General features: G+C 46.6%; 52 protein-coding genes and 1 pseudogene (1 of these 53 running past the window's edge). 24 read left to right on the forward strand and 29 right to left on the reverse strand.

The window, feature by feature from the left end; all coding sequences use genetic code 11:
• Window positions 1-264 precede the first annotated feature (264 nt).
• The 3 genes from QUA54_RS24580 to QUA54_RS24590 form a co-directional block, all read right to left on the reverse strand.
• Window positions 265-870: a zf-HC2 domain-containing protein gene (locus QUA54_RS24580; RefSeq protein WP_333416693.1), complete on the reverse strand. Its 606-nt coding sequence runs from the start codon at window positions 868-870 to the stop codon at window positions 265-267.
• 140 nt (window positions 871-1010) lie between these two features.
• Entirely contained in the window at window positions 1011-1670 is a 660-nt protein-coding gene (locus QUA54_RS24585; RefSeq protein WP_172193044.1) for a sigma-70 family RNA polymerase sigma factor, read from the reverse strand.
• Between the two features lie 107 nt (window positions 1671-1777).
• Window positions 1778-2269, reverse strand: a complete 492-nt coding sequence (locus QUA54_RS24590; protein ID WP_190659969.1) for a molybdopterin synthase catalytic subunit — start codon at window positions 2267-2269, stop codon at window positions 1778-1780.
• Window positions 2270-2905: 636 nt separating this feature from the next.
• Here QUA54_RS24590 and QUA54_RS24595 point away from each other — a divergent pair.
• Window positions 2906-3310 carry an SH3 domain-containing protein gene (locus tag QUA54_RS24595; protein WP_333416694.1) on the forward strand — a complete coding sequence of 135 codons (405 nt, stop codon included), beginning with the start codon at window positions 2906-2908 and terminating at the stop codon, window positions 3308-3310.
• A 138-nt stretch (window positions 3311-3448) separates the two neighbouring features.
• Here the strand turns inward: QUA54_RS24595 and QUA54_RS24600 are convergent, their stop codons facing one another.
• Entirely contained in the window at window positions 3449-4429 is a 981-nt protein-coding gene (locus tag QUA54_RS24600) for an aspartate carbamoyltransferase catalytic subunit (protein WP_333416695.1), read from the reverse strand.
• A 639-nt stretch (window positions 4430-5068) separates the two neighbouring features.
• Here QUA54_RS24600 and QUA54_RS24605 point away from each other — a divergent pair.
• Window positions 5069-5287: a DUF4327 family protein gene (locus QUA54_RS24605; protein WP_006631282.1), complete on the forward strand. Its 219-nt coding sequence runs from the start codon at window positions 5069-5071 to the stop codon at window positions 5285-5287.
• A 151-nt stretch (window positions 5288-5438) separates the two neighbouring features.
• Here the strand turns inward: QUA54_RS24605 and QUA54_RS24610 are convergent, their stop codons facing one another.
• Window positions 5439-6680, reverse strand: a complete 1242-nt coding sequence (locus tag QUA54_RS24610; protein ID WP_333416696.1) for a protein kinase domain-containing protein — start codon at window positions 6678-6680, stop codon at window positions 5439-5441.
• 293 nt (window positions 6681-6973) lie between these two features.
• Window positions 6974-7201, reverse strand: coding sequence for a hypothetical protein (locus QUA54_RS24615; RefSeq protein ID WP_333416697.1), 228 nt, complete (start codon window positions 7199-7201; stop codon window positions 6974-6976).
• Between the two features lie 327 nt (window positions 7202-7528).
• On the opposite strand from QUA54_RS24615, the gene QUA54_RS24620 reads away from it, so the two are divergent.
• Window positions 7529-8221, forward strand: a complete 693-nt coding sequence (locus tag QUA54_RS24620; RefSeq protein WP_333416698.1) for a PEP-CTERM sorting domain-containing protein — start codon at window positions 7529-7531, stop codon at window positions 8219-8221.
• On the opposite strand, the gene QUA54_RS24625 is transcribed toward QUA54_RS24620, so the two are convergent.
• The 7 genes from QUA54_RS24625 to QUA54_RS24655 form a co-directional block, all read right to left on the reverse strand.
• Entirely contained in the window at window positions 8218-10515 is a 2298-nt protein-coding gene (locus QUA54_RS24625) for a serine/threonine phosphatase (protein WP_333416699.1), read from the reverse strand. The two genes, QUA54_RS24620 and QUA54_RS24625, sit on opposite strands and share 4 nt — an antisense overlap.
• Before the next feature lie 475 nt (window positions 10516-10990).
• A complete protein-coding gene (locus tag QUA54_RS24630) occupies window positions 10991-13546 on the reverse strand; it encodes a DHH family phosphoesterase (RefSeq protein ID WP_333416700.1) in 2556 nt (851 codons plus the stop codon).
• 240 nt (window positions 13547-13786) lie between these two features.
• The gene (locus QUA54_RS24635) at window positions 13787-14602 is read right to left on the reverse strand and encodes a PD-(D/E)XK nuclease family protein (RefSeq protein ID WP_333416701.1); all 816 of its coding nucleotides are present in this window, start codon (window positions 14600-14602) and stop codon (window positions 13787-13789) included.
• A 152-nt stretch (window positions 14603-14754) separates the two neighbouring features.
• Window positions 14755-15993, reverse strand: coding sequence for a GUN4 domain-containing protein (locus QUA54_RS24640; protein WP_333416702.1), 1239 nt, complete (start codon window positions 15991-15993; stop codon window positions 14755-14757).
• Window positions 15994-16069: 76 nt separating this feature from the next.
• The gene (locus QUA54_RS24645; protein WP_333416703.1) at window positions 16070-16411 is read right to left on the reverse strand and encodes a hypothetical protein; all 342 of its coding nucleotides are present in this window, start codon (window positions 16409-16411) and stop codon (window positions 16070-16072) included.
• A gap of 49 nt (window positions 16412-16460) precedes the next feature.
• Window positions 16461-16643: a hypothetical protein gene (locus QUA54_RS24650; protein WP_333416704.1), complete on the reverse strand. Its 183-nt coding sequence runs from the start codon at window positions 16641-16643 to the stop codon at window positions 16461-16463.
• 330 nt (window positions 16644-16973) lie between these two features.
• Window positions 16974-17201: a hypothetical protein gene (locus tag QUA54_RS24655; protein WP_333416705.1), complete on the reverse strand. Its 228-nt coding sequence runs from the start codon at window positions 17199-17201 to the stop codon at window positions 16974-16976.
• A gap of 164 nt (window positions 17202-17365) precedes the next feature.
• On the opposite strand from QUA54_RS24655, the gene QUA54_RS24660 reads away from it, so the two are divergent.
• Window positions 17366-17605 carry a helix-turn-helix transcriptional regulator gene (locus QUA54_RS24660; RefSeq protein ID WP_333204661.1) on the forward strand — a complete coding sequence of 80 codons (240 nt, stop codon included), beginning with the start codon at window positions 17366-17368 and terminating at the stop codon, window positions 17603-17605.
• A gap of 144 nt (window positions 17606-17749) precedes the next feature.
• On the opposite strand, the gene QUA54_RS24665 is transcribed toward QUA54_RS24660, so the two are convergent.
• Window positions 17750-18334 (reverse strand): PAP/fibrillin family protein, encoded by a 585-nt coding sequence (locus tag QUA54_RS24665; protein WP_333204663.1) that lies wholly within the window; start codon window positions 18332-18334, stop codon window positions 17750-17752.
• Window positions 18335-18472: 138 nt separating this feature from the next.
• Window positions 18473-20149: a glycosyltransferase family 4 protein gene (locus QUA54_RS24670; protein WP_333416706.1), complete on the reverse strand. Its 1677-nt coding sequence runs from the start codon at window positions 20147-20149 to the stop codon at window positions 18473-18475.
• Between the two features lie 413 nt (window positions 20150-20562).
• Here QUA54_RS24670 and QUA54_RS24675 point away from each other — a divergent pair, with 413 nt between their 5' ends.
• The 8 genes from QUA54_RS24675 to QUA54_RS24710 all read left to right on the forward strand — a co-directional run bounded on the left by QUA54_RS24675 (window position 20563) and on the right by QUA54_RS24710 (window position 30225).
• Window positions 20563-20802: a DUF3134 domain-containing protein gene (locus QUA54_RS24675; RefSeq protein ID WP_172190580.1), complete on the forward strand. Its 240-nt coding sequence runs from the start codon at window positions 20563-20565 to the stop codon at window positions 20800-20802.
• Window positions 20803-20932: 130 nt separating this feature from the next.
• Entirely contained in the window at window positions 20933-22048 is a 1116-nt protein-coding gene (gene mraY / locus QUA54_RS24680) for a phospho-N-acetylmuramoyl-pentapeptide-transferase (RefSeq protein WP_333188347.1), read from the forward strand.
• A 340-nt stretch (window positions 22049-22388) separates the two neighbouring features.
• A complete protein-coding gene (locus QUA54_RS24685; protein WP_333416707.1) occupies window positions 22389-23372 on the forward strand; it encodes a glycosyltransferase in 984 nt (327 codons plus the stop codon).
• Between the two features lie 549 nt (window positions 23373-23921).
• Window positions 23922-25781, forward strand: coding sequence for an NAD(P)H-quinone oxidoreductase subunit F (locus tag QUA54_RS24690; protein ID WP_333416708.1), 1860 nt, complete (start codon window positions 23922-23924; stop codon window positions 25779-25781).
• A 104-nt stretch (window positions 25782-25885) separates the two neighbouring features.
• Window positions 25886-26605, forward strand: coding sequence for a carbonic anhydrase (locus QUA54_RS24695; RefSeq protein ID WP_333416709.1), 720 nt, complete (start codon window positions 25886-25888; stop codon window positions 26603-26605).
• 107 nt (window positions 26606-26712) lie between these two features.
• Window positions 26713-28266 (forward strand): NADH-quinone oxidoreductase subunit M, encoded by a 1554-nt coding sequence (locus QUA54_RS24700; protein WP_333416710.1) that lies wholly within the window; start codon window positions 26713-26715, stop codon window positions 28264-28266.
• A gap of 173 nt (window positions 28267-28439) precedes the next feature.
• Window positions 28440-29762, forward strand: a complete 1323-nt coding sequence (locus QUA54_RS24705; protein ID WP_333416711.1) for a CO2 hydration protein — start codon at window positions 28440-28442, stop codon at window positions 29760-29762.
• 256 nt (window positions 29763-30018) lie between these two features.
• Window positions 30019-30225, forward strand: a complete 207-nt coding sequence (locus QUA54_RS24710) for a hypothetical protein (RefSeq protein ID WP_333416712.1) — start codon at window positions 30019-30021, stop codon at window positions 30223-30225.
• On the opposite strand, the gene QUA54_RS24715 is transcribed toward QUA54_RS24710, so the two are convergent.
• The 3 genes from QUA54_RS24715 to QUA54_RS24725 all read right to left on the reverse strand — a co-directional run bounded on the left by QUA54_RS24715 (window position 30222) and on the right by QUA54_RS24725 (window position 31227).
• Window positions 30222-30440, reverse strand: a complete 219-nt coding sequence (locus QUA54_RS24715) for a type II toxin-antitoxin system HicB family antitoxin (protein ID WP_333416713.1) — start codon at window positions 30438-30440, stop codon at window positions 30222-30224. The genes QUA54_RS24710 and QUA54_RS24715 overlap by 4 nt on opposite strands.
• The gene (locus QUA54_RS24720) at window positions 30437-30658 is read right to left on the reverse strand and encodes a type II toxin-antitoxin system HicA family toxin (RefSeq protein WP_333416714.1); all 222 of its coding nucleotides are present in this window, start codon (window positions 30656-30658) and stop codon (window positions 30437-30439) included. The genes QUA54_RS24715 and QUA54_RS24720 overlap by 4 nt, the downstream gene beginning before the upstream one ends.
• Before the next feature lie 98 nt (window positions 30659-30756).
• Entirely contained in the window at window positions 30757-31227 is a 471-nt protein-coding gene (locus QUA54_RS24725) for a hypothetical protein (protein ID WP_333416715.1), read from the reverse strand.
• 183 nt (window positions 31228-31410) lie between these two features.
• On the opposite strand from QUA54_RS24725, the gene QUA54_RS24730 reads away from it, so the two are divergent.
• Window positions 31411-31623 carry a helix-turn-helix domain-containing protein gene (locus QUA54_RS24730; RefSeq protein ID WP_006631306.1) on the forward strand — a complete coding sequence of 71 codons (213 nt, stop codon included), beginning with the start codon at window positions 31411-31413 and terminating at the stop codon, window positions 31621-31623.
• A gap of 224 nt (window positions 31624-31847) precedes the next feature.
• On the forward strand, window positions 31848-32042 hold the full coding sequence (locus QUA54_RS24735; RefSeq protein ID WP_172190590.1) for a hypothetical protein: 195 nt from the start codon (window positions 31848-31850) through the stop codon (window positions 32040-32042).
• A gap of 84 nt (window positions 32043-32126) precedes the next feature.
• On the opposite strand, the gene QUA54_RS24740 is transcribed toward QUA54_RS24735, so the two are convergent.
• Together QUA54_RS24740 and QUA54_RS24745 are read right to left on the reverse strand one after the other, a co-directional pair.
• The gene (locus QUA54_RS24740) at window positions 32127-32468 is read right to left on the reverse strand and encodes a hypothetical protein (protein ID WP_333416716.1); all 342 of its coding nucleotides are present in this window, start codon (window positions 32466-32468) and stop codon (window positions 32127-32129) included.
• Between the two features lies 1 nt (window position 32469).
• On the reverse strand, window positions 32470-33009 hold the full coding sequence (locus QUA54_RS24745) for a group 1 truncated hemoglobin (RefSeq protein WP_333416717.1): 540 nt from the start codon (window positions 33007-33009) through the stop codon (window positions 32470-32472).
• A gap of 368 nt (window positions 33010-33377) precedes the next feature.
• Here QUA54_RS24745 and QUA54_RS24750 point away from each other — a divergent pair, with 368 nt between their 5' ends.
• A complete protein-coding gene (locus tag QUA54_RS24750; protein ID WP_333416718.1) occupies window positions 33378-33572 on the forward strand; it encodes a hypothetical protein in 195 nt (64 codons plus the stop codon).
• Window positions 33573-33650: 78 nt separating this feature from the next.
• Here QUA54_RS24750 and QUA54_RS24755 read toward each other — a convergent pair whose 3' ends face one another.
• A complete protein-coding gene (locus tag QUA54_RS24755; protein WP_333416719.1) occupies window positions 33651-34121 on the reverse strand; it encodes a hypothetical protein in 471 nt (156 codons plus the stop codon).
• A 203-nt stretch (window positions 34122-34324) separates the two neighbouring features.
• Here QUA54_RS24755 and QUA54_RS24760 point away from each other — a divergent pair, with 203 nt between their 5' ends.
• On the forward strand, window positions 34325-34519 hold the full coding sequence (locus tag QUA54_RS24760) for a hypothetical protein (protein ID WP_194010318.1): 195 nt from the start codon (window positions 34325-34327) through the stop codon (window positions 34517-34519).
• Window positions 34520-34543: 24 nt separating this feature from the next.
• Window positions 34544-34726 carry a hypothetical protein gene (locus QUA54_RS24765; RefSeq protein ID WP_333416720.1) on the forward strand — a complete coding sequence of 61 codons (183 nt, stop codon included), beginning with the start codon at window positions 34544-34546 and terminating at the stop codon, window positions 34724-34726.
• A gap of 53 nt (window positions 34727-34779) precedes the next feature.
• On the opposite strand, the gene QUA54_RS24770 is transcribed toward QUA54_RS24765, so the two are convergent.
• The 4 genes from QUA54_RS24770 to psaA form a co-directional block, all read right to left on the reverse strand.
• Window positions 34780-36975: an NACHT domain-containing protein gene (locus QUA54_RS24770; RefSeq protein ID WP_333416721.1), complete on the reverse strand. Its 2196-nt coding sequence runs from the start codon at window positions 36973-36975 to the stop codon at window positions 34780-34782.
• 195 nt (window positions 36976-37170) lie between these two features.
• Window positions 37171-37926 carry a class I SAM-dependent methyltransferase gene (locus QUA54_RS24775; RefSeq protein WP_333416722.1) on the reverse strand — a complete coding sequence of 252 codons (756 nt, stop codon included), beginning with the start codon at window positions 37924-37926 and terminating at the stop codon, window positions 37171-37173.
• Between the two features lie 262 nt (window positions 37927-38188).
• Complete coding sequence (psaB, locus tag QUA54_RS24780; RefSeq protein ID WP_333200941.1) at window positions 38189-40414, reverse strand: photosystem I core protein PsaB; 2226 nt, start codon at window positions 40412-40414, stop codon at window positions 38189-38191.
• 110 nt (window positions 40415-40524) lie between these two features.
• Window positions 40525-42819, reverse strand: a complete 2295-nt coding sequence (gene psaA, locus QUA54_RS24785) for a photosystem I core protein PsaA (protein WP_333200943.1) — start codon at window positions 42817-42819, stop codon at window positions 40525-40527.
• On the opposite strand from psaA, the gene QUA54_RS24790 reads away from it, so the two are divergent.
• From QUA54_RS24790 to QUA54_RS24805, 4 genes and pseudogenes are all read left to right on the forward strand, one after another.
• Entirely contained in the window at window positions 42818-42943 is a 126-nt protein-coding gene (locus QUA54_RS24790; RefSeq protein WP_333416723.1) for a hypothetical protein, read from the forward strand. The two genes, psaA and QUA54_RS24790, sit on opposite strands and share 2 nt — an antisense overlap.
• A 513-nt stretch (window positions 42944-43456) precedes the next feature.
• Window positions 43457-45085 (forward strand): hypothetical protein, encoded by a 1629-nt coding sequence (locus QUA54_RS24795; RefSeq protein WP_333416724.1) that lies wholly within the window; start codon window positions 43457-43459, stop codon window positions 45083-45085.
• 81 nt (window positions 45086-45166) lie between these two features.
• Window positions 45167-46135, forward strand: coding sequence for an arsenosugar biosynthesis arsenite methyltransferase ArsM (arsM, locus tag QUA54_RS24800; protein WP_333416725.1), 969 nt, complete (start codon window positions 45167-45169; stop codon window positions 46133-46135).
• 120 nt (window positions 46136-46255) lie between these two features.
• Window positions 46256-47854, forward strand: a pseudogene (locus tag QUA54_RS24805) (GAF domain-containing protein); the annotation flags it as partial.
• Window positions 47855-47963: 109 nt separating this feature from the next.
• Here the strand turns inward: QUA54_RS24805 and QUA54_RS24810 are convergent.
• Window positions 47964-48440 (reverse strand): DUF2726 domain-containing protein, encoded by a 477-nt coding sequence (locus QUA54_RS24810; protein WP_333416726.1) that lies wholly within the window; start codon window positions 48438-48440, stop codon window positions 47964-47966.
• A complete protein-coding gene (locus tag QUA54_RS24815; RefSeq protein WP_333416727.1) occupies window positions 48440-49159 on the reverse strand; it encodes a hypothetical protein in 720 nt (239 codons plus the stop codon). The genes QUA54_RS24810 and QUA54_RS24815 overlap by 1 nt, the downstream gene beginning before the upstream one ends.
• A 295-nt stretch (window positions 49160-49454) precedes the next feature.
• Between QUA54_RS24815 and QUA54_RS24820 the strand changes: the two genes are divergently transcribed.
• Entirely contained in the window at window positions 49455-51095 is a 1641-nt protein-coding gene (locus QUA54_RS24820) for a thioredoxin-like domain-containing protein (protein ID WP_333200952.1), read from the forward strand.
• A gap of 338 nt (window positions 51096-51433) precedes the next feature.
• On the opposite strand, the gene QUA54_RS24825 is transcribed toward QUA54_RS24820, so the two are convergent.
• Window positions 51434-52234, reverse strand: a complete 801-nt coding sequence (locus tag QUA54_RS24825; RefSeq protein WP_333416728.1) for a circadian clock KaiB family protein — start codon at window positions 52232-52234, stop codon at window positions 51434-51436.
• Window positions 52235-52295: 61 nt separating this feature from the next.
• Complete coding sequence (locus tag QUA54_RS24830) at window positions 52296-53588, reverse strand: type IV pilus twitching motility protein PilT (RefSeq protein WP_333188569.1); 1293 nt, start codon at window positions 53586-53588, stop codon at window positions 52296-52298.
• A 305-nt stretch (window positions 53589-53893) separates the two neighbouring features.
• Here QUA54_RS24830 and QUA54_RS24835 point away from each other — a divergent pair, with 305 nt between their 5' ends.
• Window positions 53894-55291 carry an amidase gene (locus QUA54_RS24835; RefSeq protein ID WP_333416729.1) on the forward strand — a complete coding sequence of 466 codons (1398 nt, stop codon included), beginning with the start codon at window positions 53894-53896 and terminating at the stop codon, window positions 55289-55291.
• Window positions 55292-55589: 298 nt separating this feature from the next.
• Window positions 55590-57671, forward strand: the 5' portion of a protein-coding gene (locus tag QUA54_RS24840; protein WP_333416730.1) for an NHL repeat-containing protein. The gene runs 672 nt beyond the window's last position; only the first 2082 of its 2754 coding nucleotides appear in the window; it begins with the start codon at window positions 55590-55592; the stop codon falls past the right edge of the window.

Here is a 57671-nt window from a genome sequence, read left to right on the forward strand (position 1 = left end):
AAAATGAAATGTCAAGTACATTGATATTCACTCATTTGTTTATTATACCTTGCTTGTGTTATTAAATTTTCATTCCTAAGTGCGATCGCCCGCTCTCATTCCACTAGCTACCTACTCCGATATTAAGATGCGATGCCCCACAATTCGGCATTCAAAGCCAGGAAAGCGTCCCAGGATATATCCAGCTTGAAAAACTGCCAAAAACGGCAAAAGCCCCCTTTTTTAGGGAGCTTAGCAACTTCAGTTATGCTCAAAACAGAAATCCTACTGCGCCTTTGGCAATGACTTTTGAGGGGTTGTTACACCAACTTTGGGAATCTCCATTATCGGTGCATTCACCCCAAGCATCAAATCGTTGGGATTAACAATCTCCACCAGAGGCTCGTTCAAAGCCACCATCAAACCGTCAGATTCAGCAGGAACGGGCGATCGAGCAAACTGGGGAGCAAACAATTGGCGGCCGCCACCGACACCCGACACCACCGCAATCAACAAAGCTGCGATCGCACCTCCGCCCAAAATCAAAGCCCGTTTCGGCTTGCGTTCCACCCGCTGCAAAACCTTCCCCGCCAACTCCTGTGCAGATTGTTCCGAAGCAGGCACCGGCATTGACTGAAAACCCCGCTGCATCATCAGCAGTCGCGAGTACAAACGTTTCGTAGTGGGGTCATTTGTCAGCCATTCCTCGACTTGGCGGCGTTCTGCAGCCGTCACTTCGCCGTCGAGGTAAGCACTCAGTAATTCAAAGCGATCGCGCATCATAGTAGTTACATTGCCCTGGGAATAATTGTTGTTAGCTTGAGTTTCAGCGAGTGAATCCCCGATACCTTGCTGATTCTGATTTTTATCCGATTCAAACTTATAATTCATATTTCACACTTGCTTTAATTGGGGGAAGGATGCCCTCGCTATTAGAATGATTTACTGCTTATTTATATTTTAAAAGAGAAGTTTTGATGTGACAGCAAACATCACCAAATCTTCTTGACCGGCCTCTAAAAGCACTATTGCTAATTACCATCGAGATATTTTTGCAATTCCAACTGCAATCTTTGGCGAGCTCTAGCAATTCTCGACTTGACAGTTCCCAGAGAAACTCCAGTCATTTCGGCTATTTCTTCATAGGCTAAACCTTCAATTTCTCTTAAAACAATTGTCGTGCGGAATACTTCCGGCAAATCTGCGATCGCCACCCGCAACTGCTCGTAAAATTCTCTAGTCGTCAAATCTTCATCAGGCCCCGGACTGTCGGCCGGAATTTCCCAATCAACCTCGCCATCTTCGAGAGTTCGGGGTACGTCCAGCGACAGCGGAGTTCGCACCCGTTTGCGCTTCCGCAACTCATCGTAAAACAAATTAGTGGCGATGCGGCTCAGCCAGCCCCGAAATTTAACAGGCTCTTGCAAGCGGTTAATATTGCGGTAGACCCGAATCCACACTTCCTGAGCCAAGTCTGCTCGGTCTTGCCAGTCAGGGGCCAAGTGATAGAGAACCCTGTCTACGTGGGACTGATACCGCTTCAACAGTTCTGAAAAGGCAGTGCTCTCAGGTCGATTTCCTTCCTGACAACGCAACACCAAGTCATAATTAGAGAGTTTTTCGGCTGGCAATTGCACTCTTTGAACGGTCGCCACAACCGCAGACCAGGACACGGAAATAAAGTCGCTCATCGGTGGAATTGGCTCATCGAACATTCCACATTTTTTGACGTTACCAGATCGTAACAAGTTCCCCTCTTCAATCTAGACTCTAAAATCTAAAATCTAAAATCGATTGACTAATGCCCAACAACTTCGCACGCTCCAATACTAACCCAACTACTAGAACCGTCGGCCCAATGTTCCTTTTTCCAAATCGGTACATTGTGTTTGAGCGTATCTATCGCGTACTGGCAAGCTGCAAAGGCCTCCCCCCGGTGGGGACAGCCAACAGCCACCAGTACGCTGATTTCCCCCACCTGCAAGTGTCCGACGCGGTGGTGAATGGCAACCCGATTCACATCTGCCCACTGGCGGCGGATTTCAGTAGCAATTTGCTGGAATACCCGCACTGCCATCGGTTCGTAGGCTTGATATTCTAGTGAAACTACAGCTTGACCGTCAGTTTGGTTGCGGACTGTACCGCTCATCATTACCACGGCTCCGTTCGCGGGGTCATCTGCCAAAGCGTATATTTCCTCTACAGACAACGGCGCTAAGGTAATGGCGAAGCTGTCTGATTCATGGCGTTGAGGAATTGTGCCGATCGAAAGTGCAGCGCTAGAGTTCATTGCGAAAGAAGTGGTGCTGGAGAACTCCATCGATCTTGACACAAATCAAGTCGCGATCGATTGATCTTGCATCTTTGTCAGGGAGACGGGGTGGCTAATCTTGAGGCAAATCTCGTAGCACGGGCGAGGGCGCTACGCCATCACCCCGAACTTTTGCACCAGTGCGATCGGCTACAATGTAACTCGCCCGAACCAAACTAATACCGTGCTTGAAGACGAGTAGGATGCTTGTTCGATCGAATTAACTGCCGATATTGCTGTAGCAATTCAATAAATAAGCACCAAAATAAGTAGTGTCATTCGCAACTCAGTACAAGCAATTTCCCACCCCAATCGATAACTTCGTTCCCTTTTTAATGACACAGTTAAGTTTAATTCTGCCCGGAGCTCCGATCCGCGTCTGCCAAATTTTTAGCAGCCGATGTAAACTTTATTTATTTTTTTGTTCCGGAAAGCTACATCAATGGCATGATATACCTGTGCAGGGTTCAGGAACATTAGCCAATACTCGGCAAAAGCAAGACCTTAACGCCCTTTTGTGGCTTTTATGAAACATAAGTTAATAAATTGGGCTGTCGATCGAGGTTTTGACCTGAGTCTGCATCAACAAATGTTAACAACAATCACGAGGAAACGATGGAATCACTAGCATTGAGCCACTCTTTTGTTGCTTATGAATCTCCAGAGTCCGAACTTCAAGTCAAGTCGTTAGACGAGCTGGGCTTGAAAATTCCTAATTCTGCATGGGTAGGCGTTGCAGGTATTGCAGTAGCTCTATCTGTTCTGAGCGTCACTGGCGAAGCGCAGGCAAGTTGCGGGTACTCCCGCTGCGGCAGCAAACACAGCCATCGCAGCCATAACAGCTACGCCGAAGTTGCAACCAACGGCGGCCGACTGAATATCCGCCACCGCCCCGATCGCTGTTCTCACGTGATCGGCAAGTTATATCCTGGAGACAATGTGAAATTGACCGGTCGTTACAGAAACGGCTGGGCACAACTCAAAGGCGGCGGCTGGGTGTCTGCGTCCTGGCTCTCCTAACTCTTAATTAGAGCACTTTACATTTCTAGAAAGAGTTTTAATCGTTACCCGGCTATACTGGGTAACGATTATTTTAAATATGCGATCGATACCTGAAAATAATCGAATATCCGAAATTCATGACTAACAACTAACAGCCTAAACTTTACCGCCGCCGATCAGATAAAGTAATGCCATCCGCACCGCCACGCCGCTGGTCACTTGCTGAGAAATCAGGCTAAACTGAGCATCGTCCATCAAATCCGAACTAATTTCCACGCCGCGGTTAACCGGGCCCGGGTGCAACACCTTCACATCCGGCTTGCAGAGTTTGAGCCGATCGCGCGTAATCCCGTACAAAGAATGATACTCTCGTAAGCTCGGCAGCAAATGCTCGCTCATCCGTTCCTTTTGCAGTCGCAAAGTCATCACAAAATCAGCATCGGTCAAAGCAGGTTCAAGATGCCAGTGCAAAAATAACTTGCCTTCCCTACCATCGCCACACTCAGCAAACAACAGCGGCAGCAAAGTCGGCGGCCCGGCCAAATGAACCTCTGCCCCAGAAGCCGTGAGACTCCAAATATTAGACCTAGCCACCCGCGAATGCAAGATATCCCCCACCACAGCAATTTTTTTGCCCGCTAAAAGTTCCAGCCGCGGACTTTCGGTATCTAACAGACAACAGATAGTAAATAAGTCTAGCAAACCTTGCGATGGGTGTTCGTGTTGACCGTCTCCTGCATTGAGAACGCTAACTCTCGAACCCAAGCGATCCATTTCCGAAGCAATCGTGCTGGGAACTCCAGCTTGTTCGTGCCGGATCACCATCAAATCCGTTCCCATCGCCAGATAAGTCTTAGCCGTATCCAGAATAGTCTCCCCCTTCGTCAGAGAAGAACTTCCCGGGGTAAAATTTAGCGTATCCGCCGACAGACGCTTCGCCGCCAACTCAAAACTATTGCGAGTCCGGGTAGAAGGTTCAAAAAACAAATTCGCGACCACTTGACCCTGCAGGGCCGGCACTTTCTTCGTGCGGCGGCCGAGCACCTCCCGAAAACTGGCTGCCGTTTGCAGCACCGTATCGTATTCGTCGGAGGTAAAATCAGCCAGAGTGAGAATGTGTCGCCTTGTCCAAGTCATACAATTTTAGATTTTAGATTTTAGATTTTAGATTGACTCAATCAGGACGGACGATGGGTTTGGAACTTGCTTGTACGCCCGGTCTGCTGTCGCCTTTGAATGTTCGATCGACCTGACGGGCATTCCGATCAACAGTATCCAACAAATTTTGACCGCGTTTGCGGTCAGTAGAGTTATAATTAGTTTATGCAGATCAGACCCCACTCTCACACCAAACCGAGCGTTAAAGGTGGAACAGGTACGGTTGAGCTGCCCCAAATCTGAAATTAGGCTTTCGCAAGCGTTCGAGCAGTAGTTGCAGTTTCTCGCTTTCCTGTACCTTGTCAAAAACAAGCCGAACGCAGCCCTTGCATCTGCCACTTGCGTGCAAACAATCGAGGCGGCAAACCTCCGACCGCCGATCGACAGCATATAGCGGGACATTTTAAAGATGATTAATTCTTTGAAGTCGGTCTTGACTCTTCAGTCCTGCTTATAGCCCCTTGTCAAAACGAACAGTGTTAAGATACAAGTTGAATATGTAGCTTCCCGACAAAAATCTACACGTATCTTGGCGAGACTGTTCTTGGCGAAACTGCGGTAAAAAGTGAGAGCTGGGAAGTGGTAATTACACAAGATTTAAACAATTCAAGAGGTATTATGAGCCAGCAGGTTATACAGCCGATGGTTAAGTTCCAGCGTCAGGTGCATTCTCTCGTCACGTCTGACATTATCAAGCCGACAGACAGCATTTGGAAAATTGCTCTGCTTTACGGCGACGAATGGCCGTACTGGAAACAGCAATTGCTAGAGTTTGATTTTTCTATGCAAGACCCCGTGAGCGAGTTGATAGCTGTAGAAGCTTGGGACGAGGAATAACAGAGGAGACGGAGGACTTGGCTGTCGGAGAGAAATTCCGAGGCGATCGGGTAAATTTTCTTTCATAAATTTCCGTTGCTAGCTTCTTCCCTCTTCCCTCTTCCTAATGGCTTCTGACCTTTGACTTTTGACTTTTGACTTCTGACTTCTATTAAAGGGAAGCGGCTAAAGCTCGAGCTAATTGTTGAGCAGTTTGAAAGCGATCCCCAGGCTTAGTTGCCGTGGTTCGCAAAATGGTTTCTCGCAGCTTGGGGGCGATGGTCGGAATATTTTCGAGCTTAAACCCGTAACCTCCAGCTATTTTCCCGTAAAAGTTTTGAGGGCTTTGGGCCGTCAGCAAAAAAATCAAAGTAGGCCCAATAGCATATAAATCCGACTGAGGTAGAGGCTGTCCCCGGTCTTGTTCTGGTGCGGTGTAGCCTTCAACGCCGATGCGAGTGCCCGGAGGAGTGCCGATTTCTTTAACGGCGCCAAAATCCAGCAGTGTAATGCAATTGTCGCGGTGGCGCACCAGCAAATTAGCAGGTTTAATATCCCGGTGGACGATCGGGGGCTTTTGAGAGTGAATGTAGTCCAAAACTTCACAGGTTTGGATCATCCACTCTATTGCTTGTTGGGGAGCAACAGGCCCGCGGTTATAGATGCGTTTTTCTAAATCCTCGCCGTGGAGCATTTCCATCACCAAGTATTTTTTGCCCCCTTCCACAAAAAAGTCAAAAAACTGAGGAATTCCCGGGTGGTGGAGGGCCTTGAGAGTTTTAGCTTCACGTTCAAACAGTTCTTGAGCTTTGGCGATTTGAGCCATATCAGCATTCATTTCCTTGAGAACTACCAGAGATGCTGCGGGGGCACTTCCGGGTTGTTGAGCTTTCGCTTTCTCTCGATCCCAAGCTAAAGTGGTTGTCCCCATACCGCCTTGGCCCAAAGTTCGCAGCACTTGGTAGTGGCGCACGGTGCGATCGACTTTAATCGGTTCGCCGCAGTGGATGCAGAATAAATTCCCCGGCGGGTTTCCCGCGTGGCTACACCTCGGGGCTGCGAAATTGACGGTGGGGTTCGCCTCAATTTTGCCGCCGAGTTCAATCGTAATAACTTGGAAATGCAGAATTGGGCCGCCCCGCGCCAACTGGATCAGAGCACCGTCGGATATCCAACCCTGAGACATGAGAATACCGTTAACCAAAGTGCCATTTGTCCCGGAATTGACTAAGTACCACTGACTGGACGTGCCGCTATTAACTCTTTGCAATTCCAGATGCTGCCGCGACACTAGAGCATTAGGGATGACAACGTGATTTTCTGGAGAGCGACCGATGCGAATAATGGATTCGCTCTGGAAACTCCACTGTTGCAGGGGGGTCTGTTTTTCTGGATCTAAAAGAGTCAGCAGCATTTTCGATTGATGTGGTTGAGATCCGTGATTTGGCAGGGCGGGCGATCGATAATTTACAGGTTTAGAGTATGGGGCATCAAGCAATTAAAATTTAAATATTAATAACAATACTCCGGACAGTTTTGGGAACGATACTACAAGCTTACGCGGGGCAAGGAGCATAAAAAAGTCGAATTAAATGTAAGTCAGGCGTGGAGCTGACATTGATTTAATTATCCACAGTGGCTCAAAGTCTTAGAACATAAGCCATTGGGTCCTATAAAAACTGTCCGGACTATTGTAATAACTAAACTTTAATAATTAATTAATAAATAATTGTAAGTTTTAAGTTGGATTTTTTCATGCTTAACAAGAAGCAACGAAGAACAGATACGCAGGGCAAACGCATCTAAATGGCCGGGAGAATAGTAGTAGTGTTTTGAGGAATAGCCACCGCTATCGGCAGTCAAATCTCTTTTCAATAAACTACAGCTATCGAGAATATTCGCAACAAGCACGGTAAAATTCCCGCTTGTTGACATGATGCGTTTGCCCTGAACAGATACGCTGATTCCCCTATGAGTTGGAGTCCTGAGTTTTATGAAATCTTTATAAGATCGTAATTTTAATTAAAGATTCCGTAAACATTTGAGTTTCGGATTTTTATGGAGCGGTATTCATCTGTAAGATTACTGATAAGTAAGTCAACCTGATTAAACGTAAGACAACTTTGTTCTCTGAGAGTCCAGACTTCTTTAAAAAGTAGGTTTTGGGTATTCGGTTTTTTGATGTTGAGCTACTCAACCCTAGGGAGTTGAAAAGCAAAACCCCTCGATTTCACACTTGACAATACAAACATGAGGTTAACAATGGCTAAGATTTTAGGTAAATTTGCTGTAGCTGTGACACTTACTGTTCTGGGATTGGCGTTGACTGGGGTCAAATCAGCACAGGCTGCCTCACTTAATTTTAGTTTAAGTTTTTTTGACTCGACTGACTCTCTAGTAGGCGAAGGAGCCTTCAGCTATGATGACTCGATTCCTTATCAAGAGACTATTTTGTCTAGCTTCTCATTGCCGCCCCTAGAAATTAAAGCTACAAATCAATGGTTTGCGCTCACAAGCTTTTCTGCAACCATATTGGGGAAGTCGTGGAATTTGTCTCAAGCCACAACAGGGGACAGGGGTGAATTGCTTTCTCCTTTGCTGTGGGCACCGCTCGATCCCATCAAAACACGAGTTGTCTATAATGCTTATCCGGGCGCTAATATTATCCCTAGATTAGCAGAGCAATGGGCTTTTGGTAATTATCGCACTTTGCCAGCTTTGGGAATATTTGGCAATAGTTCGGGTACAGAGGGAAACAGAATGAGTTGGAGACAATCAGCTTACGGGCAATCCAACGGACTATCGACAAACGGCGGATATGTGATAGCACAAGAAGTCAAACCATACCCTGAAAACTCAGAGGCTGTTCCCGAACCTGCAACAATGGCAGGTTTAACTCTGGCGGCCGCTGGCTTGGGGGCGGCCAAGAGAAAGTTTGCAGCATCGAAAGTCTAAAATCGAAATGCGCCTACCTGGGCCCGAATGATAATTGCCGTGATATTGTCGTGACCGTTGCGTTTGTTGCCGAGTTCAATCAACTCGGCAACTCCCTGGTCGAGATCGGCTTGGGGATTGAAGAGGGGTTCGAGAGTGTTCTGCCAGTGAGTTTCCAACAAATCATTATCTGTCAGGCCGTCGGAAGCCAAAATTAATAAGGTATCTTCGCACAAGTCTAAAAACTGCACCTCAGGCTTGATAAAATTACTGTCTCGCGGGCCGATGGCTTGAGTTAGTTGATAGGCGTCGGGACGGGCATAAGCAGTTTCCGGGTCAACCCCGCGCTTAATTTCGCGCTGCCCTACTTCGTGGTCTGAGGTGATTTTTTCTAGGGTTTGTCCCTTTCTCAGTCGGTAGAGGCGGCTGTCGCCGACGTGGGCAACGGCGAATTGGGTGTCTTGAACTAAGACTGCGACTAGAGTTGTACCCATGCGGGCGCTGCCGGAGCGTCCGTCCTTTTGATTGATTTCAAAGATGGCTTTGTTGGCTAGCAGCACTCCCTCGCGAATGGTGTCTGCCGGAGGAAGTTGATTTTCCCAAGTGCTTTGAAAGAATTCTCTGAGGGTTTCAGCGGCTAGTTGACTGGCTATTTCTCCGCTGTCGTGTCCGCCCATGCCGTCGCAGAGAATGTAAAGCCCTTTGGTTTGAAAGATGCGACCGAAGGAGCTTTCGAGTTTGTTGAGCTGAGTCCAGATGCTGAAGAAGTCTTCGTTGTGGTCGCGCGTGCGGCCAACATCGGTGAGGCCTGCGTCTTCTAAGCTGTAAATCTGGAGTGGCATGGGCTGGGTTAAGACCTCGCCAACGTCGGGGGAGGAATCGTCGAGGCTGCGGTAATGCCTGCGCGTCGGGGTTGAGCTTGGTGAAGGTGCGGATTGGAGTTCGAGGGGAACAGTTTCTAGGCGCGATCGCAATTCTTCGATTGTGTTAATCTCGCCTCTGTACATTTGTTGCAGCAGTTCGAGCAATGCGCCACACTGAGTGCGATCTGACTGGCTAAATATTACCTGCCACAGTTGCCCCAAATCTACCAGTTGCAGGTTTGAGCCGGCGGGTTCGGGATAGAGGTATTGCAGCCGCAAAGAAGCCAAGGAAAAGGAAGAGTCGGGGTTGACTCGTAAATTTGTCAGTTCCAACAAGCTTTGCCGACAGCGCCAGGGTTCCAGGGCAGCCCACAGTTCTGTCATTTCGTGCAGCCAGTATAAAATTTGCTGGGTGGAAGTTTCGGGTTGATTCCACCGTTCTACCAGCAGAGGCCATTGAGAGCAGTCTTCTAGCAGCAGCACAGCCTGTTCGTTGTCTGACCAGCTATCGTGAAGGACTGGCAGGTTTTGAGAGAATTGCCACCGGAGTGCCAGATAAGGTTCAGCTATGCCTTGGCAAAGCTCTGCTAAGGCGGTATTTGTCGAATTTTCTCCGCGGATTGCTGGGGTGTAGGGGGACGTTCGTCTGGCGACGCTGGCAGAGTTGGCTGCTAGCATGGCTTTGAGGGGTGACATTTCCAGCGGCTGACAGTCCAATACTGTTACTGCTACTGTGTCTGAGAGTTTTCTCGGCGGCACTGTTTCTAGGAGTTGGTAGCGCTGCTGGGCGTCTAAATAAGCTCCTGCTTGCTGGGAAGGGATTAAATATTCTGAATTGGGGGCGGGGAATTCTGGAGATTGGGGAGAGATGTCAGCCATGTTTGGGCTGTCGGGGTTCTCTGTTGCTTCGTGGATTTGTTTAGGCTGTGGTGCTGTTGTAAAATTGCGCTCGGATGGGGTTATTTCGCGCTCTGGTGCTGTATTAGAGCATTTTTCGGTTGTTGGAAAGGAGGCTGGTGCGATCGCCCCCACGGCTACCACAGCGTCCATTTCTGCGCTGCTGAATTCGCCGTCGCTTGGCTGTGGAGAAGTTGGTGCGACTGCTGTTCGCGGTTCGGCTGAGGTGGTTATGTCTGTTTTAATCGCGTCTGTGATGGGTTCAGGAGAGTTTTGGGGCGATGCGATTCCTGGAACTATGTCTGGTTTTTGCGGAAACTCGGCTGGGGGTAGGGTTGACTCGTCTGGCTCGACTGCTGGAAAATTCGATCGACCGCAGATAATGGCCCGCCACACTTGACCTGTTGTGACGCCGCAATTCTGACATTGTTTGGCGCTAAAAGCGACTTGGGCACCGCATTCGTGGCAAGGTTTGTAAATTAGGGAAGTTCCGCATTGTTGACAAAACTTGTTTGGAGCGGGATTTTCAAATTGGCAGCGGGGACAGAGGAGCATAGGGGTTTTAAATTGGAGATTGGCTATAGAGTTTGGCGGTGGGGAGTTTTAGGTTTTGGCCTGTGAGTTAGGAGTTATGAGTTTTGGGCCTGACTCGCAACGCATAACTCTCATGGCCGTATGCCTTATTTTATCGGGATGAATTGAGAACTAAGATATTTCTTAGAACTGAGATGTTGCATCCGTGTCAGGAATAGACCCAAAAGCCAGATCCGCAAAAACCTCTCTCGCTTCGCCAAAAAGCCCGCCCCACTGGCGGCAAGAGCGTGCGGGCCCGACAAGAAAAGTTATCTCATGAGTGGAACTGGCATCCTGCCTATGCTTAACAATGGTGGCAGATATCAGTTAAAACTCATAGGTTTTACCATTCTCTATAATTTTTTCAGGGCGGGCTCGCGTGCCCACGCCACAAGAAAATTCATCTGTTGTGGAACAGGCCCGACGGTCTGTTCTCAAGAATGGTGCTAGATATCAGTTAAAAGGGATTTGCTGTAGAATCTTCTTGGAAAACGGTTTCTCGGGCGATCGATTGAATGGTGGAGAGGGGTACTTCACAGAAATATTTCCGCCGGAATTGTTCTTCAGAGACTGCTGCTAGGAATTGCGCTGCAAAACGGGCGGCGATGGGGGAATTTGGCACTGAGAATTGAAGGGATTGGCTATCTAATAACGGTTGGGGGATTTGATATGGCGCGTCTTGCTGCTGTGCGGTTTCGGATTGTCTCGCGATGTGGAAAGCTCGATCGCGATAATTGATTTGGAAACCGAGATATGTTAGGGTTTTGAACCCCAGTTGCAGCGATGTGTCGCTGATGCCGAGTTTTTGGCGGAGTTGGTGTCTGGTGACGGGTTTTTTGGTGCGGCTGAGGTATTTGGCGATGCCGATTAGCTGTTGGCAGATTTGTTGTGGGGGTACGAGTGGGGGTAATGTGTAGGCGATCGCGAGTTTTTTCTGAGTGTGCTGTGCTTGGCGAAACCAGATCCGCAGTTCGTCCCAGCTTGCGGGGCATTCTTTGAGGACGATCGAGTTTTCGCGATCGACCTTTTCGGAATTGTAAACTAGATTGTCGATCGGCATTTGAGATTCTAAGTTTGTGCTGGCTGCTACCAACTCTTCATCATTATTTCTATTGCGCCAGTCTACGATCCAATCTATTTTAGTCTGGGAATTGATTTGGTTTTCTTCCGTGCGTTCCCGCACTGCTACGAGGCGCACTTCATACCGCGATTTGTAAGTATTAAAATCGAGTTCCACGGTGACATCGCAGCGGCATTGGGGAACTTCGTTTTGATTGTGTCCCCACCAAATGCCGGGAAATCCCGTATCGCTAGATTCATCCCTAATTGTAAATTCTGTTTTGATATATTCTACTTTTTGTCCTTTCAAATCCTTGATTTTTTGATTCCATAGATTGTCAAACCAGCAGTTTTCAATCAGCAATTTGGGGGCGGGGTTGCCCATACCGCAAGGTTCGAGCAATTTTAGTTCTTGAAATAAGTCTTTGCCTAATTCGGAGACAGTAATTTTTAGGTCGGCTTGAACGGGGGCGGCTGTTAAACTATCTGTACTGTATTGTTGCCGCAGTTGCTGATTTACTCCATCGGTAAATAGCGGGATATTTTCAACGGGGAGACTTAATCCGGCAGCGAAGGGATGACCGCCAAATCTGTGCAATAAATGCGCTTGGCCTTTGACTAATTGGTAAAGGTCGATTTGATTGGCTGAACGCGCCGAACCCCTGGCAATTTTGGATGGAGAAAGTTTTTGTGATTCTGGATCTAAGAAAGAGGTAAATTGCGTTTCCTGGGAATTTTCGTTAATTTCTTCGCTGCCTTCTGTGCTGAATAAAATCACGGGGCGGCCGTATTCTTGGGCGATTTGTCCTGCTACTAATCCTAATACACCTACGGGCCATTGGGGGTCGCTGAGGACGATGACGCTAGTAGTTGAAAGGTCGAGTTTGGCTAATTTGTTTGCGGCATCTTTGGCAACATCTTTTTGTAAAGATTTGCGCCGGGAGTTGGCAATTTCGGTTAAATTTGCTAGTTCTTCGCAGCGTTTTTTATCGCGGCTGGTGAGGAGTTCTACGCAGAAGCTGGCGTCGCCTTGAATGCGGCTGACTGCGTTGATTCGGGGGCCGAGCCCGAAGGAAATGTCGGTTGGGCGATCGCCCGATCTTTTGCACAGTTCGAGCAATTTTGCAACTCCCGGGCGGGTGGGATTTGCGAGTTGTTTTTGCAGTTGTTCGATTCCGAGTTGTGCTAGGTAGCGGCAGTCTCCTGTGAGTTGGACTAAATCGGCAATTAAGCCGATCGCTACTAATTCTAATAAATCTGTGAGCGGGCGCTGTGGAATATCCGGTAAGGTGTGATATAATGCTTCAACTAATTTGTAAGCTACTCCCACTCCTGAAAGGTTAAATAGTTGGTGGTTGGGGGGAAAGTAGCGGGGATTGATAATGGCTGTAGTTGGTGGGCGATCGTCTGGTAATGTATGATGGTCGGTGATAATTGTATCGATGTTTAAGCTGGTGGCATATTCGATTTCGGCGATGTTTGTACTGCCTGTATCGCAGGTAATAATTAAGCTAATTCCCGATTTTGCTAAGGCGTCTATTCCCGGAACATTGAGTCCGTGAGATTCGGTTAAGCGGTTGGGAATGTAATAAGTTAGTTGGTCGTTTTGAGCAAAAAATTCTCCCAGTCCGTCCCAAAGTACCGAAGTTGAGGTAATGCCGTCGGCGTCAAAATCTCCCCAAATTGCGACTTTTTCTCCGCTATTTCTTGCTTGCTGGATTCTTGCGATCGCCCAGTTCATTTCTAGTCCGAATTCAAAGGGACTTGCTGGTTGGTAAAGTTTGGGATTTAAGAAACCGGGTATTTGTTCGGGGTTTTGAATTCCTCTATACCAGAGAAGTGCAGCGGCATAGTTTCCGGGGAGTTCTGGTGCATGGTTTCTGACAGCTTGGATCAGCCAAGCTGGGGGTTGGGGTAAGAGTTGATTTTGCCAGTGTTGAGGGGTTTCTGTCATTCGATTTTAGATTTTAGATTTTAGATTTTAGATTTTAGATTTTGACCACAGATGAATCTAGGGGCTTGTTTGTATGTTAAATAAGACTTACGCGAGTAACTTGTTCCCAGGAAGAGCCTGGGAACTCATTTCCAGAGGAAGAGCCTCGCTTACGATGGGAAAATTGGAGGCTATGCCTCCGTATTTGCGTTACCAGGCAGAGCCTAGTAACGAGTAAAATTTGGGGGGTTTGTTTATATATTAAATAAATATTTCGTCTATTATAGCAAGATTTGGCAGCCAATCTGTGGGAGTTTCTGCCGGAACATTTTGTGAGGAAGCTTTGATTTCTGGTGTGCGGTTGCAGCGAGTGGCAAATTGACAGGAATCGCAAAGATTGGAAGTAATTTCTACTTGAGGTAAGAATTCGCCACCTTCGGTATAGCGCTGTCGCCAGTCGGTTAGCTGCTGCAATAGGTGGGTTAAATCTTGTTTTGTGCGATCGTGTTCTGTTTGGCTGTAAGAAAACGTGAGTTTTTGCGGCGGTTCTTCTCCTTGCAATTGTACGAACCAGTATGTCATGGAAACTTGTTCGGGGGAATAGTCGCTGGTTTCTACTAAGACGTATAAATAGAGGCGAGTTTGCCAACTTTCGGCTATCCATTTTGATTTTTGAGGGCGGGGATAGGTTTTCCAGTCGAGAATTTGGGCGGCGTTTGGTTCGGCTATTAGCAAGTCATAGATAACGGTGAATAGGTAGTCTTGGAAAATTAGGGTGCGGGGGTGTTCGGCTTGGCGAAAAACTCGCTCGCTATTTTCTGAATCAGCGAAAAGTTCGGGTGCGGTGTTGATAAATGCTGCCACACAGCGTCCAAGTTCGGGGTCTTGTTGGATGATAAATTCAATGGGAAGTCCGAGTTCTCGCTGCTGCATTAATAGGTGAAAGTGGCTTCCCCATGTGAGTTTTTCTTTGTGTTCTGGGGAGGCGGTGGTGGCGAGTAGTTCGAGGTAGCTGTGTTGGAATTTGCGGGGGCATTCTTCGAGGATTTTGAGTTGGGTTTGGGAGAGTCGGAGCATTTTTATTCAGGATATTACGGCTGGGATTGATGAGGGGATAATTTGAGAATTGCGTTTTTGGATGAGATTGCGATCGCACTTCAGTTAGATTTTTTGGATGAAAGGGCGATCTTAGTTTACTTACCCAATATCGAATAATTTTATTGTTTCACCTACGAGTAATATTGACGCTTCATAAAAACACGAAAAATTGATTGATCGCAGTCACATTTTTTAGAATGTTTATCTAACATAACTTTGATGGGAAGGTGTCCAGGTGGAGCTGTTAGAGAGTATTTAATATCAGAGTAATATATCCAATCACCCTTCACGTACCAGCCCACACGCTCATCAAACTCCTTACAACCCCGACCATGAAAGATTGTAGGTTCAGGCTCAGTACGAACAATGCTTTCCCAAATCCGCTTTTGTACGCTAAAGCCAAAGCGTCCCTTGCTATGTTCTAGCCAGAGTTTATTTATATTTCTGAGTTCTGTACCAGGTAAAATTTCAATATCTTTGCCCGATAAGCAGTTGTTATAAAAAGCCCTTAATTTGTTCCCAAATTCTGATAGATTAATATTTTCTGATGGTGGTTCTACTTTTTCCCTACCTAATAGTTTGAATATCATTTTCTCTGTTTCCTCATCGGCTTCTTTCCATCTCCTAGCTTGGAGCAAACTATCTAACTTAGAATACATTCCACCGACCACTTCAATAGATTTAGCAGACGAAGTATATGGAGAAGCAGCAGCATATTTAATAACTTCTCTAGCTGCATCAGCTTCATTATTTATTTGAGGAGACGTATGATTTAAAGACTTTGCCCACTTAACTACTCTTTTTTTGACTTTCGGGTTACTGCGGGCTTTTTCTTCTAAATCTTTGGCTACTTGATCCTCAGCTTTATCCGCACTATATCCCTGATTTTTAAGTTGATTTACAACCTCGCGAAACTCTGCGACGACATCAGATAATTCTTGATTGGTGTTAATGTAACAACCTTGTATTACTATATAGTCTCCCTGGATATAGTTGCCATGAATAGATTCGTTATAATTACCAAAACCCATGTGAATATTGCGCTCGCCTGTTTTGCTATTGTCTTCTAAATTGACTCGGGATTCTTGAGGAGTAGTAGCACCTAAATCCCATAACACTTTAGAAAATCCCAATATTATAACGCTAACTATCAACCTAGTTAGAGTCATAACGCCCGTGCCAACAATCACAACACTTATTAGTCCAACTAATACGCTAAAGAAGTAATATCGTTGCTTTTTACTTCCTGGTAGCCTAGATATTAAAATACTGAATTTTTTAAATACTTGTCTTATTTTACCTGTCATTAATTTAGCGAAATAAGCTGTTTTGCATTTAGTTGTAACCTTTTGGGCGGGCAGGATGCCCACCCTACAAGAGTTTGAATAAACAGGGCTGTCTAGATTAAATGCGCGACAGCTTATCAGTCATTCAAAGAGGAACACCTTAGAATCCTAGTGCTAGTTTGACTACGCCTACCACTGCTTCACCAATCAGACCATTGGCAGCAGCATCAAGTACATACTGTCTCCACTTGACTAAGTAGCTACTAAATTGAGAATCATTATTAGCCTGAGATACTAAGTCACTAGCGACTTTCTGCTGAGCATCCTGTGGAGTGTATCCCTGTCTTTGAAGTTGAATTAATAATTGTTGAATTTGATCCGTTACTTGAGAGAAATCCTGACCCGTATTTATGAAATTGCCTTGTATATAATTGCCTTGGATTGATTCGTTATAGTTCCCCGAGTTACCCGAACCCATATAAATGTTGCGCTCGCCAGCCATATCTATGTCTCCTTAAATTTGATAACTGTGAATAGATTATTAGAAAGGATTATACTTGATTTCTAAAAATTACGCCACCATTGTAGCTATAATCTTTCTCGTAGTCAATAATACCGAACAATTCTAATACTTTTAGTTGTTTTATTATTGCAGCTTTAACGGCAGGATGAATCAAGTATTCAGGACTTCGAGTGCGTTCAATATAAGTATTTATTTCTTCCTGGTTATCCAAATAAAAGCTCAGCGCGTCAAAAGATATATTTTTATTATATGTTAGGATTTAGGCTAGAACCGTGTAAAAAATTAAGAGCGATCGCACTTTTCCCCACGCCCATTTACAAACTCCGAATTTGTTGAGCAAACCACATCGCCGCAGTCCCATTTCCCTGACCCAAAAGTTTTAAAGTCTGCGACAGTCAATCAATTGGCAATCCCTCAATCGCCACAGAAAAATCGCATTTCTGATATAGCAATTCTGTATGAATTGTGAATAACTTGCAGGATTAAACCCCCGTGTCTACCTTACTCTTAGAGGGGCAACCACGGGGGTTTAATCCTACTTTTAGTCTGCTGGTTGCAAGTCAAAAACTACCACAAGCGTTGCTTGAGGCATGAGTTGACGCAGACACAGCAAGTGTCCGTCAGCATCCGATCGACTGCGAAATCGCCCCACAATCGCCCGCTGCATACTGGGCATGAGTTTGGCGATCGCCCAAGGGTAAAGGCGTTTTTGGTACGCGATCGCCCGAGGATTCGCGGAGAATCCCTGTTGATAACCGTTTTGTGGCATGATGGTTTAGTATCCTCTATGGACTACAGGAAAGGGCGTTAGTAAGTCTCTTGCCGGAAATCGACTAACGCCTCTACTACTATGATTAAACACCAAATCGGTCATATCCGTCAACTATTCACGGTAAAACTTAACGTTTTGTCCATCAAAAGGTTCTGTCAGCTATGGATCTGAGAGCCTTAAGAGAACGTGCGGGGCTGAAAATTATAGATGTAGCACATATACTAGAATGTGCGGAATCTTCAATTCGCAACTGGGAAAAGGGTCGAACATTGCCAAAAATGGAAGTTTGGCAAGTATTCCGAATGCGGGACTTGTATCGATGTACCGAAGCGGAGTTAGTGCTAGCTGTCAGAAAGTCAATGCCGACGGAAAAAAAAGAACAGGAAAAACCGACGGAGTAACAATACTGATGAAGTCTTGAATTGTTTGCAAAAGTGATATATTTTTGATTTGTAACCGCAGATGAACGCTGATCAATGCGGATGAAGGAAAGATAAATTGAGTATGAGTTAAGGGGCGATCGCTCTTAATCACACATCACAAAATCACTCTTTTGTCAACACAAAGACACTTCCTTCATTCCCGCGCCCGATCCGCAAATCGCTATCCAAATAAGTAATATCCAGCCATCCCTGCTGTTCGCGACTATCGAACCCAAAATCTACAGCAGCGAACTTTTTACCCAACTCAATCTCATTGATAAACTGGACTGGAGATTCATAGCCAATCAACCTGCTTAAACCGAAAATTGACCGTTCAAACTTCACCTGCACTCGCCGTTCCGAAGTGGCCTCAAATGTCGCCGCCACGCTGACAATTCCTTCTAAGTAAGGCAAGCCGTAAAGTTCGGCAATATTGTAAATTTTAGATTCTTTGACGCGGATAGATTGATAAATTGAACCCAATTTCACCAAAGGAAAACCGTCAAGATTCAGCAGTGCGCTGCTGGTGGTGTACAATAACCGCCAATCGCCATTTAAAAGCTCTGCGGCTTCCACAGGGCGTGGTGTGGGGTTGTAATCTTCCAATTGGGCGATCGCGCTTAAAATCGCTTGTTTGTCGCTAGCCGTCGCCAGCAAACCGCGATTCTTGCCAGCTATTATCTCTAAGAGTGCAGATTTTCTAAGCATAGTTTTTTAGGAAGAGACATCAATCAGGAAAATTTTTTATTGAGTTCGCGTTCAATATTATTTATAAATTACGCGACAAGTCGTTTTTAGCGCGCTGATTATTGGGTATTTTTGTTCGGAGCGTACACCCTACATTAATTAATGACTAATAACTAAGATACCAAATTTCATTAGATAGAGTATCGTCCGATATAGGTATGCTAATTCTTGCTCGTTTTTAACGTAGCGTCTGATAACTTCCCCCACGCTGACAGTGCCTTCTTGCTTAATTGTATCCAATATCTGCATCTGAATGCTAACAGATATTCTCCGATCGTCACCAAAACAGGTAAACCAAATTGTCTGTATCTGCTGTAAAATTTCTGGTGTGGCGATCGGCCCTAAACTCAGCATCATCTCATTGCTTAAAGTTTGAGTCGCATAATGACCCAATACCCGAAACGGATCGTCGCCCAGCGGATAAGGCGGCTTCCCGGCTTTTACAGGTGCTGACTCTGGTGCCCCAAGGCGAATTTCTGCTAATTCCCGCCACAATTGTTCGTAAGCTGCAATTACTACTTTCCAATCATAAATTTCCCTTGCTCTTTGTCTGGCATTTTCCCCCATCCGCTTTCTCAATTCGGGGTTTTCAATTAATTGGCACAAAGCCCGGGTGCAAAAATCAATGTCAACTGCTGTGGCTAGGGAAGTGTGGCCCATGTAAGTCGGCCAATTTAAGCTGCCGTCGAGATAATTTAGCGCTAAATCTAAACAAGATTCCGGGGGCGGGATGAGTGTGGGAATGCGGAAGCCGTCTATTTCGTGGCGTACAGATTCTTTGTATCCGTTCCAGTCGGAGACTATGGCGGGCAGTCCGTTCGCCATTGCTTCTATTGGCGTGAGTCCGAAGGTTTCTTGAATGTTGTCGGAAAGCGAAATGAAAATGTCTGCCGCCGACCAAATATTTATTCTAATTTCGGGTTGTCTCCCATCTAAAAAAATAGCATTTACGGAGGGGCAAAAGATTTGCGCGCTATTTTTAAAGTCGGGTTCTTCTCTCGGATCTTCGATCCAACCTGCTTGAATTAAGTGGATTTTGGCTTTTGTCTGTTGTGCGGCGGCCTCTAGGGCGATGTACATCGGTACCGGATGAGCTTTTGCAGAAAAAGTCAATCGACCGACAAATAACACAACAATATCGTCGGGAGAAATGCCGAGTTCTTGCCGCAGTTGGCGGCGACTATTAACTGCTTCCACACCCTGGGGAAACGCGCTGCAATCCACTCCTAGGGGAATAATCGGCAATTTGACTAAAATTTCCGGTTGACCGCCATTGCGCTGCGCTAAATATTCTGACCACTCCCCCATAACGCCTTCTACTGCTGTTTTCGCGGCGGCAGAGGTGCAGATCAGGGCGTCCCAAGGCTGCATGGGTGCGGTTATCAAATCGCCGATCGCCCCCATGACATATTTGGTACCGATGGTGTGAGTAACGCCGCAAACGCTGTAGGCCCGCTGATCGACAAATCTGCGCGCCCAAACCATCTGCGAGAGGGCGGGATCGGGTCGGTAAATTGTGCCCGGTTGAGAGAGCAAATCCGGTCGTTCTGTGGGAATCCAGCGGACTTTCCGAGGTTGTTGCAGCCAAGGTTGGATGTGCGAACAAAACTCCTTAAAGGTTGTTTGGCTGTCGGCGCAACAGTAGAGAGAGTCAGCGGTTCCGTGTTGTACTAAGCTTTTGAGAAACCCTTCTCCGGCTGAATGACGCCCCAGAAGTTTTTGCCCTCCGGTGTGGTAACCCTCTTTGTTGTATAAAACCGCCGCCGTTGTATCCATTCTGAGATTTATTGCGCAAGAGTTGACTGAAGAAGCCAGAGGGCTTTCGGGATAAGGCTTTGATGAAAAACCAGGAGACAGTTCTGAATCAACCGCTTGCCCGTTAACGAGGCTTGGAGAAGAGGATCGCCACCTGTGGCGCGATATCTTAAAGACGACCGTCTGCGATTACAATGCTTAGGGCTAAAGAAGGATTGGCAAGAGCGGATTTTAGTGTTATCCTGAGGCCCATGATTGGGGGCGATCGCCTTTTGGGTCTCCCATCTTATCCGATCCGGAACCAAACAGTGCTTGTGGTATAATGCTTTAGCCTTGCTAGATGCCCGATTTGCAAGTGCTTCATCAAAGCAGCAGTCCGTCGGCAAAACATTACCTCTACTCGATCGCGTCTTTGTCTTTAAAAACCGAGAATCATGTACAACCCATCTCTGCGTCAAATACCTCGCCACTTGCCTGCGGATGTAATTCCATTAAAGCAGCAATCTTCTCTTTTAGACTGGTTGGAATCTAACAATCGCCTGTTAGCAAGGGATGTCCAAGAACCCGACTATCTGCACGAAGAAGAAATTTCAGAACTAATGGCAGTTGACGACAGTCCTTACGATGATTTAGAAGAGGAAGTTGAAGAGGATGCGAGTGTAGGCGAGGAATAACTTGTAGAAGGGTGAAGTAATCAACCGGAAACAGGGAATAAAAACTAAGATATTTCCCAATCTCCTGTAGCGCACCCGATTCCCCAATTTTCAATTGCTTGTTCTTAAATGGTGTGTGTTGAGGAGTGTTATGGATAACTTTGTGGATGAGAAAATTTCTTTTACTATGCCTTTCAAACTTACAGGCAGGAATTTATTCCTGCTGCTGGGTTTGGGGCTCGGCATTGTCGCGATCGGTTTAGATTTAGCAGCGGGTAGACTTTTGAATGGGCCTGCATCGCTATTTATGCCACTAGCTGTTTGTGCTGTAGTTGCATCGGCTGTGGGCTGTGGAGTTGTGCCTTTACTCCAGCAATTAAAAGCAGGACAAATAATTCGCGAAGACGGCCCCCAAGCTCACTTAAAAAAGGCGGGAACGCCGACAATGGGAGGCATCTTTTTTGTGCCTGCAGGGGTCGCAGTTGCTTTGCTTTGGTCGAGATTTAACTCAGATGTTGTTGCTGTATCAGCTTTAACTTTAGCTTACGGTTTCATCGGCTGGATCGACGACTGGCAAATTTTGCGCCGCAAGTCGAATAAAGGTATTTCACCTAGGATGAAATTGGCTTTGCAAGTAGGTTTTGCAGCTCTATTTTGTCTGTGGCTGATGTTCCGCGAACCAGCTATTTCTACCAGCATTGCTTTGCCTTTCGGTTGGGTATTGCCTTTAGGTTTTCTGTTTTGGCCGCTGGCTGGTTTTGTGCTGGTAGCTGAAAGCAATGCTACTAATATTACCGACGGGATTGATGGGTTGATGGGAGGTTTGGGGGCGATCGCACTTTTGGGATTGGGCGCATCTGTAGCCTCAACTTCGCCAGAATTAATGATATTTTGCGCCTGCACCAGCGGCAGTTGTCTCGGTTTCTTAGCACACAACCGCAATCCAGCCAGCGTGTTTATGGGCGATACAGGTGCTTTAGCTTTGGGCGGTGCGTTGGGTGCGGTAGCTTTATTAACAAATAGCCTTTGGATATTATTAATAATCAGCGGGATTTTCTTTATTGAAACGCTGTCAGTAATTGCTCAAGTAGGTTATTACAAGGCTACAAAAGGGCCGGATGGAATCGGCAAGCGTCTGTTAAGAATGGCTCCGCTGCACCATCATTTAGAGTTGTGCGGCTGGCTAGAAACTCAGGTTGTTGGCATTTTTTATCTAACTAACGGGGTGTTAGTGTTAATGATTCTGATGTTGACTAGCAACAGTTGAGAACGGATTGAGTGACGGACTGCACAGGGGATGTAAGAGATATTTTCTACTATTTCAAAGAAACAGGGAAGATGCCTGTTCCACAACTCCATTCAGTTGTTGTGGAACAGGCATCTTCCCTGTTTAAGGCTCCGAAGTTATAATTTTGAGAATTGATATCCCCGGTTAATGCAATGGAACTTAATAACACTTTTTAATTATTTGAATAATCGCCAAGACGCTTATAGCGCGAAGAAAGAAGTACATTTGCTTATTTATCTTCCTTCGCGTCCTTAGCGCCTTCGCGGTTCGTTTAATCTGACTCAATATTAGTTATGCTATCGTTGACGGTTGTTTTTGAATGATTAAAATGTTTTTACCGGAAGTTTCGATAGTAGTGCCAATTTACAATGGCGAGACAGATTTGCCGGAGTTGATCGAGTGCCTGCGATCGCAAACTTATCCGATCGACAGTGTAGAATATCTCTTAGTAGACAACAACAGTCGCGATCGCACTTCAAGCATTATCCAAACAGCAGCCTCTAACCCCCCCTCAGTCCCCCCCTTGGTAAGGGGGGGAAGCAATTTAAATCAAATAACCCTTCGCCACCTCACCGAAAATCAGATTCAAAGTTCCTACGCCGCCCGCAATCAAGGAATTCGCGCATCAACAGGCGAAATCATTGCATTTACCGATGCAGACTGTCGCCCGGAATCTGACTGGCTGGAAAATTTAGTTAAGCCATTTGTTGACTTAGAAGTAGGAATTAGTGCTGGGGAAATACTCGCATTGCCCGGTAAAACTATTTTAGAACAACACAGCGCCCGCGAAAATACTTTATCTCAAAAACATACTCTCGCTCACCCTTTTTGTCCCTACGGTCAAACCGCCAATTTAGCTGTACGCAAGCAAGTTTTAGAAACAGTAGGCTTGTTTCGCCCCCATCTCACCAGCGGCGGCGATGCTGACTTGTGCTGGCGGATTTTGCGAGAAACATCCTATAAATTGTATTTTGCTGAAAATGCGATCGTCCGACACCGCCACCGTTCTACAATAAAACAGTTGCAAAGTCAATGGTATCGGTACGGCGAATCTAATAAATATTTGCACGAACTCCACGGCGTCGATTTGATGCGAGAATTCACAACAGGGGAATATTTTTACCGGCTGGCTAGGTGGCTTTTCAAGGAATTTCCGGTTGCTGCTGCCAAAATTGCGATCGCCCGAGCCGATCTGGTAGATTTGTTTAATACGCCGATCGGTCTTTTGAGTGTTAGGGCAAGGGCGATCGGACAGCGCCAAGCCAAACTCCCAGAATCAGCTTGGGACATTGAGCGGTTCTAATATTGTAGAGCGTCAGCGTTTCACGGACAGGCAACATGCCCTCCCCACAAAAAAATTGAACTTTTGTGGGGAGGGCATTTTGCCTTTTCTAAATAAGCATTTCACGGGCAGGCAGGATGCCCAACCCCTACTCCCCACAAAAAAAATTGAATTCTTATGGAACAGGCAAGATGCCTGTTGCTCAAAATGGTGTACCCCACAAAAATTGAACTGTTGTGGCACAGGCATCTTGCCTGTTGCTCAAAATAGTGCATGATGTGCGATCGAATCAATGATTCTTTTTTATACAATCCCCGCCTCTAAATACGTATAAGTACAGTTTATTGGTACATATAGATATGCTAAATCCGAAATATGAGAATTTAACGTAATCCTTAATATAAAATTAATAAGTCGATTCTGAAGCGCTCGGTTTGACGACGGGAACGAACTCACAGGCAAACCCCCAAATTTTCTTTACTTCTGCCTTCTGGCTTTTCAGTGCTGTCGTCAGCGCATCGGAATTATTCTCAGATTTTTAAATCTTTGTAACCTTTACAAGTAATGCCAATGGCTCAAATCTTACTCCAGACAGTTTGGTTTATACCTTGCTATCCACTCATCGGCGGAGTTCTGTCCATGCTGTGGTTTCCGGCAGTTACTCGCCGCACCGGGCCCAGACCGTCCGGTTACGTAAACGCCATATTAACCTTGTTCGCTTTTTTACACGGCGTCATCGCCCTGACAGCTATCTGGAACCAACCCGCGCAACACCAGTTGATTCCTTGGCTGAACGTAGCAGGTTTAGACTTAACCATTCCTGTTGAAATCTCTGCTGTCACCGTCGGGGCGACAGTTTTGATTACCGGACTGAACTTGCTAGCGCAGATTTATGCTTTCGGTTACATGGAAATGGACTGGGGCTGGGCTCGGTTCTTTTCTCTGATGGGGCTGTTTGAAGCTGGGATGTGTGGCTTGGTACTGTGCAATTCCCTGTTCTTCAGCTACATGATTTTGGAAGTTCTGACTTTGGGTACTTACCTGCTAGTCGGGCTGTGGTTCAATCAGTCTTTGGTGGTGACAGGAGCCCGCGACGCTTTCTTAACCAAGCGGGTGGGAGATTTATTCCTGCTGATGGGGGTAGTTGCCATTCTGCCGCTGGCTGGAACTTGGAATTTTGACGAGTTGGCTGTTTGGGCCCAGACTGCAAAGCTTGACCCGACTGTAGCGACGCTGTTGACTTTAGCTTTGATTGCCGGCCCGATGGGTAAGTGCGCTCAGTTTCCCTTGCACCTGTGGCTGGATGAGGCGATGGAAGGCCCTCTGCCGGCAACGATTTTGCGGAACACCGTAGTTGTGGAAACTGGTGCTTGGATATTGATTAAGTTGCAGCCGGTGATTGCTTTGTCGCCCGTGGGGATGACGACAACTATTATTGTAGGCGCTGCGACGGCGGTGGGTGCTTCATTAATTGCGATCGCCCAAATTGATATCAAACGCACGCTTTCCTATATAGTCAGCGCCTACATGGGCTTAGTATTTATCGCCGTCGGCACCGGACAAGCCCAGACAGCCCTGACATTGATATTTGCCTACACCTTGGCAATGGGTTTGCTGGTGATGAGCATCGGTTCGGTAGTTTGGAACACCGTCACTCAGGATATCCGAGCTCTCGGCGGTTTGTGGGGAAAGCGGCCGATATCGGCGATATCGTTTATTGTCGGTAGCGCTGGATTGGTGGGACTGCCGCCCTTCGGCTGTTTCTGGGCTTTAGAAGACTTCACATCCGGGCTTTGGGAAACTCACCCTTTCTTGTTAGGAATAGTGCTGTTTGTAAACGGCGTCACTGCTTTTGGCTTAGTGCGCGTCTTCGGTTTAGTTTTTGGCGGCAAACCAAAGCAAATGACCGAACGTTCGCCAGAAGTTCACTGGCCTTTTATCTTGCCGATGACTGTTTTAATGGGCTTTACTTTGCACGTTCCGCACTTGCTGGCCGCGTGGCAGTTATTGCCTGGGGCGAGTTTGAATTATACCGCCAGTGGACTGCTAGTTGTGTCAACGGCGATCGGCATCGGTGCCGGAGCAGTTGTTTACCTGAATGAGAAATGGGAAAAACCGGTACGAATCGGTTCTCAAGCCCTGCAAGACTTTTTTGCCTACGACTTTTACACCGCCCAACTTTACCGGGTGACAGTGATATTTGCCGTCGGTTTAGTTGCTCGAGTCATCTCCTGGGTCGATCGCAATATTGTGGACGGATTCGCGAACTTAATCGGTTTTGCAACGGTTTTTGGCGGGCAAAGCCTCAAGTACAACGTTAACGGTCAAACTCAGTTTTACGCCCTGACTATTCTGTTCGGAGTTGCACTTTTGGGACTGCTGATAAGCTGGCCTTTGCTAGCTCGCCTGTCGCTGATTGTCGGCGGCTAAATAGAATTAATATTTAAGATTTTAGGTGACATTTTTAATCTAAAATCTTAAAAACATGAAGTCTTGAACAAAGATTTCAAACTAGATACAACAAGGCAACATCAATGAACTCAAACAACAGAAAATTCAATCTTTCCCGACGCAATTCCCTCAAATTTGTCGCAGGAGCCATTGGTACAGGGATACTTGCAGCACGAGCAGGCGCTGATTTGGCTGCACCCGAACCAGTAATTGCTCAAAATGACTTGACTCCCGATGCAGCTCTGAAACAGTTAATGGACGGAAACCAGCGGTTTGTTGACAAAAAACGCCAAAGTCCCCACCAAGACTTACCCCGCCTCCTCGAAGTTGCCATAGCTCAAAAACCCTTTGCTGCTATTCTCGGCTGTGCAGATTCCCGCTTTCCTTCCGAAATTATCTTCGATCAGGGATTGGGAGATTTATTTGTGTGTCGCGTGGCCGGAAATGTTACTACTTCCGAAGAAATTGGCAGCCTGGAATTTGGCACGCTGGTACTGGGAGCAAAAGTGCTTGTGGTAGTCGGGCATAAAAGGTGCGGTGCGGTAGAGGCAACCATCAAAGGAGCTCAAGTTCCCGGTCAAATTGGCAGTTTGATCGAGGCAATTAAGCCTGCTGTAGAAATATCGAAAAACCAAACGGGCGACAGGCTAGAGAATGCCTCAAAAGCCAATGTTGTGCTGCAAGCTAACAGGTTGAAAGCATCTCCAGTTATCTCTAAGTTAATTGCGGACAACAAACTGAAAGTTGTTGGTGCATACTACGATTTAGACACGGGGAGAGTCACTGTTCTTTCTGATTCTTGATGCAACTTTGGATTGAGAGTTTGGGGAAATGTTAATATCTAAACTCTCAAACTATCAAACACAATATCCTGCGAAATAGATTCTTTACTCTTCATTCTTGACACATTATGCTTAGTGCCTTGCTCTGGTTGCCCGCGTTGGGCGCTGCGGTAGTCGGGTTTTTGCCCGGAAACATCAATGGGATGCGTCTGCGTTCAATAGCCTCGGCTTTTGCTGCTGCTGTTTTCCTTTTGAATATTTGGCTGTTGACTCAATTCGATACAGCCAATTCGGGACTGCAATTTCAAGAATATTTGCCTTGGATTCCACAATTAGGTTTGAGCTACAACTTGGGCATTGACGGCTTGTCCTTACCGCTGCTGGTTTTAAGTGCTTTGCTGACGCTATTAGTCATTTACGGTACTGGCGAAGGGATGGCTCGTCCCCAGCTTTACTATGCTTTGATTTTGCTGATCAATGCTGGTATTGCCGGAGCTTTGATGTCTCAAAATTTGCTGCTGTTTGTACTGTTTTACGAAGTAGAATTAATTCCTTTCTACCTGTTGATTGCGATTTGGGGCGGAAAGCAGCGAGAATACGCTGCCATGAAGTTTTTGATTTACACGGCCGTTTCGGGATTTTTAGTTTTAGCGGGATTTTTGGGTGTTGCTTGGCTGAGTGGCTCTTTAAATTTCGATTACACTGCGATTACCACTCAAGAATTGCCCTTGAGAACGCAATTGATCCTGCTAACAATTGTGATAATTGGGTTGGGAATTAAAATTCCTTTAGTGCCGCTGCATACTTGGCTGCCTGATGCTTACGTCGAAGCTTCGCCAGCAACAGCAATTCTGCTGGGAGGGATTTTGGCGAAGTTGGGAACTTACGGTTTAGTGCGGTTCTGCTTGCAGTTGTTTCCCGAAACTTGGTCAATTGTAGCTCCCGGTTTAGCGATTATCGGGACTGTGAGCGTGATGTACGGTGCTTTGAGCGCGATCGCCCAAAAAGACATCAAGCGCATGGTAGCCTATAGTTCGATCGGACATATGGGTTACATCCTCGTTGCCTGCGCCGCCGGCACAAAACTCGCCTTAATCGGCGCTGTCGGGCAAATGGTAAGCCACGGCTTAATTTTAGCTTTGCTGTTTTATTTGGTAGGCATCATCGAAAACAAAGTTGGCACGCGGGATTTGGACGTGCTCAACGGTTTGATGAACCCGATGCGGGGTTTACCCACTGCCAGTTCCCTGTTAGTTTTGGGCGGCATGGCAAGCGCCGGAATTCCGGGTTTGGTGGGTTTTATTGCCGAATTCTTAGTGTTTCAAGGCAGTTTTTCGATCTTTCCAATTCCAACTTTACTCTGCATTTTAGCTTCTGGCTTAACAGCAGTTTACTTTGTTATTCTGCTCAACCGCACCTGTTTTGGAAAGTTGGATAACGCCACAGCTTACTACCCTCCAGTTACGTTTGGTGAAAATATGCCGGCGCTGGTTTTGGCGGCCATCATTTTTGTGTTGGGAATTCAACCTGCTTGGCTGCTCAAGTGGAGCGAATCTACTACAAATGCGATCGTTGCTACTCTGCCGGCGGACAGAAATGCCCAAGTTGCTATTAGCTATCCCCTTGAACATTCGGCGATAAAAATCACGTCTAGAGAAACGATATCCGCCGACGCTGACTAAGAGCATCTACTCGTTACCAGGCAGAGCCTGGTAACGCATATCCTCCGGCTCTGCCTCCAATTTTCCGGTTCAGGCTTGGATATCGGTTCCCAAGCACAGCCGGGGAACCAGTTAAAGAATTGCCACTTTTTGCAAGAATTCAAAACATTTAGGTTCAATCAAAGGAAAAAACAATGGTACAAACCCCTAATAAACCAGCAACTAAACTACCTCCTTCCAAGCACGAATTTGCTGAAGTAATTCACAGGCTAGAAGCTGGCGGCGCGATGATTCCAGATACGCCGGAAAATCTGATGCAAATTATCGCTATCTGGAAAGCTTACGCAGTGCCGATGGATTTCTACTGGCGGGATTTGCTTTACATCGCCGAACGGGTATTTTTACACCCGCTTCCTTTCTTTAAATACTTTTTACCTCAAGAGTATTTAGACTTGCAAAATCACTATGCAGGCGACGGTGCAGATTTGCGGATCTGGCGCGGGACTGGAAGTGCTCACCCGGAACTTTTGGAGTTCATGGAAAAGGGAGAAACTGGTAAACTCCCTCGATTTATGCACCATTTGTGGCACGATCGCATTAACATGGAATTTGCCGAAGAGTGCATGAGGTCAATGCTTTGGCACCGAGGCTTGTACGTGCCGACCAATCAATTCGATCCTTATTTGGACAGTGACGAATATAAGGCTAATGCCGATCGGGCAATTAAAGCTTACTTCAAAAAAGACCCGTTCATGCTGGCACTTCACAAAGCATTTCCAGAAATGTTTTTAGAACAGTGCCGCCAAATGTCTTATTACAGCAATCTCGGTTTATTCTGGGAAGTCATGGCGCCGGTGTTTTTTGAGGTTTCCGACTTGTACGACGAAGGGAAAGTTACCACAGTCCCGCAGGCGATGGATTTCCTAGTAAATGGCATATTTGCGATCGCCGGACGCCCGATTTACCACCACGTTTACATCGACGGCGAGAAGTACGAAATCATCCCAAAATCTAAGGGTTTTACTTGGCTTTACGAAGCAGCGTTACCTTACGTTGAAGCTGTATTTTATCGCACTTCGCCGTTCCGAGGCACCAAATCTTACAATGCTCAAGCTAGGGAAGTTCCTGACGACCAAAAAGACTTCCACTACGGAGTTTTGTATGCAGACAAATTCCCGGTAGGTACGGCGGGGATTCCGCCGACTTTGCTAGCACAAGATATGCTGCATTTCCTGCCGCCTTATTTGATGGATTTCTACAAACAGCGCTGTCGCGGCGAAGATGATATCCTCAATCAAATTGGGGTGACATTTCAGCGATCGATGTACTGCGTTACTTCGGCGGTGATTCAAGCTTTGCGGACGGCGCTTTTGTATCCCTTAGATGACCAGAATCCAAAGCATTTGAAGGCAAATCGGGCTTTCTTTGAGGCTCAGCTCGATCGCTTCTGCCGTCCTGAATACGGCATGAAATATGCAGCGAAGCTCAAGAATATTCAGACTTCGGATTACAGGTAAAGGATGTTTAAGGGAGGCATCTTAGCTGAAAAGTTCGCCAGTCCGTTAGCCAGGGGTTTAAACCCCTGGCTCAAATCTCAAGTCGCTTGAAACCGACTGGGAAAAATCAGAGTTTTTTTAAGCCGTTGAAAAAGTCCTATAATATTAAGTCAGTTGGCATCGTAATTATTCATCTGTCTCACTGATTTTCCTCTAAGTTCTCTGCGGTTTAATCACTCAGATAAAACCGGAAATGATATAACAAATAACAATAACTATGGACAGCAAAGATCTAGCCAAATATATCGAAGCAAAGGACGGGATTTCCAAACCTTGGCTGTTGGTGCAACTGCGGCTGAAAAAATTGCAAGAAAGGCGATCGGAGATTTCTGCTGAAGAGTATCTGACAGAACTTACTGACCTTCACAAAGATTTAATGAATCTCGGCGAATGGTGGCTGGGAATTGAAGATGAAGTCTTCTAAGCGATTTGAAGAATGTTGGGTGGGGGGATGAATTCACCTTCTTCCTGCCAAGCTTCCAGATACATTTCGATCACTTCTTCGCCATGTCGGATTGCTTCTTCGCGGGTTTTGCCGTGGGTACAGGGCATGACAACGCGATCGGCAAACTCTGGAATCGTCACGAGGAAAAGTTGATCCTCGTCAGACCATTGGACGATCATACTGTATCGATTCATGAATCTTCCTCCTTTAACTCGTCGAGTTCGGCTAACAATATTGACAACTGCTTCTCTAAATAGCGTGGCACATCATCTCCGTCTTTGCCGGGAATTGTTAATGTCTTGCCAATCACAGGATGCTGCCATCTCTCATGGCTGCCTTTTCCGCGTTTGGGCAAATAAACAAAGCCCTCACGGGTAATCTGAGCTTTTAACTCGCGAATTTTTCTAGGCATGGTGATTGTCCATTTTCTACCTTCATTTTCTCACTTAGCCATTTGTTTTAATTTTTCCTTTGCCCATTCTCGCAGTTGCACGTCGGGTCGATCGCACTTTAAAATTTTTCCATCAAATCTTTTTCTTGGGCATAGACATCTCGTAGCTGTTGCAGCGCCGCCCCAGAAATGACCGATTTAACAGTAGCTACCAGTTGGCCCCACTCCAGCAATCTGTCAACTGAAACAGCTTTTTTGAACTTGTACGTGTAGAATTTCGTCCAAAATGCTGGTGCTTGCTTGCTTTTCCAGCGTTTGTACCATCTGCCATAATCTTGAGGTGCGATCGGCTTTACTGCTAAAGTCGGGGGAAAATCGGCATAGCTGACAAACCGACTGATGCCTTTGGCGTGAACGTACACCATGTAACGACAGCATTCGATGCGGTAAATCTCGTCTGCTGCGATATTGAACAGGAGTGCGACTGTTTCTTCGGTAACGAATCTCGCCAGCGGATGCAGAATGGGAGATTTATGAATTATTCTCGATTCTGCGATCGTCCGCGATTTTGCCGGAGTTTCTGATATCATGGCTAGTACACCTCTGGATATGGTTAGTAGACTTCTGGATATGGCAAATGCACTTTTTGATAGAAAGAAATAATCTATCCAGATTAGGTTTTACAGACGATCGCCCTTTAGTTTTCCAGGCCGGGGGGCGATCGGCTTTTTAGATGAATTTATTGTAAGGTGTTATAGCACCCATTGTCAAGCATGGGTTTAGTAAGAATTAAAGTCAGAGAACTAGCCGCAGAGAAAGGTTGGACATTCAAGGAAGTTTCAGAACGTTCTGGGGTGGTCTACAACACTGTCAAGCATTATGCCCGCTGTCCCGGGCTGACAACGGTTGACTTTACTTTGCTGCTGAAATTAGCTCGGACTTTTGATGTGATGATTGAGGATTTGGTTGAAGTTTTGGAGGAATAGTCGATCGGCCTTTCTATGTTTTTACTATAAACTTTTTTGTTTCGTCTTGTCAAGACGCGCTTAAGCATTTTGCATCGCAGCTAAAAGCTCAGCTTAAAGGTGCTAAGATTTAATCCAAGTTGTTAATCTCCCGTTACCTTTGTGACAATCAAGCAATTTGGTTCGGGGCCTCGGATTCATCTGTCGGATCGATCTAAAATCTAAAATCTAAAATCTAAAATTGGATGACTAGAGCCAGTACCGCCATCGGGGTGAGCCCCATCATCAAGGAAATTGTGCAGAAAAAGGCGCTAGCAACCCGACTAACGCTGAAGGAAATTATCTATGTCGGGATGCTGGCGATTGACGATTTGGACGAAAAGCGCTTGCAAGAGTTGGCTGACAAGGTGCATCAGATGCAGGTGAATGGTGAAATTTGAGGCGATGAGGGCGATCTCACTTCGAGTGAAGTAAGGCAAGGGCGCTCCTATGGAATTCGTCTACTGAAACAAATTCTTATTTTGCTACCAATAAATTGGGGTCTTCTTCTCCTCAACAGGAGCGTTCTCCGATCTAGTATTTGTACCCGTTTCGGTGCTCTTAGCGCCACACAGTCTGCTCAAATCAACTATCGTGCTATCGGAGCGCTGATAAAAACAAAAAGGTCGATCGTTGGATTGAGCATAAGGTGGAGCAAAAATAGCAGGCATGGAAAAGCGATCAGAAGACTGCCTCGGCATTGGGGATACTGGAACTTTCATCTCGGTGGTTGGCTCTGACGGTTTTGCACTGGCTGCGTCGGCCGTTACCATTCCTGACAGTAGCAGAAATGCCACCGAAAGCAGGAGGAGATTGGAGCGTTTCATATTACTTTTCGACAATCTTGCTTCTGAGACTATTAACAAATGCCAGGACTTCGGATTTCTCTGGTGGATTGACCCCATTTTTATCGAGAGCTTGGGACACATCATTAGCAAAAGCGTTAAATTCATTGTTCGTGAGACCTCCATCCATTCCACTATGGGAAAGCTTCATAGTCCGCCCTGTATAAACACAAGGCCCCCCTGCCGCTTGGCAGAATTGATCCACTAACAACTGACGCAGCCTCTGTTGTGAGTTTGTGCCCAAGCCAATAAAGTATTTACCAATTAGTGCGTCAGCGAATATGAAAGTTGTTGAATCATCAATGACTTTTGCGATCGCGTTGTAGCCTCCCAGCCTAGTGTATAGAGAATTTCCTCCGGGAACTTGTGCAATCAGATCTGTAGTTACTTTTTCTGCTGATTCTTGTGCTGGCATCACTGGCGTAGAACGAGCGAAACTAGGGCTTAATCTGAAAGTAGTCACAACGATGACTGTGATACAAATTAATGTCAACAACATTGCCAAAGATTTACTGAGTTTCATTGAAAAATCTCCAATTGTGAGGGTAATATGGTTAATTGAATCTTCAGCACTAAGTGATTTACAGATACATAGGCTTAAGAAGCCGACAGCCGAAGTATGAGCTCAACTAAACTTAGTCTTTCGCTCTGTGCGATCGTAAAGAGGCGAGGGTAAAGAGCGATCGCTCTCCACTTCAATTGATAACTTTACCATCAAATCATCTTACGGTAGAGTTTGTAATATTTCTTAGATAAGTCAGCATTTGCTGATTGATTGACTTCACATTGTGTTGCATCTTGTCAAAACGCGGTTAAAAAGTTGCTTCGCAGCTAAAAACTCAGGTTAAAAGTCCTAAGATTTAATCGAAGTGGTTAATCTCCGGTTAGTTGGTGACGAGAGCCCGTACTGCCATTGGAGTCAGCCCCATAATTAAGGAACTTGTGCAGAAAAAGGCGCTAGCAACCCGACTAACACTTAAGGAAATTACCTATGTAGGGATGCTGGCGATTGACAAGCTAGACGAAAATCGCTGGCAAGAATTGGCCGATCGGGTGCATCTGATGCAGGTGAATGGGGAGATTTGAGGGGATAAGGGCGATTCCCTACGAGATAGCTACGCTTCACGCACTTTTGGTGAAATGAGGTTCGGGGCGATAGCATATTCAAAAATTTTCCCGCCTATATTTTTCGTATAAATAAGCATCTCGCAGTTGTTGCAAAGCTGTTTCTGAGAACAGGGATTTGGCTACAGCTACCAAGAGGCCCCATGCAAGCTGTTTATCCGCAGTAGTAGCGTATTTGAATTGATGTATATAAAACTGTGTCCAAAAATCAGGTGCTTTTGTGCCTTTCCAGCGTTTGTACCATCTGCCAAAGTCTTGAATTCTCGGTAATTCTACTTCTAAAATTGGCGGAAAATCCGCATAACTGACAAACCGACTGATGCCTTTAGCGTGGACGTAGACCATGTAACGAAAGCATTCGATGCGGTAAATCTCGTCTACTGAGATATTGAACAGCAGTGCAACAGTTTCTTCTGTGACAAATCTTGCCAGCCGATGAAGGACTGGGGACTTGTGGATAATTTTGGAGCAGGCGAAGGTGCTTGATTTTAGCTGGAATGCTGCTATCATGGTGAATAACTTAGACAGTTGATACCTGTCTACATAAGTTTTAAAGGCGATCGCCCTTAAGTTGTCTAGACCGGGGGCGATCGCTTTTTTGTATTTTTTACACTATAGCATGATTAACTGTACTTAGTCAAACATTATTGTACTTAATCGGAGTGAGGATGGTAACATCAAGGAAAGTTGTTATTAATAGTTGATTATTCTTCGTGGCTAAAACTAATACTGCGATCGCCGTCAGTTCCGCGATCAAGGAAGTCATTCAAAAACAAGCGCTAGCGACCAGACTAACCCAGAAGGAAGTCGTCTACTTGGGAATGCTGGCAATTGATGCACTCGATAAGGAAAGCCGCCAAGAGTTGGCAGATAAGGTGCATCAGATGCAGGTCAATGGGGAGATTTGAAGCTGAGGAAAACCAGGTCAAACCGTGATTGAATCAGTCATATCAAATCCGCCCTTCATCGTCCTGTATTCATCTCTCTGTTCTCTGACTCTGCGTTCTCTGCGTTCTCTGCGGTTTAATCATTCCAATGCAACCGGAATTGATATTACACATGGGCGTCCAGAAACCGGGTTTTTACGAAAAGACGGGTTGCAACCAGCAGATTAGGAAAAAAACCCGGTTTCGAGGAGTCGGAGTGCGTAACTCCCGTATCTAGAATCTCAAAGGGTAGAATTCTCTGGAACTACCAACATCCGCGATTCTATTTCTTCCCAGGTTTTTGCTGATATTCTCACTGCTGCTGCTTGGCATCCGACGATCAGATAATTGGCATATAAATAATCTGTCAGCACCTTTACTTCTTCCTGAGATAATTTGACTATTTCTATATTGAGATGGAGTGCGTTACACCAGGTATCTAAAAGGCCATCTAAAAATGCTAAGTCTGTTTGGTCGGATTGGTTAGCATCAGCAAATCGCTCTTTGAGTGCTGTCAGTTGAGCAATCAGTTCAGTCCAATTGACATCCTTGAAGATTTTGATTTTTTTAAATTCTTTGGCGATGGTGATGGCGTAGGCGTTGGCGTTGGCGTTGCCGATGGCGATCGAGTTGGGGTAGGCGATGGCGATGCCGTTAACCTTGGCGATGGCGTTGGCGATGGCGATGGCGTAGGCGTTGGCGTTGGCGATGGCGATGGCGTTGGCGTTGGCGTTGGCGATGTCGTAGCCGATGCTGATGTCGTAGGCGTTAGCGTTGACCTTGGCGTTGGCGATGGCGTAGGCGTTGGCGTTGGCGTTGCCGATGGCGATAGCGATCGCCAGAGCACGTTTACCCACAGGCTTAAAATCATCTTCCGAGTCCTTAGTCGCTGCATCTGCCCATTGCAATAGCCCTTGCAACTTCGGCGTGTTAATGTACTTTTGAGCTTCTTTTTCCATTAACAGCAGCAAGTCATCAGCCCCATTTTTTGCACGCACCAACCCCGCTACCAACAAAAACACTTCTGGCCAGCGATAATCAGAGAGATGGCAGGTAACTAACTGCTCAATTAAATTATTATCAGCAATATATTGCGCCGTGAGATATTCCTGAAGCGTCAAATGCGAAAACGAGTAGACATCCTCAGCTCGTTCTACCAAAATCCCCTGTTGAACTGCAATAGCTTTCAGAACCGCCTCACCGTCTAAATGCTTCGGTGCATTCAAATTGCCTGCTAAAAAAGTTTTAATTTCCTCAACCACTTCTCGCTGCGAAAAAAACAGCTTATTAGCCTCAAAACCAGTATAAGCAATCTCCGATAACAAACTCTCCTCTAACTCCGTGCTGAGTCCTTGATAAATTTCATCTCGCAGAATCCGCTTTTCCGCCGCCCATTCTTCCAACAATATCCGCAAAGCCTTTTTATAAAGAACACTGCGATTATTCGGAAAGTTTTGCGAACGGTCATAATTGAGGCAGAGGAAAGTTAGCAATAATGGCGTGTGGGCTAACTCTTTAGCTGCTGCATATTCTGGCTTTTGCAATAACTTCCAACATTTTTGAGCCGTTCCCGCTTGTTTATCAACCTCAGACTGAAACCAGTTACCAATGAATTGCTCAATTTGAGTATCGTCAAAGTCTGCAATTTTTACATCCGTAAAGCGTTGAAAGTTGTTTCTATAAGCGGCTGTGCGACAAGAGACAATGAAGCTATTTTTATCGTAGCGGTCAACAAAATTTTGAATTTTACTAATGACCTCATTTGTGTTGACTGTCGGCACTTCATCCAATCCATCCAGCAAGATTAATAGCTTTCCCTGCTCTAATGCCTTAGCGATAACTTGCTCGGAAGGGGGAAAGCCACAAATGCTAAACTCTTCAACAATTAATTTTTCTATGTCTATCTGGCTAGATGTAAAGCTTTTAAGTTCGATAAAAACAGGAATGCGATCGTGATCAAATCCGCCTTTTTTGCCCTTCAGTGCTTCGAGTCCTATTTTCCGCAAAAATGTAGATTTTCCGGCCCCGGGCTGCCCTAAAACCATCAAATATTGCTTCTCATTAGCAATTTTTAGCCCTTCTTGCTTCTGGCAGTCTTGCTGCTGAAAACTTCGCTCTTTTGCTTGGCGGTAAGCTTCCTCTAAATTTTGGATTGATTCAAAACTGCGCTTTTCTTGCTTATCCAAAAACTGCACAGCAGTATAAACCGATTCTAATGGCACAGCCTCCCGCATTCCCAATACTTTCAGAATGCCGTGACGCTTGAAGTAGCGTTTTTCGTATTCCCCTGATGCCTTGTAAATTAGCTGTTTAGTTTTCTCATCTAGCTTTTTGCCCATCAAACCGAGAAACTTGCCACCAGTTTCAAAGACTGACTGGAAAATGGGGAGGGCGATACCGCTAACACAACTTATAGCAAAGGGTTCAATTCCTGTCATGGCAGTATTAATGAGGTTTTTATGATGGGACTTAGCCGCGTCGAGGTCAGAAACCGGGTTTCTTCTATATATCTCTAGTTTGACGCATCAAGCGCAGCTTGTCCTTGCTCAATGCTCGGATACACTAAATCCAGCACAGCAGAGGGTCGATCGCCCGAGTGGTAGAGTGAAAAGGCCGATCGACCTTCAAGTCACTTATGCGATCGAGTTGCCCTCTAAAATGGGTTTACGTGCAACGAATCCTGCATGAGCTTTTGGCAAGTTGTACTCACCGTAACTACCGATGATTTGAACTTGAAAACCTACGCGATCGAGTGCTTCAGCAATATCTTTTGCCTTGTACAACCGCAAACAGTGTATTTCCTCATCTCGCCTGTAGGTTTCCCCTACTTTACGAAGAGTAATGATGCGGCGAATTAAGGTTTGATTCTCTTGATTTTCTTCCTTCTCAACCAGAACTATCCAATCTTTTCCTTCGGTGAATCCTTTGGTTGTGTTTCCTGCTGCAATCTGTCCGGGTTCTGCAATGTCAAAGATGAAAACACCGCCCTCGGTTAAGGCGTGATAAATGCGACGGAAAAATTGCACCAGGTTTTGGCGATCGTTGTCTGCATCAAACAGATAATTCAAACATTCGCCGATCGAGGTGACAGCATTACAGGGTGGGATATCAGTTTTAAACAGCGACTCAACTCGAAACTCGCCATCAGGCACTCTGTTTCGGGCAATGGCAATCAAAGACTCAGAAATATCAACTCCCAGAACACGATAACCAGCCTTTCTGAATTCTAGTGCTGATAATCCGCTGCCACAACCCAAGTCCACGACTAAACCTTCTGGTAGCTTGTTTTGGGCCAAGATATTCAATATACCAGGGGCAGATTTGAGAGCATAATCGCTATGCCCAATATCATGAATATATGCGAGGTCTTCCTTATACCACTCTGTCATGACTTCGTTCCAGCAGACTACTTAACAAATTTAGTGGCGATCGCACTTTTATTTGTGCTTGACAGACTCAGCCAACCGCTTCGCATTGTCCCGCCTATGAACATTAATCGAACTGCATTTTGCTTCGACCCATCGATCTTATTCCATCCATCCGTTACATCCCGTACACTACTCGTTGCCGAACTTCTTTCTGCTATACAAAAAAATCCCCCGCCAGAAGGCAGGGGATTTCATTTAATTACCTAGAAACCAGAGTTCAGAGTTACCCGAATTTCCCGGCCGTCGAGGCAATTACAAAGGCCGCGTAAGTGAGGACGTTGCCCACAGTAAAGTGAACTAAGCCAACCAAACGACCTTGGACGATGGACAAAGCAACAGGCTTGTCTTTCCAGCGAACCAAGTTAGCCAAAGGAGTGCGCTCGTGAGCCCAAACCAAAGTCTCGATCAACTCTTGCCAGTAACCTCTCCAAGAGATCAGGAACATGAAACCAGTTGCCCAAACGAGGTGTCCGAATAAGAACATCCAAGCCCAGACTGACAAGTTGTTAGTACCGTACGGGTTGTAACCGTTGATCAACTGAGAAGAATACAGCCAGAGGTAATCGCGGAACCAGCCCATCAGGTAGGTAGAAGACTCATTGAACTGAGCCACGTTACCTTGCCAGATGCCCAGGTGCTTCCAGTGCCAGTAGAACGTTACCCAAGCTAGGGTGTTCAGCATCCAGAAGACAGACATGTACATCGCGTCCCAAGCAGAGATGTCGCAAGTACCGCCACGGCCGGGGCCGTCGCAAGGGAAAGAATAACCGAAGTCTTTTTTGTCCGGCATCAGCTTAGAACCGCGTGCATCCAGAGCGCCTTTGACCAAGATCAAGGTGGTGGTGTGCAAGCCTAGTGCGATCGCGTGGTGAACCAAGAAATCGCCAGGTCCGATTGCCAAGAACAGAGAATTAGTACCGCTGTTGATCGCGTCCAACCAGCCTGGGAGCCATACGTTGCCGTAGTTCGGCCAAGCGGTAGAAGCAATGCTGTCAGGGTTAGACAACAGCACGTCCATGCCGTAGAGAGCTTTTCCGTGAGCAGCTTGGATGAACTGTGCGAACACTGGTTCAATCAAGATTTGCTTTTCAGGAGTACCGAAAGCAACTACAACGTCATTGTGAACGTACAGTCCCAAAGTGTGGAAGCCCAAGAACAGCGACACCCAGCTCAAGTGAGAGATAATCGCTTCTTTGTGCTGCAACACTCGATCGAGCACGTTACCTTTGTTTGATTCAGGATCGTAGTCCCGCACCAAGAAGATAGCTCCGTGGGCGAAAGCGCCGACCATGATGAATCCAGCAATGTACTGGTGGTGCGTGTAAAGCGCAGCCTGAGTCGTGAAGTCCTTACCTATGAAAGCATAGGGAGGCATCGCGTACATATGCTGTGCTACCAGGGAGGTAATGACGCCCAAAGCGGCGAGGTGCCAGCCCAATTGGAAGTGCAGCGAGTTGTTGTAGGTTTCGTAAATGCCTTGGTGAGGCATATTGAAGGGGCCTTCAACTTTCTTACCAAAGAAGTCTTTGGCGTCGCACATTTCTTTGATGCTGTGACCGATACCGAAGTTAGTCCGGTACATATGACCGGCAACGATAAACAGAACTGCGATCGCCAAGTGGTGGTGAGCGATGTCTGTCAGCCACAGGGATTCTGTTTGAGGGTGGAAGCCACCCAAGAAAGTCAGAATTGCGGTTCCCGCGCCTTCGGCAGTACCGAAGACATGGCTCGCTGAATCAGGGTTCTCGGCGTATACGCCCCAGTTACCACTGAAGAACGGAGCCAAACCGGCCGGATGAGGCGGGGTAGACAGGAAGTTGTCCCAACCTACGTGCTGTCCGCGAGATTCGGGGATAGCAACGTGAACCATGTGACCAGTCCAAGCCAAAGAGCTGACACCGAACAAACCAGCCAAGTGGTGGTTGAGGCGAGATTCAGCATTTTTGAACCAAGACAAGCTGGGGCGGTACTTGGGCTGGAGGTGCAACCAACCTGCGAACAGGAAGACAGCCGCCAGGAGTAGCAAGAAGATAGCTCCTTGATACAGGTCGGCGTTGGTCCGAATCCCTTGAGTGAACCACCAATGGTAGACACCGGAGTAAGAGATGTCTACTGGGTTAGAAGCGCCCCCTTGAGTGAAAGCTTCTACTGCAGGAGCGCCGAATTGCGGGTCCCAAATCGCGTGAGCGATCGGGCGGACGTTTAGAGGGTCTTTAATCCACTGTTCAAAGTTACCTTGCCATGCTACGTGGAACAGGCTGCCCGAAGTCCACAAGAAAATGATTGCTAGGTGGCCGAAGTGAGAAGCAAAAATCTTTTGGTAAAGATTTTCTTCGGTCATGCCATCGTGGCTTTCAAAGTCGTGTGCTGTGGCAATCCCGTACCAGATCCGCCGTGTGGTCGGGTCTTGGGCAAGGTCTTGGCTAAATTTTGGAAATTTCGTTGCCATAAGCCTTGATTAATCCTGAATCCTGAACAAAATTGAAGGGATTCGGTTCGGAGTTTGGATTCTGGGTTTGAGATTCCTCCCAAATCCCGAATCCAAAACCTAGGGGTAGTTTACCCTACCGAAATGATTCGCGCTAGGAAAAATGCCCACGTAGTGACAATTCCGCCTAACAGGTAGTGAGCTACACCCACAGCCCGACCCTGAATAATGCTCAGAGCGCGAGGCTGAATCGAGGGAGCTACCTTGAGCTTATTGTGAGCCCAAACAATGGATTCAATCAGTTCTTGCCAGTAGCCGCGGCCGCTGAACAGGAACATCAAGCTGAAGGCGAACACAAAGTGTCCAGCTAGGAACATCAGACCGTAGGCCGACAGTGCCGAACCGTAGGACTGAATTACCTGAGAAGCTTGCGCCCAGAGGAAGTCCCGCAGCCAGCCGTTAATCGTGAGCGCACTTTGTGCGAAATTACCGCCGGTGATGTGAGAAATTGTGCCGTCTGGCGATACTGTTCCCCACACGTCCGACTGCATTTTCCAGCTAAAGTGGAAAATCACGATCGAGATGCAGTTGTACATCCAGAACAAGCCTAGGAACACGTGATCCCAACCCGAAACTTGGCAGGTGCCGCCACGGCCGGGGCCGTCGCAAGGGAACCGGAAGCCCAAGTTACCTTTGTCAGGAACCAAACGAGAACTGCGTGCGAACAACACGCCCTTCAAGAGGATCAGGACTGTAACGTGAATGGTGAAAGCGTGGATGTGGTGGATCAAGAAGTCCGCCGTACCCAACTCGATCGGCATCATCGCTACTTTGCCGGCGACTACTACTGCACCGCCGCCAAAAGCGTGGCTGACGATTTCCGTAGCATTAGGCGCTGTTGTGCCCGGAGCCAAGGCGTGGATGTTTTGCACCCACTGGGCAAATATCGGACGCAACTGAATCCCGGTATCGGAGAACAAATCTTGAGGACGACCGAAAGCCCGCATCGTGTCGTTGTGAACGTACAGACCGAAGCTGTGGAAGCCCAAGAATATGCAAACCCAGTTCAGGTGAGAGATTATGGCATCTCTGTGGCGGATTACGCGGTCGAGCAGGTTATTAACGTGCTGGGCCGGATCGTAATCCCGCACCATGAATATTGCTGCGTGAGCTGCTGCTCCAACAATCAGGAATCCGCCAATCCACATGTGGTGGGTGAACAGGGATAGCTGAGTCGGGTAGTCCGTAGCAATGTACGGATACGGAGGCATCGCGTACATGTGGTGAGCCACGATGATGCTCAAAGAGCCCATCCAGGCCAAGTTCCACGACAGTTGGCAGTGCCAAGACTGCGTGAAGATTTCGTACATCCCCTTGTGGCCTTCGCCTGTGAAGGGGCCTTTGTGAGCTTCCAGAACTTCTTTGAAGCTGTGGCCGATGCCCCAGTTCGTGCGGTAGAAGTGTCCGGCGACGATGAACAGCACTGCCAAAGCTAAGTGGTGGTGCGTTGTATCGGTCAGCCACAGACCGCCTGTGGTGGGGTTCAGACCGCCTTTGAAGGTCAGGAAGTCTGAGTATGCGCCCCAGTTGAGGGTGAAGAAGGGGGTTAAACCTTTAGCGAAACTCGGGTAGATGTCAGCCATCAAGCCCGGTGTCAAAATCCACTCGTGCGGCAGAGGGATGTCAGCAACTGTTTTGATCAGCTTGCCGCCGACTGTCAGCGGTGCGCCCGCATCGATCGCGTCCATGCAAGCGTTAATCGGCAGCGAAACGTGAATTTGCTGTCCCGCGTAGCCCAAACAACCGCAGCCGAGCAAACCTGCCAAGTGGTGGTTCATCATCGATTCCACGTTCTGGAACCATTCCAGTTTCGGAGCGCGGACGTGATAGTGGAACCAACCGGCAAATAGCATCAGGGCTGCCATTACCAAGGCGCCGATCGCAGTGCAATATAGCTGGTATGAGTTAGTGATGCCGTTGGCGTGCCACCACTGGAACAGACCAGAGGTGATCTGAATCCCGTGAAAACCGCCGCCTACATCTGCATTTAAAATTTCTTGACCAAAAATCGGCCAGACCACTTGAGCGCTGGGCTTGATGGCTGTAGGATTTGTCAGCCAAGCTTCGTAATTGGAAAATTTAGCGCCGTGGAAATATGCGCCGCTCAACCATACGAAGATTACTGCCAAGTGGCCGAAGTGAGCGCTAAAGATTTTGCGCGAAACGTCTTCTAAGTCACTTGTATGACTGTCAAAGTCGTGAGCGTTAGCGTGGAGGTTCCAAATCCAAGTGGTGGTTTTTGGCCCTTTAGCTAGAGTGCGATCGAAATGACCTGGTTTTGACCACTTCTCGAAGGAAGTGGGAACCGGATTCTCATCGACTACTACCCTAACTTTTACCTCTCGCTCTGGAGGACTAATGGTCATGAAGACTCTCCTCTCGGTAAGACAAGGAACGAGAACTGATAATGTATCTGACATTCCCCGGGCTTTTGGTACGGGGATTCTCGGTTCTCCGACACAGATTGCACTTCACTCTTTGCAGAGTTAGACGCAGGTGCATCGTCTCCCCAAGCATTTTGCTTCTTTGAAGAAGCCAGGTTCCCAGTGTCGTTAACAATGTCGCTGGGTACTGCCAACTCTTCTCACCAGATGAGCCGCCGATCGTGTCCCTGAGTTAGGTTAGATGCGGCTGCTCCTTTTGAGGGAGTTTTATGAATTATAAGCTTGCTAGAGGAGTATTAATCCCTTGTTAACAATACTTAAAAAAGCCTCAATTCTTGATGCAATAACGCCTTTAATTTCCATAGTCCCTCGAAAAAGTCAAGGGGTAATGCCATTAACTTTACAAAACTAAAAGATAAGGTAATTGAGGAATACTGATTTGTAGAGAAATGTTTCGGACAACGGCTGCGAGAGTTAATAGTCTGAGAGGATGGGTTCCCCCTGCAACATCAATCCGGGTTCCTACGAGCCTCCCGAATTCCCGATCGGCAATTCCCAAATACTAAATTCGGTTTTGGGCTATAGTTCCCTATGAGAAGGCTTCTAGGAGTATGGTTGCGTGATTGGCATCAATTGGCACAGAACGGTTGCGGGCAGGCTGCTGGCATTGTTCGCAGCAGCAGTATTAATTTTGGGTTTAGCAAGCTGTGGCGCGGGCCATCCCGAATTGCCCAAATCAGGGAACAAGAGCGGCTCAGATACCGCCCAGATGAACAGAATCTCAGAGGTTTCTCCCCCAGAAGCCCTTCAACAACTGCGTCAGGCTCTAGAAATCTACCAGCCTCAAATTAGTATTTTGAATCCAAAACCTGACGAAGTGCTTCAGGATACAAATGTGCCTGTTCAGTTCCAAGTTAAGGGCTTGCCCATTTTCAAAGATCCAAACTTGGGTTTGGGCCCCCATCTGCAAGTTTTATTAGATAACCAACCTTATGCACAAGTTTACGATATCAACCAACCTTTAACGCTCTCGGACTTAGAACCCGGAACCCATACCCTGCAGGTGTTAGCCGCTCGCCCTTGGGAAGAAAGCTTTAAAAACGAAGGTGCGGCGGCCCAAACCACCTTTCACGTTTTTACCAAAACAGACGACAATAATCCCGATCGAACATTGCCCTTATTAACGTACAACAGCCCCCAAGGCAGCTACGGGGCAGAACCCATCCTGCTCGACTTTTACTTGACAAATGCCCCCCTGCACGAAGTGGCGCAAGAAAATTCCCAAGATGAAATACTCGATTGGAAAATTCGAGCCACAGTCAACGGCGAAAGCTTTGCGATCGACCAGTGGCAACCTATATATCTTAAAGGATTCAAACCAGGGAAAAACTGGCTACAGCTAGAATTAATTGACGAACGGGGAAAAATCGTCAAAAACGCCTTTAATAATACAGTCAGACTGATAAATTACGAACCGCTCGGTCAAGACACTCTTTCAAAATTACTGCGAGGCGAACTAACAGTAGCAGAAACTCGCGGTATAGTTGATCGCGCCTACCAAGCCCCCGAGCCCACACCAACGCCAACCCCCGAACCGAAACCGACACCTGCATTAGAAAAAACACCAGTTGTCCAACCCTCACCAGCGGTTCCAGAAACCCCAGTTACCCAACCCAGCTTAGAGCCAACAGTTGCTCCCGAAGTTGCTCCGGTTCAAATAATAGAACCGACGCCAACAGCAACCCCGCAACTCGAAGCGCCAAAACTTGTAGAACCAGTTCCAGTAATAGAACCGAAGCCGACAGCAACTCCAGAATTAGAATCATCAAAAGCTGTAGAACCAGTTCCAGTAATAGAACCGAAGCCGACAGCAACTCCACAGTTAGAAACCCCCACAGTTGTGGTTCCTGTTAAAATAATAGAACCCACAGCAACAGCATCTCCCGAAGCAAAAAAACAGGAATATAAAGGATACTACAATCGGTTTCGCAACTTTTTGCGTCAAGTTGTCGAACCTGCTACTCCTTCAGATTCCCCAACTCTGCCAGAAATAACAAAAAAAGCTCCTGTACCAAAAGTAGTCGCTCCTACGATACCAGAACAATCTCCCAATCTTGTACCGACAGCGCCACCAGTTACCACAGAAACTCCTAGCCAGCCAACCCCCAACTTAGCTGCTCCCGAAAAAACAGTTTTAGAACCCGAAAATCAGCCAAAATCCGAACAAAAAGTCGAATTTGCCACGTAACAAAATCTTTCTGAGCTTCTTCGTGGCATGGGCGTCCCGCCCGTGCTGCATCTGCGGTCAAAAATTAAAGGAAACCCAAAAATGACCTACCTAGAAACAGCAGCCCAATTCTACAGCGATGTTGCCGAAACACCCCAAATCGGACTTTGCTGCGTCCAAAGCAGTCCCTTGCAATTGCCAGGATTAAAAATTCCCGAACAAATGCAAGAAATGAATTACGGCTGCGGTACAACAGTCCACGCCGCCGAACTTGTCGGCAATCCAGTCGTGCTTTATGTAGGCGTCGGCGGCGGTTTAGAAGCACTGCAATTTGCTTATTTTTCTAGACAAAAGGGAGCAGTAATTGCCGTCGATCCGGTTCCAGCAATGCGAGAAGCGGCTGCACGAAACTTGCAAATTGCCGCCCAAGAAAATGATTGGTTTGATGCGAGTTTTGTGGAAATTCGTGAAGGCGATGCTTTTGCGTTGCCAGTGCCGGATGCTTCTGTAGATGTTGTCGCCCAAAACTGCTTGTTTAATATCTTTGAACCTGCGGATTTAGCTAAAGCATTAAAAGAAACTTATCGGGTCTTAAAACCCGGTGGCAGGTTGTTGATGAGCGATCCGATCGCAACTCGCCCCATTCCGCAGCATTTGAAAGAAGACCAACGCTTGCGGGCCTTGTGTTTGTCGGGCGCTTTGACATACGCAGAATACGTTCAACACCTTGTAGACGTTGGTTTTGGGCAAGTCGAAGTGCGGGCGCGCCGTCCTTACCGATTGCTCGACAAACACAATTATCAGTTAGATGCGGATTTGCTGTTAGAAAGCCTGGATTCGGTGTCTTTCAAAGTGCCTGTACCCGATGATGGAGCTTGCATTTTCACTGGCAAGACTGCGATTTATGCGGGGTCTGAAGAGCTGTTTGATGACGGGGCGGGTCACGTTTTGCAGCGGGGCGTGCCGGCGGCGGTATGCGATAAAACTGCTGGGAAGTTGGGGGGATTAATGCCCAATAAGGTGTTAATTACTGATTCGACTTGGCATTATAACGGCGGCGGTTGCTGTTAGATTGATTTCCGAATCTGGAGGTAGCGTTCACCGCAGAGATAGCTGCCTCTTTCAACTATTTTTACTGATAGTTATCTCTGGACTATACCTCATAAAAATTATCAGAGGAGTTATTATATGAGTATTTTAGATGTGTTAAAGAAAGAGAGCTTCTCGGTAAGTATGAAAAATATTTGTTGCGAAGGACATCAAGAGCGTGAAATTCTAAAACTCATCCTGTCCTACCTAGATAATATGATTGACCAGCGAGTATTTGATGCAGTCATTTATGAAAGGTTGGAGAAGATTACTCTAGAAATAGGGGAATTGTTGAAGGCAGATAGAACCACAATTTTTCTATTTGATAAAGAGCAAAATGAACTGTGGGCAGTTGTAGCTAAAGACGAAAATGGCAAAAATTTAGAGATCAGATTTCCCGCTAATCTGCGCATTGCGGGAGAAGTAGCCACGGAGAAAAAAGTTGTAAATATTCCCTATGATTTCTATGATGACCCACGTTCTGTCAACGTCAAAAAAATTGACGGAAGAACAGGATATCGCTGTTATACAATGCTGGCGATGCCCCTGATAGACGAAGAAACAGGCAAGTTAATCGCAGTAGTTCAACTCATTAATAAACTCAAGCCGAACCACAAAGATTATGGTACTTTAAGCGAACAGATTGACAAGGTTGGGTTTACTCAAGCAGACGAAGAAAATTTTAGAGAATTTGCCTCGTCCATTCGCTTAGTTGTAGAGTCGTCCAAATCTTTCTACGCCGCAAGTCAAAGACAACGGGCCGCGACAGCGCTGATGAACGCCGTTAACGCTCTTTCTCAGAGCGGTTTAGACTTAGATGATACCTTGAAGCGGGTGATGGATCAGGCCCAAGAACTGATGCAAGCCGATCGCAGTATCTTGTGGCTACTTGACGCAGATAAAGATCAACTGTGGACGAAAATCCCGATCGCCGGCGATCTTAAAGAACTTCGCATACCCAGAACCGCCGGTTTTGCAGGTATTGTGGCTCAATCCGGCGAACCGCTGTTGATTCCCTTTGACGTGTACGACGATCCCCGCGCTGCAACTTCCAAAGAAGTGGATCAAAAGTCGGGGTATCGCACTTGCAGTATGCTGTGTATGCCGGTGTTTAACTCCAACCACAAATTGATTGGCGTCACCCAATTAGTTAATAAAAAACGAAAAGGAGAATTCCCCCCCTACAACCCCGAAGATTGGCCGCACGCCCCCGAACAGTGGAAAGCGAGTTTCAATCAAACCGACATGGAATTTATGAAGGCGTTTAACATCCAAGCAGGAGTCGCCCTGCAAAACGCTATCCTGTTTTCCGAGGTCAAACAACAAGAAAACAGACATAAAGATATAGTGCGATCGCTCCCTAGTGGCGTCATAACGACAGATGAAAAAGGTAACATTATTACCGCTAATGAGCGAGCTAAACAATTGCTAGGTGCTAGCGAGGGAGAAGTCGTAGAGGGTGTATCTTTGGGTGATTTAATTAAAATCGAGAATGATAGTTTTAGTCAATGGTTAAATGCTGCTTTGTTACCCGAAGGCGATCGAGATAGAGAGCAATATTACCCCAATCTGGTTCTATTGCCATTGCAAGGAGAACCGCAGAATATTAATCTGTGGGTTAACTCAATGACAGACGCGATCGAACCGACCAAAATTAACGGAGTATTGGTTATTTTGGAAAATAACCGCAGGGAAAACCAAGGATAAAATTTGGGAGAAGCAAGAAGAGTGTATTGTTGGTGAACCCGCCCAGAAGCCATATATTAATTAGCTTGGTATTTTCGGACATAAATAACCTAACTATTCCTAGTTACCAAGCTATAGCCGGGACTTGAGGCGCGACTGATTCCCTGCAATACTGCGTGATTAGCCCTTGGGCATTTTCTCTGTTTTGTCCTGTGAATAAATTGAAAACTACTTCTTTATCTTGAGAGGAGAGATATAACAAACCACACTTTTTTACCCGCGAATAAATTAAGGGAACTTTGGCAAACTCAAGTAAAGTAGCTTTTTTGCGATCGCGCTCTCTGGCTTCTGGGCTATCGTGGTATTGAGACTGAAACTCTACTACTAGGCAAGGATTGTAATTCAAGTCTGTGATTAGAGCATCCACAGCACTGCTAAATAAAAACTTTTTTAGTTCCCAGTCAAGGTTGCTGACTTGTTCGCAAATTTGGGATAAGCTAACCTGTGTATGGATTTTATAGTTGTTATCTACACAGGTATGAAGGAACTCAAGCATTCTTTCTTCGTAAGGGTTAACAAGTCTTTTGGCTTTGACAGACATTATTGTGCCTCTAGGATAATTTTTGCAAAGTGACCAAGGAACTCTTCTAGAACTTCTCTTGAACTGATAGATACTTGCCATGCGTAGGGAAACAGTTTATCTTCCCTGAGTATGACGTAGCTGTCCCTATTACTTAATGTTTCAAGGGGAAAATTTTCATTTTCTTTAAGGGAAATATTGAGAATTGTGCGTTTACAGGAAGCAAAAGAAACGTTAATTTTTTGTGGTATATCAGAATAGTCTATTAGTTGTTCTATAATTTCATTTATATAAAAATTTCCCCTTGTTTTCCCTTCTATTAGGCTAGAGAACCGCGGATCGATTAAATTTAAAAAAAGCTCTTTTTTACTGGGTAACACCCAGATTGCTCCTGCTGTAAGTTCAGGTTCTACTTCTACCAAGGTCCAATACTTAAAGCTGAGTATATGTTCGTCTAAGAGATCTTGACGAATAGAAATAAACAAACTATCCTTTCGCTCTTGAAAAACAAGTTGATAACGTTTATCCCCTTTCCCTGGCTTCTTAACTCTGTATCCTATATATTGAGAGGTTCGCTTCTCCTCAAACTTTTCGTAGAAACCAAGTTCCTTTAACAAACTAATAGCCAAAGACATCAAATCTTGGCCACCTTCAATAACTTGAATATTGGTTGCAATCAGGCGGGGTACCCCGTCTTCTACCTCAAAACGCTGGATAAGATCGTAGATAATTTTGGACATTTGCTATTTCCTAAAAACCTTGGCTAAGGTTCCTAGACCTAGCTTAAACTTGCCCTCCAGAAATGTCAAGCATCTTGGCTAAGATTTTTAGATGTTAATTACAGAGGGATTTTTTGAGTATTTATACGCAACAAGGACAGTGAGGCCCGATCGCATCCCTTGCCCCCCTCTTTTGCCACAGCCATCTGGGCTGTCTCCAAAAGCCCAGGTTTAACCCGCTTTTTCCCCATGCCGCTAAACTTCCCGCTAAATTAAAGAAGTAAAAAAATCATTCACCCCCTACCAAGGAGATGCCATGCCCCGCGTCAGAGCACCAGAATTCCCCGGAAACTACCCCTGGCTGAACACCGAAAAACCTTTATCCATTGAATCTCTAAAAGGGCGCGTCGTCCTCCTCGACTTCTGGACATACTGCTGCATCAACTGCTTGCACGTTCTGCCCGACTTAAAATACCTCGAACAAAAATATAAAGATTCCCTTACGGTTATCGGCGTTCACTCGGCCAAATTTGAAAACGAAAAAGAAGTAGAAAACATCCGCCAAGCTATCCTCCGCTACGATATCGAACATCCTGTAATCGTTGACAGCGGCATGAAAGTTTGGCAAAGCTACGCGGTTCGCGCTTGGCCGACTTTAATGGTGATCGATCCAGAAAGTTATGTCGTTGGCTTTGTTTCCGGCGAAGGCAATAGAGAAGCACTTGACGAGTTAGTTGGTAAGTTAATTGCTGAATACAAAGATAAAAATGCACTTAACTTTAAACAACTCAGTTTTCGCTTAGAAAAACAGCGCAAACCTCTATCAACCCCGCTGGCTTTTCCCGGTAAAGTGCTGGCATTTGCCATCACTGCAACGGAGGCAAAACACCTTCACCAACATGAAGCTCTTTTGGGCGAAATGACTGAGGATAATGAATTTGTAGATGAAACTGTATTGCCCGGGCCTGCTAACTCGGTTCAACAAAACTTGGTCGGTTCTTGCTTGTTTATTGCGGATTCGGGACATAACCGAATTGTTGTGAGCACTACCGAAGGCGATGTGCTGCACGTCATCGGTACCGGCAAACCGGGTTTAACCGATGGGGGCTTTGAAGAGGCGGAGTTTTTTGCACCTCAAGGTATGGCTTTTGATGCAGAAAGTCAAATTCTTTATGTTGCTGATACGGAAAATCATGCTCTCAGAAAAATTGATTTTACGACTCAACGAGTGGAAACTGTTGCTGGTACCGGGGAACAAAGTCACGAAATTGCACCGGGCAGCGGCAAGGGTTTAGAAACCAAATTGAACTCGCCTTGGGATTTAGAAAGAGTTGGAAATAGACTTTTTATTGCAATGGCGGGTTCGCACCAAATTTGGGAAATGCAATTAGACACTGGTACGATCGGCACTTATGCGGGTATTGGCCGAGAATCCTGTGTTGACGGGAGTCTTGCAGAATCTGCTTTTTCTCAGCCCAGCGGCCTCGCGACGGATCGATCGGAGTTGTTTGTTGCTGATAGCGAAATTAGTTCGATTCGCGCTGTGGGTATTGATGAAGACCCGAAGGTGCGTACTGTTTGCGGTAGCGGTGAATTGTTTGGTTTTGGGGATAAAGATGGTCGCGCCGATGAGGTCAGGTTGCAGCACTGTTTGGGTGTTGAATACGCTCAAAATTACCTCTGGGTGGCTGATACTTACAATCACAAAATTAAGCGGATCGACCACCGGGGCGGTACGTGCAGAACGATGATTGGAGACGGTACAGCAGGTTTGGTTGATGCTAAAGGTCTTAAGGCTCGATTTTTTGAACCTTCAGGGTTGAGCGCGATCGGGTCTCACTTGTTTGTTGCTGATACGAACAATCATGTGATTCGGCGAGTTGAGTTGGATACGCTGGAAGTCACAACTTTGGATTTCACGGGTTTGTGTCCTCCTGATGTTTGTCTTCCTGATTGAGCCGATCGACCTTTTTCACATCAGGCACCGTTCTCAATTATCCTGATTGCCAGATTGATTGGGGTAAGGTAGGGTGCTCTTCGGCGCACCTTACCACAATTTTCAACCAAAGTAAGTTAGCCTAATGATTCGCGGCGAGTGCAGTCTCTCAGCAGCAATTCAGTCTGGATGCAGAACCTCTATATTTATGGTGCAGGGCAGAAGAACAACTGACCGATATAAGTAGAGCGTTAAATCACTTTTTGCGTCCACCACTGAATTGCTAGATGTTGTTAATGCCAGGGCTACTCAACGCGCGATCGCCAGTATTAAATAATCGCAAAAATCTTCGCCCAAATCTAAAATTCCGAATATCTCAGCAGCCGAATTATTTTTTCATCATCGTTCAATTCGCCGACAATTCGCCGCACGGGTTTCGGCCAGATTTTAATCAAAGTAGGAGTTGCTGAAATCTGATCTGCCTCAGCTTGTTCTGGATGTTTTAAAACATCAATTACTTTCAAAGTGTAGGGACGATCGAGGCATTGCTCTAAGAACTGGTGTAAAGTTTCGAGGGTGCGTTCGGTGCTGGGATTGCTGCCGGAAACAAAGAGGCGCAAAACGTACCCTTGAGTTTGTGGCGGTGGGGTGAGTGCTGTTTGTTTGGGAAGCGGAGTCTGCTGCGATTGCGGGAAGGATGAGGGAGATACGATCGAACCGATCGAGTCCGATCGAGCTTCGGGGCTGGCATACTGTACAACTAAGTCGTGATTTTCCCAAAGTTCCGGGAATTGTTGGTGATAAGTAGCGATCGCCATCGGTTCGCACATTTCTTCGCTGCGGGGATGCCAAACCAAGTCGCCAGTCCCAAAAATGGCATTCAGCAGGGTTTGATGTCGCAGCACGGGAGGATAAGCCTCGGCAGCAACCCGCACCTGCCGATCGCCTGGATCGAGCCAGCAGTCAACGGTTGCGGTATAGCAAGGTATGAGAAAATGCGGCGGTTCCGACAAACCGAGGATCTCCTGTAGAGCTACGCACAACTGCAAGTGCCACCGAGTTTGCTTGCGGGAGTCTATGCAATAGATTAAGTCTCCCCCGGGTGTAAACAGCGCAATACCTTTGAAAAATTCTGGCAAAATCGGGCGATCGACTTTCAAGGAAGTACACCAATTAAAGTTAACAGTTAACAGTTAACTGTTAACTGTTAACACTCCACCTTTAGACTCGACCTCGGAGCATCTGAGCCATTTCGTTCGGGAACGGCGAGTTCTCTACACAAAGTTCTTCAGTAATCCGACCTTCTTGATAAAGACCGTAGAGCGACTTATTCATCGTCGTCATGCCTTCATAAGTATCTTTGATCATGATTTGATTGATTTCCTCATTCTGGCCCTTGAGAATGTATTCCTTAACCACGTCGGTATTGATCATAACGTCGTGGAAAGCAGCCCGCTTCCCGTCTGTGGTTTTGCACAGCAGTTGAGCAATAATCGCCACTAGGGATTCGGAAATGGAAACCCGTATGGCATCCTGTTCTTCGGCCCCGAACATATCAAGAATCCGGTTCAGGGTCTTAACCGCACTGTTGGTGTGCAAGGTTCCTGCAACTAAGTGACCGGTTTGAGAGGCTTTGAGGGCGATTTCTACCGTCTCTCTGTCCCGAATTTCTCCTACTAGCAGCATATCCGGGTCTTGTCGCAGAGCGCCTTTGAGAGCGCTCATAAACTTGAGGGTGTGCCTGCCGACTTCCCGGTGCTTGATCAAAGATTTTTTGCTTTCGTGTACGAATTCTACGGGGTCTTCGATCGTGATGATGTTGTAGGCTTTATTCTTATTGATGTAGTCGATCATCGCGGCCAAGGTGGTAGACTTACCCGAACCTGTCGGGCCTGTCACCAAAATCAGCCCTTTGTGGTAGCCGCATATTTTCCTAAATACCTCAGGCAGTTTCAATTCCTCCATTGTCAATATTTTGGCAGGAATTAGCCGCAGCACCATCGCTGGGCCGGCCAAGGAGTCCATGCAACTGATCCGGATGCGGACGAAGCCGAAGTCGAAAGCGCCGTCAAAGTCTAGGGTTTTTTGGAAAATTTCTACTTCTTCATCGCTCATGCACTCGCGCAGCCAACCAAAAAACGTATCTAAATCCGTCGGTGGATAGCCGATGTCGGCAATCTCGCCCCGGGTGCGGAAGCGGGGAACTTCGTTTACTCCGAGGTGAAGGTCGGATACTCCTTCTTCTTTGGCTCGGATTACTAGCTCTTTCAAACTCGGAGATCCGCCGCTGCTAGAGTTCGGGTTTTTAGGTGTGGCGAAGGATTGCGGCGGCGGTGCTGGTGCTGGTGCTGGTGCTGGTGCGGGCGGCGGTGCTGGTGCTGGTGCGGGCGGCGGTGCTGGCGGCATTCCTGCTGCTCTGGGGGGCATCCCTGGAGCTGGAGGGCGGGGTATTCCGGGCAGTGGGGGAGCTCCGGGTACGGGCGGGCGAGGAGCTGGCGGATGCTGTTGTGTCATATGCGCTACCTTAAGTTGGTGAGAAGGCTGACTCGAACAGATGATTTGTGGGAGTTGGACAATGCCGATCGCCATTGTGCGGGTCTTGCACAAAAGCTTGACTGTTCTACTCAGTCTATCCTAAGAGGGAGTCATAATGCTGCACTACTAAGGAAATATTATGCCAATTGGAGGATGCGAGCGCTCTCGCTCTACGGCGGAATATGGATTTTCTACATTTTTGGAAAATTTTTTTAATGAAAAGAGTTTTCCGCAACCAGTAAGTATAAATTGATACTTTAGCCCACTATTAAGGACTTAAACCGATGAATTCTGTCGATCGGGCTTTTACTCCAGCTCTGGAGTTGGCGGAGTCGATCCGCACCCTGGAAGTGTCGCCTTTAGAAATTGTCAATCTCTACTTGGAACGGATCGATCGATTAAACCCCGAGCTGGGCAGTTATTTTACTGTAACGGCCGAGCGGGCGATCGCCCTGGCTAAATCTCAAACCGAAAAACTAGCTGGGTTAAACAAGCCACAGGAATTGCCACCTTTTTTCGGAGTGCCGATCGCCATTAAAGACTTGACACCCGTTACCGGCCTTCCCTGTACCTACGGCACTCAGGCTTTGCTGGGTAACATCTCTGCCTACGACGAGTCAGTGGTCTGGCGGATCAAAGCAGCGGGATTTAACATTCTGGGGAAAACAGCAACCTCTCAAATTGGCTCATTACCTTACACCGAACCAGAAGGTTTCCCACCGGCGCGCAATCCCTGGAATTTAGACTATACGCCCGGAGGTTCCAGCGGAGGCTCAGCGGCGGCTGTAGCAGCGGGTTTGTGCGCGATCGCCCAAGGTTCAGACGGCGGCGGTTCGATTCGAGGCCCAGCTTCCTGCTGCGGTTTAGTGGGCATTAAACCCTCGCGGGGGCGAGTTTCCTGGGCACCTGTCGGAGATTACCTCAGCGGCATTTCTGCCAACGGCCCACTGGCGCGCACTGTAGCTGACGCCGCCGCACTTTTGGACGTGATGTCAGGCTACACAACAGGCGATCCGTACTGGCTACCCGATTCAAATCCGACGTTTTTAGAGGCTTCCCGTCAAAAGCAGGGCAAGCTGCGAATCGCTTTTTCTACGACTATTTCCCCTGTGGGCGAGGTTTCGGCTACCTGTCAGCAAGCGGTACTCGAAACAGTAAAATTATTGACAGATTTGGGTCACGATGTCGAACCTGGATGCCCGGATTTTACGGGTTTAATCGAACCGTTTATCGCAATTTGGCAGTCGGGGGCGGCTGCAAGCGGCATTCCAGGCCCTGCTTTGGAACCGATGAATCGCTGGCTGTTAGAAAGAACTATTTCGGCTGGGGAATATTTGCGGGCGGTGAATCAAATGCAGGTGATTTCACGGCGGATTGTGGGATTCTTTGAAAAATTTGATGTGTTAGTTTTGCCGACTTATATGCACTCCCCCATCCGGGTTGGGGAGTGGGCAGATTTGAGTTTTGAAGAAACTTTGCAGCGGATTATTAATTGGATTGCTCCTTGTCCCCCGTTTAATGCTAGCGGTTTGCCTGCGATCGCACTTCCTGCTATTTTAGATGACAACGGTTTGCCCGTGGGAATTCAAATTATCGGGCGACCGGCAGCGGAAGCAACTTTAATTGCTTTAGCGGCGCAGATGGAAGCGGCGAAACCTTTCCCGGTTTTAGATTTTAAATAGGGAAGAGCAAGGGATAAAAGCACGTTTCCCTTTTTTAGGGGTATGCCAAATCAGGATTTGTCCGCGGGGAACTAGAAATCCGGTTTTTGGCATAAATTTCTATTGACTGTTGAGTGTTTGACATTTGAACAATACAGATGCAACGGCAAACGAGAGGATTGAGAAAGGGGACAAATTTCAGGTTAAATTCTTGTAAAAGATAAGGTACTTCTTATTAAACTCCTTGAATTTTTTGGGAAAAAGTGTAAAATTTAGTCAAATTCATTCTAGGTCGCGGGTGTATCAAAAAAAATAGCCTATGTTTAAGACAGCAGGACTGTTTGAAGAAAACCCTATTCAGGGAAATATTGCGGGTGTTTCAGCGGAAATACTAGACTTATTCAGTAATTTCGATCGCTTAAATCGGATCGGCAAAATTGGCGTCGGCGATACCAATGGTTTATTTGATACCAGCTACGATTTGACTCAAAAACCCGATTGGCCGGCTGCTGCGACTGGTAGTGCGATCGACCTTTTTGAGCCATTCACCGACTTCGGCCTCCAATCGTCAGGAGGCGACAATCTTAAAGTTGATAGTAGTCTAAAATCCCAGACCGGTGTCTCCACTCAAGTTCAGACAGACGAACTGACAGGGATGGATTTTGCTGTTGGTGATAGTGGTGGCGGGTCAGAACTCACCCTATCCCAAACTTCTTCCCTATTTCCTGATGAAAACTGGGCTTTCAATTTTACAGATTACACCATCGATCACCAAGGCTTAAACACCCTAAAACTCAAAGTTGGTTACGGATTAAAACCGGGAATTACCCAGAACGAATATCCCGATTTTGTACCCATTTACCAAAGTATTGATAACTTCCTAGTTAACTACCCGAACGAAACAGATTTTTGGGAAATTGTTAACAAAAATTTGACGGAAAAGGTGCTTAATGAAAATCCGGTATTGACAGATGTTACGATTCAACTTGAAGTTTTGCCAACGGAGATATTGCCTTACGATCTAGCAAGTACAGTTTTCCGCAGTCGTTCCGGTCAAATCAAAGAAGATGCTAATTTTTCCTTAAAAGACTACGCAATCAATCACCAAGGATTAAATACGCTCAATCTCGATGTCACTTACCAGTATAAGCCGGGAATTGCTCCCAATGAATATCCCGATTTCGTGCCAATCTACAATAGCATTGATAACTTTTTAACCACCTATCCGAACGAAACAGATTTTTGGGAAATTGTCAATAAAAACTTAACTCAAAATATCCTCAGCGAAAATCCTGCCTTGGCGGCAATTAAGATAGATTTCAACGTTTTGCCAAGCCAAAACGTGCCCTACAACCAAACCAGCAAAGTTACTCGCACTCAACCCAGCAATCCTCAAGGAACTTTCCTAGTTGGCAATAGCAGGGGAAATAATGTACTTCGGTTAGACGGCAATACCGGCAATTTTATAGGCGAATTTATTTCACCGGGAAGCGGCGGCTTGTCCAATCCAGATACGATCGTTTTTGGGCCCGATGGCAATGGCGATGATAAGTCGGACATTTACGTTAGTAGCGGCGAAAAGCCCGGAAATTCTGGAGAACCGACAGCATCTGCGGTATTGCGGTATGACGGAATTACGGGCGCATTTATTGACAAGTTTGTGGGCGATAATCCGAACACGGCGGTCGATGAAACTGGCGGATTGTCTCGCCCTTACGGTTTAGCTTTTGGCCCTGACGGTAATTTTTATGTCAGCAGTTTTTTGAGCGACCAAATTCTCCGATATAACGGCAAAACAGGACAGTTTATTGATGTATTTGCTTCGGGAAATCAGCAAGCGGGAGGATTGAATGGCCCGAACGGTTTACTGTTTGCTCCTGACGGCAATTTGTATGTGACAACGCAGGGGAGTGTTGCTCGCAATGGTAAAGCAGATTATAGCGCAAGTTTCCCCAGTCAGGTGCTGCGTTACAACCCGCAAACCCGGCAGTCAAGTATCTTTGCTTCGCCCGATCCTTCGCCTCGGAGTCAGGGATTTGCAAGTCTTTTGGGAATGGCAATCGGGCCCGCTGACGGCGACCTTTATGTCAGCGATTTTGCTAACGATATCAGGCGCTACAATTTAAAAAGTGGGGAATTGGTAAAGGTTTTATCTACCAATTATACTGATACTTCGCCCAGTAGCAATTATGTAGGTAGTTTGGCCTTTTCGCCGATCGGCAATTTGTTTGTAGCGGGCTTTGACAACCGCGCTAATGCTAACGGTGCCGGCGCGGTTTTGCGGTATAACGGCCAAACTGACGAACCGCTGCCAATATCGGGGAATCCGGGGTCGAGTAACAGTTCTATTTTTGTGCCTCCCGACAGCAAGCTAGAGCGTCCAATAGGAATTGCTTTCTTT

The sequence above is a fragment of the Microcoleus sp. MOSTC5 genome (assembly GCF_036701825.1).
Lineage (GTDB): Bacteria > Cyanobacteriota > Cyanobacteriia > Cyanobacteriales > Microcoleaceae > Microcoleus > Microcoleus asticus.

What these genes read in the sequence shown, in the direction of transcription:
- mraY (WP_333188347.1), top strand. Translation starts at nt 20,933, where the DNA reads ATGGATAACTTTGTGGATGAGAAAATTTCTTTTACTATGCCTTTCAAA.
- QUA54_RS24620 (WP_333416698.1), top strand. Translation starts at nt 7,529, where the DNA reads ATGGCTAAGATTTTAGGTAAATTTGCTGTAGCTGTGACACTTACTGTT.
- QUA54_RS24675 (WP_172190580.1), top strand. Translation starts at nt 20,563, where the DNA reads ATGTACAACCCATCTCTGCGTCAAATACCTCGCCACTTGCCTGCGGAT.
- psaA (WP_333200943.1), bottom strand. Translation starts at nt 42,819, where the DNA reads ATGACCATTAGTCCTCCAGAGCGAGAGGTAAAAGTTAGGGTAGTAGTC.
- QUA54_RS24590 (WP_190659969.1), bottom strand. Translation starts at nt 2,269, where the DNA reads ATGAACTCTAGCGCTGCACTTTCGATCGGCACAATTCCTCAACGCCAT.
- QUA54_RS24660 (WP_333204661.1), top strand. Translation starts at nt 17,366, where the DNA reads ATGGATCTGAGAGCCTTAAGAGAACGTGCGGGGCTGAAAATTATAGAT.
- QUA54_RS24720 (WP_333416714.1), bottom strand. Translation starts at nt 30,658, where the DNA reads ATGCCTAGAAAAATTCGCGAGTTAAAAGCTCAGATTACCCGTGAGGGC.
- QUA54_RS24595 (WP_333416694.1), top strand. Translation starts at nt 2,906, where the DNA reads ATGGAATCACTAGCATTGAGCCACTCTTTTGTTGCTTATGAATCTCCA.
- QUA54_RS24815 (WP_333416727.1), bottom strand. Translation starts at nt 49,159, where the DNA reads ATGTCCAAAATTATCTACGATCTTATCCAGCGTTTTGAGGTAGAAGAC.
- QUA54_RS24635 (WP_333416701.1), bottom strand. Translation starts at nt 14,602, where the DNA reads ATGCTCCGACTCTCCCAAACCCAACTCAAAATCCTCGAAGAATGCCCC.
- QUA54_RS24700 (WP_333416710.1), top strand. Translation starts at nt 26,713, where the DNA reads ATGCTTAGTGCCTTGCTCTGGTTGCCCGCGTTGGGCGCTGCGGTAGTC.
- QUA54_RS24670 (WP_333416706.1), bottom strand. Translation starts at nt 20,149, where the DNA reads ATGGATACAACGGCGGCGGTTTTATACAACAAAGAGGGTTACCACACC.
- QUA54_RS24665 (WP_333204663.1), bottom strand. Translation starts at nt 18,334, where the DNA reads ATGCTTAGAAAATCTGCACTCTTAGAGATAATAGCTGGCAAGAATCGC.
- QUA54_RS24605 (WP_006631282.1), top strand. Translation starts at nt 5,069, where the DNA reads ATGAGCCAGCAGGTTATACAGCCGATGGTTAAGTTCCAGCGTCAGGTG.
- QUA54_RS24810 (WP_333416726.1), bottom strand. Translation starts at nt 48,440, where the DNA reads ATGTCTGTCAAAGCCAAAAGACTTGTTAACCCTTACGAAGAAAGAATG.
- QUA54_RS24745 (WP_333416717.1), bottom strand. Translation starts at nt 33,009, where the DNA reads ATGAAACTCAGTAAATCTTTGGCAATGTTGTTGACATTAATTTGTATC.
- QUA54_RS24580 (WP_333416693.1), bottom strand. Translation starts at nt 870, where the DNA reads ATGAATTATAAGTTTGAATCGGATAAAAATCAGAATCAGCAAGGTATC.
- QUA54_RS24775 (WP_333416722.1), bottom strand. Translation starts at nt 37,926, where the DNA reads ATGACAGAGTGGTATAAGGAAGACCTCGCATATATTCATGATATTGGG.
- QUA54_RS24585 (WP_172193044.1), bottom strand. Translation starts at nt 1,670, where the DNA reads ATGAGCGACTTTATTTCCGTGTCCTGGTCTGCGGTTGTGGCGACCGTT.
- psaB (WP_333200941.1), bottom strand. Translation starts at nt 40,414, where the DNA reads ATGGCAACGAAATTTCCAAAATTTAGCCAAGACCTTGCCCAAGACCCG.
- QUA54_RS24725 (WP_333416715.1), bottom strand. Translation starts at nt 31,227, where the DNA reads ATGATATCAGAAACTCCGGCAAAATCGCGGACGATCGCAGAATCGAGA.
- QUA54_RS24630 (WP_333416700.1), bottom strand. Translation starts at nt 13,546, where the DNA reads ATGACAGAAACCCCTCAACACTGGCAAAATCAACTCTTACCCCAACCC.
- QUA54_RS24685 (WP_333416707.1), top strand. Translation starts at nt 22,389, where the DNA reads ATGATTAAAATGTTTTTACCGGAAGTTTCGATAGTAGTGCCAATTTAC.
- QUA54_RS24790 (WP_333416723.1), top strand. Translation starts at nt 42,818, where the DNA reads ATGAAGACTCTCCTCTCGGTAAGACAAGGAACGAGAACTGATAATGTA.
- QUA54_RS24835 (WP_333416729.1), top strand. Translation starts at nt 53,894, where the DNA reads ATGAATTCTGTCGATCGGGCTTTTACTCCAGCTCTGGAGTTGGCGGAG.
- QUA54_RS24625 (WP_333416699.1), bottom strand. Translation starts at nt 10,515, where the DNA reads ATGCTCCTCTGTCCCCGCTGCCAATTTGAAAATCCCGCTCCAAACAAG.
- QUA54_RS24690 (WP_333416708.1), top strand. Translation starts at nt 23,922, where the DNA reads ATGGCTCAAATCTTACTCCAGACAGTTTGGTTTATACCTTGCTATCCA.
- arsM (WP_333416725.1), top strand. Translation starts at nt 45,167, where the DNA reads ATGACCTACCTAGAAACAGCAGCCCAATTCTACAGCGATGTTGCCGAA.
- QUA54_RS24715 (WP_333416713.1), bottom strand. Translation starts at nt 30,440, where the DNA reads ATGAATCGATACAGTATGATCGTCCAATGGTCTGACGAGGATCAACTT.
- QUA54_RS24830 (WP_333188569.1), bottom strand. Translation starts at nt 53,588, where the DNA reads ATGACACAACAGCATCCGCCAGCTCCTCGCCCGCCCGTACCCGGAGCT.
- QUA54_RS24755 (WP_333416719.1), bottom strand. Translation starts at nt 34,121, where the DNA reads ATGATAGCAGCATTCCAGCTAAAATCAAGCACCTTCGCCTGCTCCAAA.
- QUA54_RS24710 (WP_333416712.1), top strand. Translation starts at nt 30,019, where the DNA reads ATGGACAGCAAAGATCTAGCCAAATATATCGAAGCAAAGGACGGGATT.
- QUA54_RS24655 (WP_333416705.1), bottom strand. Translation starts at nt 17,201, where the DNA reads ATGCCACAAAACGGTTATCAACAGGGATTCTCCGCGAATCCTCGGGCG.
- QUA54_RS24600 (WP_333416695.1), bottom strand. Translation starts at nt 4,429, where the DNA reads ATGACTTGGACAAGGCGACACATTCTCACTCTGGCTGATTTTACCTCC.
- QUA54_RS24740 (WP_333416716.1), bottom strand. Translation starts at nt 32,468, where the DNA reads ATGAAACGCTCCAATCTCCTCCTGCTTTCGGTGGCATTTCTGCTACTG.
- QUA54_RS24770 (WP_333416721.1), bottom strand. Translation starts at nt 36,975, where the DNA reads ATGACAGGAATTGAACCCTTTGCTATAAGTTGTGTTAGCGGTATCGCC.
- QUA54_RS24610 (WP_333416696.1), bottom strand. Translation starts at nt 6,680, where the DNA reads ATGCTGCTGACTCTTTTAGATCCAGAAAAACAGACCCCCCTGCAACAG.
- QUA54_RS24615 (WP_333416697.1), bottom strand. Translation starts at nt 7,201, where the DNA reads ATGTCAACAAGCGGGAATTTTACCGTGCTTGTTGCGAATATTCTCGAT.
- QUA54_RS24735 (WP_172190590.1), top strand. Translation starts at nt 31,848, where the DNA reads ATGACTAGAGCCAGTACCGCCATCGGGGTGAGCCCCATCATCAAGGAA.
- QUA54_RS24730 (WP_006631306.1), top strand. Translation starts at nt 31,411, where the DNA reads ATGGGTTTAGTAAGAATTAAAGTCAGAGAACTAGCCGCAGAGAAAGGT.
- QUA54_RS24820 (WP_333200952.1), top strand. Translation starts at nt 49,455, where the DNA reads ATGCCCCGCGTCAGAGCACCAGAATTCCCCGGAAACTACCCCTGGCTG.
- QUA54_RS24705 (WP_333416711.1), top strand. Translation starts at nt 28,440, where the DNA reads ATGGTACAAACCCCTAATAAACCAGCAACTAAACTACCTCCTTCCAAG.
- QUA54_RS24695 (WP_333416709.1), top strand. Translation starts at nt 25,886, where the DNA reads ATGAACTCAAACAACAGAAAATTCAATCTTTCCCGACGCAATTCCCTC.
- QUA54_RS24645 (WP_333416703.1), bottom strand. Translation starts at nt 16,411, where the DNA reads ATGGCTGGCGAGCGCAACATTTATATGGGTTCGGGTAACTCGGGGAAC.